The organism is Mesorhizobium abyssinicae, from assembly GCF_049887195.1.
Classification (GTDB): domain Bacteria; phylum Pseudomonadota; class Alphaproteobacteria; order Rhizobiales; family Rhizobiaceae; genus Mesorhizobium; species Mesorhizobium abyssinicae.
Window position 1 is genome coordinate 1 of sequence record NZ_JARAKC010000019.1, and the last position, 55,370, is coordinate 55,370.

The 55,370-nt window shown below is 60.6% G+C and carries 57 protein-coding genes and 6 pseudogenes (1 of these 63 running past the window's edge); 29 read left to right on the forward strand and 34 right to left on the reverse strand.

What is annotated here, in order from left to right; genetic code table 11:
• Positions 1–153 precede the first annotated feature (153 nt).
• The 4 genes from PU724_RS27030 to PU724_RS27045 form a co-directional block, all read right to left on the reverse strand.
• Complete coding sequence (locus PU724_RS27030; protein ID WP_354424644.1) at positions 154–363, reverse strand: cold-shock protein; 210 nt, start codon at positions 361–363, stop codon at positions 154–156.
• A 178-nt stretch (positions 364–541) separates the two neighbouring features.
• A complete protein-coding gene (locus tag PU724_RS27035; RefSeq protein WP_354424642.1) occupies positions 542–1,264 on the reverse strand; it encodes a class I SAM-dependent methyltransferase in 723 nt (240 codons plus the stop codon).
• Positions 1,261–1,719 (reverse strand): hypothetical protein, encoded by a 459-nt coding sequence (locus PU724_RS27040; RefSeq protein WP_354424640.1) that lies wholly within the window; start codon positions 1,717–1,719, stop codon positions 1,261–1,263. The genes PU724_RS27035 and PU724_RS27040 overlap by 4 nt, the downstream gene beginning before the upstream one ends.
• Positions 1,720–1,855: 136 nt before the next feature.
• Positions 1,856–2,467 carry a hypothetical protein gene (locus tag PU724_RS27045; RefSeq protein ID WP_354424639.1) on the reverse strand — a complete coding sequence of 204 codons (612 nt, stop codon included), beginning with the start codon at positions 2,465–2,467 and terminating at the stop codon, positions 1,856–1,858.
• 263 nt (positions 2,468–2,730) lie between these two features.
• Here PU724_RS27045 and PU724_RS27050 point away from each other — a divergent pair, with 263 nt between their 5' ends.
• The 8 genes and pseudogenes from PU724_RS27050 to PU724_RS27085 form a co-directional block, all read left to right on the forward strand.
• Positions 2,731–3,168 carry a DUF6932 family protein gene (locus PU724_RS27050; RefSeq protein ID WP_426213684.1) on the forward strand — a complete coding sequence of 146 codons (438 nt, stop codon included), beginning with the start codon at positions 2,731–2,733 and terminating at the stop codon, positions 3,166–3,168.
• Positions 3,165–4,613, forward strand: coding sequence for a helix-turn-helix domain-containing protein (locus PU724_RS27055; protein ID WP_354424635.1), 1,449 nt, complete (start codon positions 3,165–3,167; stop codon positions 4,611–4,613). Before PU724_RS27050 ends, PU724_RS27055 begins: the two co-directional genes overlap by 4 nt.
• Positions 4,614–4,622: 9 nt before the next feature.
• Complete coding sequence (locus tag PU724_RS27060) at positions 4,623–5,231, forward strand: DUF4186 family protein (RefSeq protein ID WP_354424633.1); 609 nt, start codon at positions 4,623–4,625, stop codon at positions 5,229–5,231.
• Positions 5,228–6,259, forward strand: coding sequence for a radical SAM family protein (locus PU724_RS27065; protein ID WP_354424631.1), 1,032 nt, complete (start codon positions 5,228–5,230; stop codon positions 6,257–6,259). The genes PU724_RS27060 and PU724_RS27065 overlap by 4 nt, the downstream gene beginning before the upstream one ends.
• The gene (locus PU724_RS27070; protein ID WP_354424629.1) at positions 6,256–7,590 is read left to right on the forward strand and encodes a hypothetical protein; all 1,335 of its coding nucleotides are present in this window, start codon (positions 6,256–6,258) and stop codon (positions 7,588–7,590) included. The genes PU724_RS27065 and PU724_RS27070 overlap by 4 nt, the downstream gene beginning before the upstream one ends.
• Positions 7,533–8,033, forward strand: coding sequence for an ASCH domain-containing protein (locus tag PU724_RS27075; RefSeq protein WP_354424627.1), 501 nt, complete (start codon positions 7,533–7,535; stop codon positions 8,031–8,033). The genes PU724_RS27070 and PU724_RS27075 overlap by 58 nt, the downstream gene beginning before the upstream one ends.
• Positions 8,033–8,593 carry a hypothetical protein gene (locus tag PU724_RS27080; RefSeq protein ID WP_354424625.1) on the forward strand — a complete coding sequence of 187 codons (561 nt, stop codon included), beginning with the start codon at positions 8,033–8,035 and terminating at the stop codon, positions 8,591–8,593. Before PU724_RS27075 ends, PU724_RS27080 begins: the two co-directional genes overlap by 1 nt.
• Positions 8,594–9,222: 629 nt before the next feature.
• A pseudogene (locus PU724_RS27085) lies at positions 9,223–9,546 on the forward strand (ABC transporter ATP-binding protein); the annotation flags it as partial.
• Positions 9,547–9,640: 94 nt separating this feature from the next.
• On the opposite strand, the gene PU724_RS27090 reads toward PU724_RS27085, so the two are convergent.
• From PU724_RS27090 to PU724_RS27120, 7 genes and pseudogenes are all read right to left on the reverse strand, one after another.
• On the reverse strand, positions 9,641–10,801 hold the full coding sequence (locus PU724_RS27090; protein WP_354424623.1) for an MFS transporter: 1,161 nt from the start codon (positions 10,799–10,801) through the stop codon (positions 9,641–9,643).
• A gap of 714 nt (positions 10,802–11,515) precedes the next feature.
• Positions 11,516–11,724, reverse strand: a pseudogene (locus tag PU724_RS27095) (hypothetical protein); the annotation flags it as partial.
• Positions 11,725–11,998: 274 nt separating this feature from the next.
• Complete coding sequence (locus PU724_RS27100) at positions 11,999–12,451, reverse strand: 5-oxoprolinase subunit C family protein (protein WP_426213685.1); 453 nt, start codon at positions 12,449–12,451, stop codon at positions 11,999–12,001.
• Positions 12,432–12,842 carry a hypothetical protein gene (locus PU724_RS27105; RefSeq protein ID WP_426213686.1) on the reverse strand — a complete coding sequence of 137 codons (411 nt, stop codon included), beginning with the start codon at positions 12,840–12,842 and terminating at the stop codon, positions 12,432–12,434. The genes PU724_RS27100 and PU724_RS27105 overlap by 20 nt, the downstream gene beginning before the upstream one ends.
• Before the next feature lie 144 nt (positions 12,843–12,986).
• On the reverse strand, positions 12,987–13,241 hold the full coding sequence (locus PU724_RS27110) for a carboxyltransferase domain-containing protein (protein WP_354424615.1): 255 nt from the start codon (positions 13,239–13,241) through the stop codon (positions 12,987–12,989).
• On the reverse strand, positions 13,136–13,531 hold the full coding sequence (locus tag PU724_RS27115) for a carboxyltransferase domain-containing protein (RefSeq protein ID WP_354424614.1): 396 nt from the start codon (positions 13,529–13,531) through the stop codon (positions 13,136–13,138). The genes PU724_RS27110 and PU724_RS27115 overlap by 106 nt, the downstream gene beginning before the upstream one ends.
• Positions 13,524–14,065 (reverse strand): annotated as a pseudogene (locus tag PU724_RS27120) (LamB/YcsF family protein); the annotation flags it as partial. The pseudogene PU724_RS27120 and the gene PU724_RS27115, both read right to left, overlap by 8 nt.
• Between PU724_RS27120 and PU724_RS27125 the strand changes: the two are divergent.
• The 11 genes and pseudogenes from PU724_RS27125 to PU724_RS27175 form a co-directional block, all read left to right on the forward strand.
• Positions 14,018–14,310, forward strand: a pseudogene (locus PU724_RS27125) (transposase family protein); the annotation flags it as partial. The pseudogenes PU724_RS27120 and PU724_RS27125 overlap by 48 nt on opposite strands.
• A gap of 251 nt (positions 14,311–14,561) precedes the next feature.
• Positions 14,562–16,193 (forward strand): cytochrome-c oxidase, cbb3-type subunit I, encoded by a 1,632-nt coding sequence (gene ccoN, locus PU724_RS27130; RefSeq protein ID WP_354424612.1) that lies wholly within the window; start codon positions 14,562–14,564, stop codon positions 16,191–16,193.
• On the forward strand, positions 16,184–16,915 hold the full coding sequence (gene ccoO / locus PU724_RS27135; protein WP_354424610.1) for a cytochrome-c oxidase, cbb3-type subunit II: 732 nt from the start codon (positions 16,184–16,186) through the stop codon (positions 16,913–16,915). The genes ccoN and ccoO overlap by 10 nt, the downstream gene beginning before the upstream one ends.
• Positions 16,916–16,928: 13 nt before the next feature.
• Positions 16,929–17,078 carry a cbb3-type cytochrome oxidase subunit 3 gene (locus PU724_RS27140; RefSeq protein WP_354424608.1) on the forward strand — a complete coding sequence of 50 codons (150 nt, stop codon included), beginning with the start codon at positions 16,929–16,931 and terminating at the stop codon, positions 17,076–17,078.
• Positions 17,079–17,080: 2 nt separating this feature from the next.
• Positions 17,081–17,944, forward strand: a complete 864-nt coding sequence (gene ccoP / locus PU724_RS27145) for a cytochrome-c oxidase, cbb3-type subunit III (protein WP_354424607.1) — start codon at positions 17,081–17,083, stop codon at positions 17,942–17,944.
• 199 nt (positions 17,945–18,143) lie between these two features.
• Positions 18,144–19,703, forward strand: coding sequence for a cytochrome c oxidase accessory protein CcoG (gene ccoG, locus PU724_RS27150; RefSeq protein ID WP_354424605.1), 1,560 nt, complete (start codon positions 18,144–18,146; stop codon positions 19,701–19,703).
• Between the two features lie 41 nt (positions 19,704–19,744).
• Entirely contained in the window at positions 19,745–20,194 is a 450-nt protein-coding gene (locus tag PU724_RS27155) for a FixH family protein (RefSeq protein ID WP_426213692.1), read from the forward strand.
• Complete coding sequence (locus PU724_RS27160; protein WP_354424601.1) at positions 20,191–22,470, forward strand: cation-translocating P-type ATPase; 2,280 nt, start codon at positions 20,191–20,193, stop codon at positions 22,468–22,470. Before PU724_RS27155 ends, PU724_RS27160 begins: the two co-directional genes overlap by 4 nt.
• On the forward strand, positions 22,467–22,622 hold the full coding sequence (gene ccoS, locus PU724_RS27165; RefSeq protein WP_354424599.1) for a cbb3-type cytochrome oxidase assembly protein CcoS: 156 nt from the start codon (positions 22,467–22,469) through the stop codon (positions 22,620–22,622). Before PU724_RS27160 ends, ccoS begins: the two co-directional genes overlap by 4 nt.
• A gap of 724 nt (positions 22,623–23,346) precedes the next feature.
• On the forward strand, positions 23,347–24,528 hold the full coding sequence (ubiM, locus tag PU724_RS27170) for a 5-demethoxyubiquinol-8 5-hydroxylase UbiM (protein WP_354424598.1): 1,182 nt from the start codon (positions 23,347–23,349) through the stop codon (positions 24,526–24,528).
• Between the two features lie 327 nt (positions 24,529–24,855).
• The gene (locus tag PU724_RS27175; RefSeq protein ID WP_354424596.1) at positions 24,856–25,971 is read left to right on the forward strand and encodes an omptin family outer membrane protease; all 1,116 of its coding nucleotides are present in this window, start codon (positions 24,856–24,858) and stop codon (positions 25,969–25,971) included.
• Positions 25,972–26,539: 568 nt separating this feature from the next.
• On the opposite strand, the gene PU724_RS27180 is transcribed toward PU724_RS27175, so the two are convergent.
• Entirely contained in the window at positions 26,540–26,830 is a 291-nt protein-coding gene (locus PU724_RS27180) for a hypothetical protein (RefSeq protein ID WP_426213687.1), read from the reverse strand.
• Positions 26,831–27,232: 402 nt separating this feature from the next.
• On the opposite strand from PU724_RS27180, the pseudogene pmtA reads away from it, so the two are divergent.
• The 3 genes and pseudogenes from pmtA (at position 27,233) to PU724_RS27195 (ending at position 29,021) form a co-directional block, all read left to right on the forward strand.
• Positions 27,233–27,828: pseudogene (gene pmtA / locus PU724_RS27185) on the forward strand (phospholipid N-methyltransferase PmtA).
• A gap of 243 nt (positions 27,829–28,071) precedes the next feature.
• The gene (locus PU724_RS27190; RefSeq protein ID WP_354424592.1) at positions 28,072–28,662 is read left to right on the forward strand and encodes a cold-shock protein; all 591 of its coding nucleotides are present in this window, start codon (positions 28,072–28,074) and stop codon (positions 28,660–28,662) included.
• A 140-nt stretch (positions 28,663–28,802) separates the two neighbouring features.
• On the forward strand, positions 28,803–29,021 hold the full coding sequence (locus PU724_RS27195; RefSeq protein WP_354424590.1) for a hypothetical protein: 219 nt from the start codon (positions 28,803–28,805) through the stop codon (positions 29,019–29,021).
• 344 nt (positions 29,022–29,365) lie between these two features.
• On the opposite strand, the gene PU724_RS27200 is transcribed toward PU724_RS27195, so the two are convergent.
• Complete coding sequence (locus PU724_RS27200) at positions 29,366–29,866, reverse strand: Ros/MucR family transcriptional regulator (RefSeq protein WP_354424588.1); 501 nt, start codon at positions 29,864–29,866, stop codon at positions 29,366–29,368.
• Between the two features lie 173 nt (positions 29,867–30,039).
• Here PU724_RS27200 and PU724_RS27205 point away from each other — a divergent pair, with 173 nt between their 5' ends.
• From PU724_RS27205 to hxsA, 4 genes are read left to right on the forward strand one after another with little or no spacing between them, the layout of a single operon-like run.
• Positions 30,040–30,315: a hypothetical protein gene (locus PU724_RS27205; RefSeq protein ID WP_354424586.1), complete on the forward strand. Its 276-nt coding sequence runs from the start codon at positions 30,040–30,042 to the stop codon at positions 30,313–30,315.
• Complete coding sequence (gene hxsB / locus PU724_RS27210; protein WP_354424584.1) at positions 30,312–31,721, forward strand: His-Xaa-Ser system radical SAM maturase HxsB; 1,410 nt, start codon at positions 30,312–30,314, stop codon at positions 31,719–31,721. The genes PU724_RS27205 and hxsB overlap by 4 nt, the downstream gene beginning before the upstream one ends.
• Complete coding sequence (gene hxsC, locus PU724_RS27215; protein ID WP_354424582.1) at positions 31,718–32,827, forward strand: His-Xaa-Ser system radical SAM maturase HxsC; 1,110 nt, start codon at positions 31,718–31,720, stop codon at positions 32,825–32,827. The genes hxsB and hxsC overlap by 4 nt, the downstream gene beginning before the upstream one ends.
• Positions 32,824–33,387, forward strand: a complete 564-nt coding sequence (hxsA, locus tag PU724_RS27220; RefSeq protein ID WP_354424581.1) for a His-Xaa-Ser repeat protein HxsA — start codon at positions 32,824–32,826, stop codon at positions 33,385–33,387. Before hxsC ends, hxsA begins: the two co-directional genes overlap by 4 nt.
• Positions 33,388–33,631: 244 nt before the next feature.
• On the opposite strand, the gene PU724_RS27225 is transcribed toward hxsA, so the two are convergent.
• On the reverse strand, positions 33,632–33,895 hold the full coding sequence (locus PU724_RS27225) for a hypothetical protein (RefSeq protein WP_354424579.1): 264 nt from the start codon (positions 33,893–33,895) through the stop codon (positions 33,632–33,634).
• Positions 33,896–34,335: 440 nt separating this feature from the next.
• Between PU724_RS27225 and PU724_RS27230 the strand changes: the two genes are divergently transcribed.
• Positions 34,336–35,016, forward strand: a complete 681-nt coding sequence (locus tag PU724_RS27230) for a transposase (protein WP_354424577.1) — start codon at positions 34,336–34,338, stop codon at positions 35,014–35,016.
• Between the two features lie 314 nt (positions 35,017–35,330).
• Here the strand turns inward: PU724_RS27230 and PU724_RS27235 are convergent.
• The 20 genes and pseudogenes from PU724_RS27235 to PU724_RS27330 all read right to left on the reverse strand — a co-directional run bounded on the left by PU724_RS27235 (position 35,331) and on the right by PU724_RS27330 (position 53,126).
• Positions 35,331–36,382, reverse strand: a pseudogene (locus PU724_RS27235) (HoxN/HupN/NixA family nickel/cobalt transporter).
• Between the two features lie 77 nt (positions 36,383–36,459).
• Positions 36,460–37,461, reverse strand: a complete 1,002-nt coding sequence (gene hypB, locus PU724_RS27240; protein WP_354424575.1) for a hydrogenase nickel incorporation protein HypB — start codon at positions 37,459–37,461, stop codon at positions 36,460–36,462.
• Positions 37,461–37,799, reverse strand: a complete 339-nt coding sequence (locus tag PU724_RS27245; RefSeq protein WP_354424574.1) for a hydrogenase maturation nickel metallochaperone HypA/HybF — start codon at positions 37,797–37,799, stop codon at positions 37,461–37,463. The genes hypB and PU724_RS27245 overlap by 1 nt, the downstream gene beginning before the upstream one ends.
• A 6-nt stretch (positions 37,800–37,805) precedes the next feature.
• Entirely contained in the window at positions 37,806–38,870 is a 1,065-nt protein-coding gene (gene hypE, locus PU724_RS27250; RefSeq protein WP_354424572.1) for a hydrogenase expression/formation protein HypE, read from the reverse strand.
• Positions 38,867–40,015 (reverse strand): hydrogenase formation protein HypD, encoded by a 1,149-nt coding sequence (gene hypD, locus PU724_RS27255; protein ID WP_354424570.1) that lies wholly within the window; start codon positions 40,013–40,015, stop codon positions 38,867–38,869. Before hypD ends, hypE begins: the two co-directional genes overlap by 4 nt.
• Positions 40,012–40,704: a D-sedoheptulose-7-phosphate isomerase gene (locus PU724_RS27260; RefSeq protein ID WP_354424568.1), complete on the reverse strand. Its 693-nt coding sequence runs from the start codon at positions 40,702–40,704 to the stop codon at positions 40,012–40,014. The genes hypD and PU724_RS27260 overlap by 4 nt, the downstream gene beginning before the upstream one ends.
• Before the next feature lie 11 nt (positions 40,705–40,715).
• A complete protein-coding gene (locus PU724_RS27265) occupies positions 40,716–40,997 on the reverse strand; it encodes a HypC/HybG/HupF family hydrogenase formation chaperone (RefSeq protein WP_126092853.1) in 282 nt (93 codons plus the stop codon).
• Positions 40,967–43,423, reverse strand: coding sequence for a carbamoyltransferase HypF (gene hypF, locus PU724_RS27270; RefSeq protein ID WP_354424565.1), 2,457 nt, complete (start codon positions 43,421–43,423; stop codon positions 40,967–40,969). The genes PU724_RS27265 and hypF overlap by 31 nt, the downstream gene beginning before the upstream one ends.
• A complete protein-coding gene (locus tag PU724_RS27275) occupies positions 43,420–44,610 on the reverse strand; it encodes an NHL repeat-containing protein (protein ID WP_354424564.1) in 1,191 nt (396 codons plus the stop codon). Before PU724_RS27275 ends, hypF begins: the two co-directional genes overlap by 4 nt.
• A complete protein-coding gene (locus tag PU724_RS27280; protein WP_354424563.1) occupies positions 44,607–45,473 on the reverse strand; it encodes a NifU family protein in 867 nt (288 codons plus the stop codon). The genes PU724_RS27275 and PU724_RS27280 overlap by 4 nt, the downstream gene beginning before the upstream one ends.
• Before the next feature lie 13 nt (positions 45,474–45,486).
• Positions 45,487–45,711, reverse strand: a complete 225-nt coding sequence (locus PU724_RS27285; protein WP_354424562.1) for a hypothetical protein — start codon at positions 45,709–45,711, stop codon at positions 45,487–45,489.
• Between the two features lie 9 nt (positions 45,712–45,720).
• Complete coding sequence (locus PU724_RS27290) at positions 45,721–45,924, reverse strand: hypothetical protein (protein WP_354424561.1); 204 nt, start codon at positions 45,922–45,924, stop codon at positions 45,721–45,723.
• A 28-nt stretch (positions 45,925–45,952) separates the two neighbouring features.
• Positions 45,953–46,960 (reverse strand): hypothetical protein, encoded by a 1,008-nt coding sequence (locus PU724_RS27295; protein WP_354424559.1) that lies wholly within the window; start codon positions 46,958–46,960, stop codon positions 45,953–45,955.
• A 93-nt stretch (positions 46,961–47,053) separates the two neighbouring features.
• Positions 47,054–47,365: a hypothetical protein gene (locus PU724_RS27300; protein WP_354424557.1), complete on the reverse strand. Its 312-nt coding sequence runs from the start codon at positions 47,363–47,365 to the stop codon at positions 47,054–47,056.
• A 3-nt stretch (positions 47,366–47,368) separates the two neighbouring features.
• Complete coding sequence (locus PU724_RS27305) at positions 47,369–47,845, reverse strand: hydrogenase maturation protease (RefSeq protein WP_354424555.1); 477 nt, start codon at positions 47,843–47,845, stop codon at positions 47,369–47,371.
• 13 nt (positions 47,846–47,858) lie between these two features.
• On the reverse strand, positions 47,859–48,176 hold the full coding sequence (locus PU724_RS27310; protein ID WP_354424554.1) for a hypothetical protein: 318 nt from the start codon (positions 48,174–48,176) through the stop codon (positions 47,859–47,861).
• Between the two features lie 103 nt (positions 48,177–48,279).
• Positions 48,280–48,483: a hypothetical protein gene (locus PU724_RS27315; RefSeq protein ID WP_354424552.1), complete on the reverse strand. Its 204-nt coding sequence runs from the start codon at positions 48,481–48,483 to the stop codon at positions 48,280–48,282.
• Positions 48,484–48,617: 134 nt separating this feature from the next.
• Entirely contained in the window at positions 48,618–50,216 is a 1,599-nt protein-coding gene (locus PU724_RS27320) for a nickel-dependent hydrogenase large subunit (protein WP_426213688.1), read from the reverse strand.
• Positions 50,217–50,258: 42 nt separating this feature from the next.
• Entirely contained in the window at positions 50,259–51,221 is a 963-nt protein-coding gene (locus PU724_RS27325) for an NADH-quinone oxidoreductase subunit B family protein (protein WP_354424549.1), read from the reverse strand.
• Between the two features lie 459 nt (positions 51,222–51,680).
• Positions 51,681–53,126, reverse strand: coding sequence for a sigma-54 dependent transcriptional regulator (locus PU724_RS27330; RefSeq protein ID WP_354424547.1), 1,446 nt, complete (start codon positions 53,124–53,126; stop codon positions 51,681–51,683).
• 447 nt (positions 53,127–53,573) lie between these two features.
• On the opposite strand from PU724_RS27330, the gene PU724_RS27335 reads away from it, so the two are divergent.
• Together PU724_RS27335 and PU724_RS27340 are read left to right on the forward strand one after the other, a co-directional pair.
• Positions 53,574–53,723, forward strand: coding sequence for a hypothetical protein (locus PU724_RS27335; RefSeq protein ID WP_426213689.1), 150 nt, complete (start codon positions 53,574–53,576; stop codon positions 53,721–53,723).
• A gap of 672 nt (positions 53,724–54,395) precedes the next feature.
• Positions 54,396–55,370, forward strand: partial view of an MFS transporter gene (locus PU724_RS27340; protein WP_354424650.1) — the 5' portion only. The gene runs 864 nt beyond the window's last position; the window shows 975 of its 1,839 coding nt (coding positions 1–975); it begins with the start codon at positions 54,396–54,398; its stop codon lies off the right edge, out of view.

Consider the following 55,370-nt stretch of genomic DNA (forward strand, 5'->3'; position numbering starts at 1 on the left):
ACGTCTCGCTCTCCTGATCCCATCATGCGGCGGCCCAAGCGCCGACCGCGAAGAGAAGCGAGTGACCCGCGGAACGGTCCGAGAAAAAGTGCAGGAGCACCTTGACCACGACGACCCCAATCAGAGAGGACTCTCAATGACAGCGGTTCTCTATCAGATCGTCCGAAGCTCGCCGGCTGACGTCTTTCCGGAACGTTTGTCCTGCACCAGTTCATAGCTGACCTTCTGACCATCATTGAGGCCCCGCAGGCCGGATCGCTCAACGGCCGAAATATGCACGAACACGTCCGGGCCACCCTGGTCAGGCTGAATGAAACCAAAACCCTTTTGCGAATTGAACCATTTCACCGTCCCGGTAGCCATATAGTGTCCTTTTTTGATAGGATGCCGCGTGCCGATCAAGCATACCAATGACGGCCATCGATTGCCAACACGGAAAGCGCACCGGGCTTGGGGGGAATGTCTCGAATGCGCCTACGTCAGCCGTTCAGGTGTAAATTCGTGACTACTAAGACCCGACATTCGCTGGATGCGAATTGGCCTAGGGCCGCTGCAAAGAGTACCCGCGGACTGCTGGTACGTCGACGGGCACGCACATCAGCTTTGGAGCCGGCCTCGAAGTCAGTGCTTGTCGGGTGAGCGCCTCTTCGTCCACCAGCCTGAGTCCTGCTGTAGCAAACATCCTCCGCTGATCCAGTTCGTTCAACACAGGCGACGGCAAAAGCAGTTTGACCCCGTCGGCTCGCAGGAATTCGGCGGTTGACATGTTTTCCTTGTCGCGAAAAGCCATCGCCCATTCAAATGCTGGCAAGGTGAAGTGGCAGATTCCGCCCGGCTTGAGGATGCGCGAGACTTCCTGCCAGAAGAGCGGTGAATTGTAGGGGTCGCCGAGCGACGAAATAAGTACGTCCACGGAAGCGGCGGGCAGCCCGGTAGCTGCCGCATCAGCCAATACCAGGCGAGTGCCGAGCCGCTGCCAGTCTGCCGAATAGGCGAGCATCGACGGAGAGTTGTCCAGAAGCGTAACGTATCCAAGGTCTCCCCCTGCCGCCCTCCAAGATGGCGCTAGCAGCGATTGACCGACACCAACTTCGACAAGCCGTTTTGCTGCTCCCGAAGCCAGCTCAATCCGCGGGGTGAGATAGGCGGCGCTCAGCTCTCGCAAGCTCGCGCAGGTGGGATGCCGCCGCGGATCGTAGTACTCACTCGCTATCTCGTCGTAGCTCGCATGCCTCGGAGGGGAGGGCTTTGGGATCGCGTTCACTTGCCGGCATCCTTCAGATCGAGATTAGGTCCTGCGGCCCTGAGTGGTGTCATTGCCCTCTCGACGGCCTCTGCCAAGGCCACCACAGAGCACTGTGTCTCTAGCGAGCGGGCGAACGTTTGAGCTACTGCATCCTCGCCGAAGGCGTTTTCCTTGGAGGAATCAAGATAGAGAATGCCGCTTTCGGTTCCACCTGCTCTGAGAACTACGCTCAGGCAGGAATGCTTGTTCTGCAGGACGCCGTGCGTTTCGCTGAGGGTCATCCCCCAACGTTCGACCAGCGCCTCGTCGGACTGCACGTTGCCGAATGCGTTTCCCGTACCATGTGACTTTCCCGAGCGCCAGCTTCGGCCGATGATCCCATATCGTTGCGAGAATCTACGATGTGCGCCTCCGCCTTTGGGATAGTAGTCGACTAGCTGGTACAGGAACTCCTTGAAGACAATGTCTCTCACGTGGAGTGTCGCCCGTATGTCGGACCGGCTTAGCCCCGACACCTTGACGATGATTTCATCTTCAACAACGGAGGCGAGCAGGCGGTCTAATGCATGTCGCCCAGAAGTGTACGCGGTTCTGGAACAACGACATGCATCAAAACAAGGACTTAAAGCGCGTCGCCTGAATCCGTTTCAGCGCGACGCGCTTTAGGTTCTGCACGTCTGCCATCCGCTCATATTCCACCCGTGCATCTTCGATCAACTCGCCGAATGACCTGCGGAGTTCCTTGCGGACCGTATCCGCGGCCTCGACGCTAATTTCCATCTCGACACCGCCGGCCTTGATCGAGCGTACCATCGTGAATCCCGCGCCAAAGAAACGACGCAAGCGGTCGATGGTGAGTGCGAGGATAAGGGCAAGCAGTAGGCTGACCGGCCACGCAATCTCCCCGACGAAGGTCGCCCACCAAGGCGCCTTGTCGGACGATGCATCCGTATTCTCATGACTCGATATGCCCGGATTCAAGTTATGGTCGGCAAGCGTATCGATCGCCTTGGCCTCGGGCGAGCCCTTTTCAGTCGAGGCAGGTGCGGGTGAGGTGCTGGCGGATGGCGACTGGGTCACTGAAACAGTCGGTGGGGTCGGCGTAGCGGGCGATGAGACATGTTGCACTGGTGCAACCTGCGCGAATAGCAAGACGATCGCAGCGCTGATGATGGACGAAATCCCGGCCGAAACCGCCACTAATTTGATCGCCGGGTTCACCAGATACTTCCTCCCTCAACCTGGCGCGGAATGGTTTGCGCTCCCTCATTCTATCTCAAGAGCGGGGAGCCGATGCAATCCAATCGGCTCAATGGCTCAATGAGAAGGTATCGATCAGTAGATTTGCCTAGAATGATGGATTCGCCTCGAATGGAATATCCTACGGCGAACGCGCCGCTCAAAATGCCGAGCCTTGGGGACCCTCCGAGGCACTCGTCGACAGAACACTTGACGAACATACGACACAACGATATTGTTGTGTCATGCTTCCTGACGCCGACTCAGCTACCGGTTATCTTCCTCTCGGAGTTCACGATGCCCCGTGGAACGAGGTCGCGCCCCGGTTCAGCGCCAACGGTCACCGGACCCGACTCGTTGGAGGTCTGTTGGCGGCCCTTCAGAACCTAGCGGGCGCCGGTTGCCGATCGGTGCTCCTCGACGGAAGCTTTGTTTCTCAAAAAGAACTGCCGGAGGACTATGACGGAGCTTGGAACACTCAAGGGGTCGACCCCTATCGCCTTGACCCCGTACTGCTCGATTTCACGAATGGCCGAGCAGCCATGAAATCTAAATATCTGGGCGAGCTCTTTCCGGCGAGCTTATTCGCCGCCCCTGGTGTGCTCTACCGCGACTTCTTCATGAAGGATCGCAACGGGGTGCCCAAGGGCGTCGTTAACATCGATCTCGGGAGTCTGCCATGATCAGCAACGAACGGCAGTACAAGATCACACGGAGCGAAGTTGATCGCTTTCGCAAAGCTATTGGCGAGCTCGCGAATAGTCCTGCGCGCGACGATGTGCATCCCCGCCTACGGCAAGCAGAACGTGAGGCGATGGAAAGCCAGCTTGCCGACTTGCAGGCGGAAATCGCTGAGTATGATCGCCTCAAGTCCGCCGATCTCTCGATGATCTCGATCAACTCGTTCGATGAACTGGCCGATGGGCTTATCCAGGCGCGGATCGCGGGTAGACTCAGCCAGAAGGATCTCGCCGAGCGCCTGGGTCTCAAGGAGCAGCAGATCCAGCGCTACGAAGCCGAGCGCTACGCTTCTGCCAGTTATCAGCGCCTGCGCGAAATCGCCAGCGCGCTCGGTGTACGCATCAGGAACGATATCCTTCTCCCAGTAGCCGCCGATGGTTTCGCAGGGCTTGTGAGCAAGCTGCGTCAGGTCGGGCTTGACCGCGAGTTTCTATTAACGCGGTTGTTGCCGTCGGCAGATGCCGCGCGCGCCAGTGGCGAGATTGGGAGCGAGGACGACGGCTATGCTTTGACTGCTAAGACTGGCGCCGTCCTTGAGCGCGTGTTCGGCTGGACGCGAGACAATGTCTTCGGTGCGCAGGCGCTTGTCGCGCCGCGCTTCGCCGCGGCTGAAGCACGGTTCAAGATGCCCCCCAATCGCGCCCAGGCTGCAACCAGCCTCTATGCGGCGTATGCGAACTATCTCGCCGTCGTCGCGCTCAAGGGCGCGCGATCGCTACCTAAGGCGGAAATCCCGACCGACGCGGCGGCTATGCATCGGTATATTCTTAGGAGTCATAACACCATAGACCTCAAGAGCGCGCTCCATACAGCCTGGGACCTGGGCGTCGTCGTCCTGCCGTTGCGCGACCGCGGCACCTTTCATGGCGCATGCTGGCGTTACGAAGGACGCAATGCAGTGGTGCTAAAACAGACCTCGCGCCACGAGGCGCGGTGGCTATTCGATCTGCTACACGAGGTCTTCCATGCCGGCCAGCGACCCGACGCAGAGACGTTGGAGGTGATTGAGGCCGACGAGACTTCTTCCGATCGACGTAACTCCGACGAGGAGATCGCAGCCAGCCAATTTGCGGGTGATGTCGTCCTGGACGGCAAGGCCGAAACCTTGGCTCAGGCTTGCGTTCAAGCTGCTCGCAATTCCATCGAACGGCTCAAGAGCGTCGTTCCCCTGATTGCGGCAAAGAACTCGGTCGGTGTCGGCGCGCTCGCGAACTACCTCGCATTCCGTCTGTCGTGGCAGGGTGTAAACTGGTGGGGGGCAGCCGCAAACTTGCAAGCCGACGACGGCGATCCGTGGACAATCGCGCGTGACGTCTTCGTCGAACGCTTTCCGTACGAAATTGACAACGAGCTCGATCGACAACTGCTCGATCGGGCGCTTCATTGAGGTTTTCACGTGACTGAGTTCAAGAAACCCCCGCCGCTCGACATCAAGTGCACGTCGACCGACTGCGACAACGATCTTCATTGTTTCAAGCAGCTGAAGAAGATGACGCCCGATCAGCGCGGCAAGTGTCGAGCCTGCGGAGTGGACCTAGTCGATTGGAAGCGACTGCACCGCCGCGACAAGGCTGATGCAGCGCACACCTTTGTTGCGCTTCAGCACGAACTGATCCGTCACCACTTCTTCCATCGCCCAGTCGATGACGTCGCGATGCGCCATGCCCAGCGCAAAGGCCGCGACGCGCTGAAGGAAGCTGCGAGAGATCGTCTTGGCAAATATCTCGCCGTGGCAGAGCCGCCCCGTGACGGTTACCAGACGCCGCTTGAGGGGAATGCGATTTACTATGCGCAGCACGCAACGGCCACATGCTGCCGGACTTGCCTCGAATACTGGCACGATATCCCGAAAGGCCGCCACCTGACGCCGGTGGAGTTCGACTATTGCGTGACCCTACTCTACCTCTTCCTTGACGAGAAGTTGCCCGATCTGGCCGACGAGCCCGTTAAGGTGCCTCCGCGCCGTCGGGGCCTGCCACCTGAGCCGGAGGGGCCGCACTCATGACGAGCGTAGCGAAGCCGATCGACACCCGGCGTTTCGCTGAGCAATTGCGCGCGCGTGCCATCGACGTCGCGCATGGCCGCGTCCTAATCTCGCGTCTGGCAGGGTCGGGCCAGGAGATCGACCTTACGCTGCCGGCGAACTGCAATGGCTATGGACGTGTCCGCCATTTTCGGCTCGCGACCGCCGAAGGCTGGCCCGCCAATCCGCTTCCAATCGCGCCCGCTTGCCGCGCGCTCGGCATTGCCCCGGTTCCCGAGGTAATGACGGCGCTTGTCTTCCAGAACGCCGCCTGCGCCTGGCGTTGCTGGTATTGTTTCGTCCCGGAGGAATTACTCAAGGCCGACCTTAGTCACTCGGAATGGTTCACAGCTACCGAACTCGTTGACCTTTATCGCCAGATTCCCGACGTCCCCCGGATAATAGACCTCTCCGGAGGTTCTCCGGATCTCGTGCCGGAATGGACACCTTGGATGATGAGGGCTCTCATCGACGCCGGTCTCGCCGAGACGACTTATCTCTGGACTGACGACAACCTCAGCACCACTTACCTGTTCGACGAACTCGCGCCTGCCGATCTCGCTCTCATTCACAGCTATCGGAACTACGGCCGCGTCTGCTGCATCAAGGGTTTCGACGCACGATCCTTCTCCTTCAACACCCGCGCCGCCTCACGAGACTACGAGCGACAGTTCAAGATCCTGCGGCGCGTGCTTGCGTTAGGACTGGACGTCTACGGCTACGTCACGCTGACCTCGCCGCATGACGATGGCATCGCACAGGGTGTCGCCGACCTGATGGATCGACTACAGGCGATCGATCCTAATTTTCCGCTTCGCGTCGTCCCACTGCGCATCCAGATCTTCACTCCGGTCGAGCAAAGGCTGTTGCGCGACGAGGCGCGCGAGAGGAGCCTCGTCGTCCAGGAAGAGGCGATTGCTGCTTGGACGAGCGAGCTTGAACGGCGGTTTTCATCGGATTTGCGCGCCTTGCACATCTGCGATGTGCCCCTCCGCACGAGGGTCGCATGATCCAGTCGCGTCGTTCGCTTTCGCAAATTGCCTTTGAAGCTAAGGTTGACGCATTGATTTGCGCAGCGACATCAAATGGCGCGACGAACTTCGCGGCCCTTCTGCACGGTTTGCCGGCAGTTTATCCGACTGAGCTGCTCGCGTCGCTGGATCGGCTTGCCGCAGGCGGCATGATCAACTCGGCATTCGCTGCGTTGGTCCGTCAACAAGCCGCAGCGACTGGGTCGGACACCGTCGAAGGCCGGTCTTTGCTACCCTTGCCGCATCCGCTCGATTTCGAGTGGCGGTTCACTCCCGACGCGGCACGCTCGCTGCTCAATCGCGCCGCCGAAATGACGCCGGCCGGTGCCGACATTCTATTGTTTGGAACTCCTGGGCTTGCCGTCGAAGCATTGACCTTGCCGATCGGCCGACGACTTGCCTTTTTGGCCGAAAACAACAGCGTTACGGATCGGGTCTTGGAGCTCAATCGCGCCACTGGTTCGCCACTCTCCATCGCGTTCTGCAGTGGCGGTCTTCCCCGCCAGAGCGCAGACGCCGTTCTTCTTGATCCGCCCTGGTATCTCGACTTCGTGCGGCCAATGCTCGCGGCTGCGGCGCATGCCTGCCGTCCAGGCGGCGTGGTGCTGATTAGCCTGCCACCCGACGGGACACGGCCGAGCGCCGAAGCTGACAGGCAAAAGGTTATCGGCTTCGGCCGGAGGCTTGGGCTCGACCCAATCGAGCATTGTCCACTGGCCATCAGCTATGAAACGCCATTCTTTGAACGCAACGCTTTGGCCGCTGCCGGGATCTATCCCCCGCAGCACTGGCGGCGAGGCGACCTCTTGGCGTTCAGGAAGGCGCGGGCGCCGACCCGGCACTCCCTCGCCCTTTCAGCACAACGTCGCGAATGGACCGAAGCTCGCATCGGGCGCATGCGGCTCTTCGTACGCGCAAATGGCGAAACCCGTTCCGGCGAGGCTGGCCTTACCTCGCTGATCGATGGCGACGTGCTGCCAACGGTGAGCCGACGCGACACGCGCCGTCGCTTGGCGCAAGTTTGGACATCTGGCAACCGGATTTTCCGAACCAATAATCCACAGCTTGTTCTTGAGGCAGCAATTTCCTGTGCTGGCGAGACGATGGGCTCTGGTGTCCAGCCACGCCTTTGGGGCACTATGCAAGAACACGAGCAGCTTGAGCGAATTGCTGACGAATTGCGGGCCTTGGCGGCTCTCGAGGTACAAGAAGAACGAGGTGCGCCGATGGTGGCCCTTGAAGGGAGCATGACTTGGAGGTCCAGTTCGACGCCTTACTGGAACAAGTCGACAGTCACCATTTCTGGCTGACCTACTTATCCGGCGCGACGCAGCCTACGAGCCGCATCGGGATCCATCTCGCAATCTTCTCTGAACCGTACCTGTCAATGGTGCTGTCGGGTGAAAAGACGATCGAATCGCGATTCAGCCGCAATCGCTGCGCACCATATGGCGAGGTCGGCGATGGCGATATCATTCTTGTGAAGGAGGTTTCCGGGCCGATCTGCGGCATCGCACTCGCGCGACGCACGTGGTGCTATGACCTCGAAGCCGAGCCGCTTGACCGCATCCGCGACCGATTTGGTGCGGGCATTGGAGCTGATGACGAATTCTGGGCGTCCCGAGCCGATTCGCTTTACGCCACGTTGATCGAACTCGGCACCCCCGCGTCCATCGCGCCCGTAAACTGTGACAAGCGTGACCGTCGCGGCTGGGTTTCGTTGCGGCCTCGGCAGATGAGTTTCGCCTTCTAATGGGCCTGTTGCTCTGTTTCTCCGGTCAAATCGGCAGTGGCAAGTCGTCGGTCAGCGCGGCCGTTGCGGAGGCACTTGGTTGGCGACGCACCGGTTTTGGAGACTACTTGCGTAGCGAGATCACGCGTCTTGGGGGAAATCCAGACAGCCGTGAGGCGTTACAGGACTTGGGCCAGAAGCGCGTCGATGAGGACCCGAAGTCATTCTGCCGCGACGTCCTAAGCGCTGGCGGCTTTAAGCCGGGCGAAAATTTCATACTCGACGGTGTTCGGCATGTGAGTATTTTCGAAATTCTCGTCGCCGAAAGCAAGCCCACCCAGACGCGCCTCCTGTTCCTCGGAGCTGTCGAGACCACGCGCATCGACCGCATTCAGACTCGGGACGACGCGCAAGATTTCGCTCGCGCAACGTCACACCGCGTTGAGGCGGAATTGGGTGATATGCTTCCGCAACGGGCCGACGGTGTTGTCAATGCCGAACAGCCTTTGGACGGCGTAGTCTCAGATTGTCTCAAGCTGATTACAGGCTGGCAAGAGAGCCCGCTCATTGCAGGCCTGTAGGCTCTGACACTTCTAAATTGGTGGCTGACACGTACGTCTGCCTTCACCATCGGGCGGCACCATGATCCCGATTGCAGACAAGCTGACGACGGTAGCGCAATCAAAACTCGGTTCGGGCCAGATCGAGACCTGAACCTTCTGCTCTATAGGTCTGCTACTCGTTGACTAAGGCTCTGAAGCTGCTGGTCTGCTAACGGCCCCAAACAGGACGCTGACCTCCTCGATGTTGAGCGACGCCATCGCGGACTTCCGCTCCTCCAACTCCAACCCGAGTTGGCCTGCCAACCGACTTGAGGGCAGGCGCGTCGAGCGTTCGCTTCTCTCGTTGTGTTTGCCGGTCGTGCGCACTTTTTTGCCCGGCTGCAGGGCCCAGCTGGGTCTCGGCGACGGGGTTCGTGGTTGGGCCGCCGCAAGGTCGGCATGCTGACTGCCCTCGCGCAGCCCACCCACCTTAGGGACGTGAGCATCGAACACGTCCTTGCGGCCGCCTGTCCCGCGACAAGGCAGACAAACACCTGAGCCACAGAGAAAATAGTTTTAATGCGGCTATGTCGCATGTCCGACATCGTCGGACATGCGACATAGCCGCAAGGGGGATACGTGTGAAGTTGGCCTTCCCCGCGAGGGACGCGTTGTTCCCGTCGCTCATCATGCTTGTTGGTTCGACGGTGCTGATAGGTTGGCACTGGCCGATGATGGGTCTGATCGTTGCCGGCGGTTCACTTGTTTACCTGGCGGTCACCGGTATCATGTCGCTCCGCTATGTCACGGCCGCAGCAAGCCTTGCCAACAGGTGGGACACAAAGCTTGGCGGTGCGCTAGCGGACGCAATCAGCTACAACACAGTGGTGAAGGCTTTCGGCGCCGAAGCTCGGGAGGACCAGCGTCTCGCCAAGATCATCGCCAAGTGGCGGCACCGTGCGCGGCGGACCTGGGTACGTGCCACCCTCGATATAGCTTGAGATCCATGCGGAACCTTTCACGGGGAGAGAATTGCCGAAGCACCAGCAAGGATCGGGCATTCGGAGCAAGCATTTGATCCGACGACTAAGTCTGTACCACCGAGCGCCGGTCGAGTGCGTGCGACGCTGCGGCGACGGCAACGGCGAGCAACGCGAGCGCCGCGCCCACCAGCGGCAGGTCGGCATAGGACACGCCCCAGGAGATGGCGAGGCCGCCGATCCAGGCGCCGCTGGCGTTGCCGACATTGAAGGCGCCCTGGTTGAGCGTGGCGGCAAGGTTCGGGCCTTCGGCGGCCGCCTCGACGACGCGCATCTGCAGCGGCGGAACGACGATGAAGATCAGCATGCCCCACAGGAAGACGATGGCGACGGCGACCGCGGCAACCGCGCCGAGCTTGGCGAAGGCGACGAACAGCAGGGCCATGGCGAGCAACGTGCCGATGACCGTGGGCATCAGCTTCCAGTCGGCTAGCCTGCCGCCGATGACATTGCCGATGGTCATGCCGGCGCCGAAGAGAAGCAGCACCCATGTGACGTTCGCCGTCGACAGGCCGGAGACGTCGGTGAGGTAAGGTTTGATGTAGGTGAAAACAGCAAACAGGCTGGCCGAAGCGAGCGAGGCGATCAGCATTGCCAGCCACACCTGCAGCTTGCCGAGCACGCGGAGTTCGTCGCGCAGACCACCGCCGCTCGGCTCCGCGACATCCGAGGGCACCAGCCAGGCGATGGCCGCGACCGAGATCAGGCCGATGCCGACCACGGCGAGGAAGGTGGAGCGCCAGCCGAAGGCTTCGCCGAGCGCGGTGCCGGCAGGAACACCGAGGATGTTGGAAAGCGTCAGGCCGGCGAACATCAGGGCGATGGCGCTCGCCCGCTTGTTGCGCGGCACGAGGCTCGCGGCGACGACGGAGCCGATGCCGAAGAAGGCGCCATGGCCAAAGGCGGTGACGACGCGCGCTGCCATCAGCAGCCAGTAGTTCGGTGCGATGCCGCAGAAGAGGTTGCCGATGACGAAGAGCGCGGCGAGGCCGACAAGCACGGGTTTGCGCGGCAGGGGCGCGGTTGCCATGGCGACGATCGGTGCGCCGAACACGACGCCCAGCGCATAGCCGGTGACCAGAAGGCCAGCCGAAGGGATCGAGACGCCAAGGTCGGCGGCGACGTCCGGCAGCAGGCCCATAATCACGAATTCGCTGGTGCCGATGCAGAAGGATGCTATGGCAAGCGCTAGGATTGGCAGCGGCATGAGACGTCCCTGCTAAGACGGTCCAAGACCGAGATTGTCTGAACGGCCGCCATGCACGAGCTGCACCATAGCAACACTGGAATCAGAGGAAGGAGAGCGGCCTTTTTTCTACTAGAGGGCGGGCTGTTGAGGTGGGCGGCTTCTGAGCGATGGTCGTCAACAGGACTGTTCTGGCTCAAGCGACCTGACGTTTCTCTCTCATGGGCAACTGTGGAGGAAACGAAAATATGATGAGCTGCCGACGCCGATTGCCTCCCCGCAAGTTGAGGGAATCTTGGCGAGAACTGCGGCGGCTTTGTTCCGATACTTGCCGTTGGCCACGGCGTCACATGCCTGCGCCCACGAGCACGGTTCGGCGTGGAAATCATGTCTGTTCTTGCTGCTCGCCGGGAACCCCCCCGTGAACACAGGATGACGAGGTTCGCTGAACTGGCGACTCTAAACATTACAGCGCTGCGCTCCAGTTTGGAGCTCAATGCCCCTGATGCTGCAAGCAAGCGCTATGCCACTTTGGGATTTTGTCCCCTTTTCAGGCTCCCCGAGCTATAGGCGTTGAACGAGAAAGCATCATGCCCACGCTCGCAGAGCCGCCTTGACAGGCTTCGGTCAGGTCACGCTCGCTTGCCTTAGCAAGGGAGCTGTTTGCCACGTCTATTCAGAGGGTGCCGGGCAATTCTGGTTCTGCGAGGTCTGGTCGCTGTTGAATGCGAATGTCTACGATCGAGGGCCTCTATTTCGACGCACGCCACATTCGGTCTGCGCTTTCTCGCGGACTTCACGCGCTGCTGCAACCATGCTCATCAGCGCGGGGCGGACTCCTCCCATCGGCGTGTTTTGAGACCGCAATCCGGATTGACCCACAATTGGCCGTCCACCAGTCGCTCTCGGGCAAGCCTAAGGAGATTGGAAAATCTCGCTCCCTCAACTGCTGATTTCCTCGACCCTAATCGCCTTTCTGGAGGCGGCCGTTTCTGCCCGTGACTTCATTCAATTCTCTGCATCGCCTTATGTTGGCCGTGCGGCCTCTGATGTCTTTGGATGTCAGTCGATCGTTGCCAGTTCGGCGCGAGTCCGACCATAGCTCCTGGTCGCATCGTGATGGTGATGCGGCCTGCCCCTGGGGCGTGACATGCGTCTCGCTTTTGCCAAGCAAGTCGGAGTGCCGCCGCCATCAAGGCCGCCTTTTAGGGCGTTGCTTCAGTCTTGCCGTTGGATCCTCGCGCAGATGGGGATCTGGCCTGCGAGATCAAGATGATCGCCGACAACTGCGACACCGGATGGCCACCTGGAGCGGATGGTCGGCGAGGAAAAGCACCGGTTGGCCGCTATGCGGCACTTGGATCGCGCCCCCGGGGCGTTCCTTTCCGATGGAAGTTCTGCGGTATCACCCCTCTCCAAAGGCTCCACGCCAGCAAGGCGCACCCCGACACGGCTCGATTCGGCCGTCACCTGCCAGTCCTGCGCAAGCAGTGTCTCGAGGCCTTTCTCCGTAAACCAGTCAGTCCGCGGCCCAAGCAAAATGTCGAGAGTGACGGTGTCGCCTGCCTTGGGCAGCATCTGAGGCCAGGGCCGACATGGATCGACGAATGTCGCCCGCAAGGACTGGCTCGGACCAACCTTTGCCAATGAGTCAGTTGCCGCCGAATTCAAAACCTTGTCGATAAGAAAACCGCCCCGAACGCCAGCTAGGTTCGCGTGCCTTCCAGGGGAATTCGAGGGTCAGTTCGTCTTGCGCATTGAGTGCGAAGGGCCGCCCAAGCGGTGCACCGACGCTGTGCTCGTCGGCGGTGCGGACCGTCATCGGCGATGATGCCCCGTGGTGGCCAGCGTCACCGATCGATCGGCCTTCACGGCAAATCCACCATAAGCGATCTCGATCACCGCCGAATTCCCAGGTTGCCGACGCAAAGATTGGCTTCGATAAGGCTTTTGCGATCGAGCGCTCCAGATTCCGACACCCCCTGACCAGCCTGGCCGGGCCGACCGAGATCCTGGAAAAGGGCAGGGCGGTCGTCGCGGGTAACGAGAAGACCGCCGCCATTGCTTGAAGCGGTCGTGCACTTCGAGAAGGCGGCCGAAACGTCGGAAACAACGGCCATAGCTGTGCCCTTTGCCATGTCTCGGAAGCGCACCCGGTCTCCGGGTGCGAGGAGCGCCGCGCGATCTCGGCTCGTGTCCCACACCTTCAACGGCGTGTGTCCGAGGGGTGCCACCCGCCGGGGCTGTCCGTGGGATAAATCCCACCGAACTTGCCTCCAAGTGCCACAGAACCGGCAGGAATGCGCAGCCGCAGACTTTTGCGCCGCGGCACATCGAAGGCAGGATCATCGCAGGTCATGTAAGCAAAGCCCGGCGCAAAACCGGTACAGGCAACAGTGTAGGTCGCCTCGGTATGCCGACGGACAAACTGTTCGATCGGCCACCCGAGGAATGCAGCCACATCGTTGTGACCGCCCCGTCATATGTAACGGGGATCTCGAAGGTCTCCCCGTGCCGGATGGAACGGTTCGACAGGTCGACATTCGCTGTGGCAACAACCAATGCAAAGCGTTCGGTCGCAAGCGGGTCGAAGCGCATTAGTAGCGTACGGGCAGCCGGCACGAGTTCAATCACCCCGTCAGGCCAATCAGCTTGCAGCGCATCGTGGAGAGTCAGCGTGGCCTCCAGATCGTCGAGTTCGACGAGCAAGGCGCCTGTGCCCGCAGGTAGAAAGCGGTAACGGTCAGCCATGGGTGAAACTCTTCAGTTCGACAACGTTGCTGACGAGCGCGTCACGAACCGCGATCGATACTGCGGCCGGCGTATCGCCGTGGACGCAAGTCGACTCCGTTTCGAGTTCAATTGCGGTGCCATCGACGGCAATGATGCGTCCTTCTTTGACCAAACGCAGCATGCGCGCCGCGACTAATCCCGGCTCATGGATGACCGCCCGTGGAAGGCGGCGGCTGACGAGACTGCCATCGGCGTCGTAAGCTCGGTCGGCAAAGGCTTCGCAGACAACTCTCAGCCCAACTGCGCGCGCCTGCTCGATGATCGGAGCACCCGAAAGCGCCATCAGCGCGAGCGAGGGATCTATCGCCTTGATGCCGTCGATGACGCCAGCTCCCTGCGTGTGTCGTGCGCGATCGTGTTGTAGAGCGCGCCGTGTGGCTTGATGTATCGGACCGTGGTGCCGGCGGCTTTTGCGAGCCCCTGTAGCGCGCCGATCTGGTAGATGACGTCCCCGATCAGCTCCTCCCTTGTCGGATCCATGTTGCGCCGGCCGACCGCGTTGGCGGCGTGGTGGCGATGGCGACGCTGTCGGCCTCTACCCTTTCCTGCTCAAGCTCTACGCCGATGGCGGCTGTCAGGGGCCGGAGTTTCGCAAGGGGCTGAAGAAGGCGATCGCCCAGGTGAACGTCGAGATCGCCGAGCGGTCCGATCAGGCCAGGGGCTTCATCGTCTTGCCCGGGCGCTTGGCCTTGGAGCGCACCCTCGCATGGCTCGGCCGCTGCCGCCGCCTCGCCAAGGCATCAGCCATATTTTGCAGGCCCCCGCGCGACATTGCAATCGCCACCACGCCCAGCGGCCCACAGGCGCCGACTTGTTCAGTAAGCCGGGCCTGCGCGTGGCTGCGTTTCCTCGTCCAATCGCCACCTTCTGCTCCCGTCTGAAGCAAAATCGCGCGGCTCTGACATGGATCAGGGCAAACAAGCCGCGACTGCGCAATTTATGCAATGCGGATCTGGCGTCCGCCGCATTTTCCAGATCGGGCCTTGCAATGAAATTCGGCACAGAGATCGTCCTTCTAGGCCTGTTTGCTTTCGCAGCAGTGGTGGCTGCCGGCTTCGGCGTGGATGAACCTTTTCGCCAGCACATGTGGGTTCTGTTCTTCAGCGTGGCTGGCTTCAATGCGATGCTAATGCGCAACATCGACTTCAAGCCAGCAGTTCCAATCGACCCCGCAGCTTACATGGATGGACCAATCCGCTACGGGTCCATCGCCACAGTATTCTGGGGCGTTGTCGGCATGCTGGTCGGCGTCATTATCGCGCTTCAGCTTGCTTTCCCCGACCTCAACATCCAACCCTGGTTCAATTTCGGCCGGCTGCGGCCGCTGCACACTTCCGGGGTTATCTTCGCTTTCGGCGGCAATGCCCTGCTTTGCACGTCGCTCTATGTGGTCCAGCGCACGTCACGCGCGCGCCTCTTCGGCGGCAATCTCGCCTGGTTCGTCTTCTGGGGCTACCAGCTCTTCATCGTCATGGCCGCGACCGGCTATCTGCTGGGCATCAGCGAAGGCCGCGAATATGCCGAGCCGGAATGGTATGTCGACATCTGGCTGACGATCGTCTGGGTCGCGTACCTGATCCTTTTCCTTGGCACCATCCTGAAGCGCAAGGAACCGCATATCTACGTCGCCAACTGGTTCTACCTCTCCTTCATTGTCACCATTGCGATGCTGCATGTGGTCAACAACCTATCGATGCCGGTCTCATTGCTCGGCTCGAAGAGCTACTCGGCCTTCGCGGGCGTTCAGGATGCCCTCACCCAGTGGTGGTATGGGCACAATGCCGTCGGCTTCTTCCTCACCGCCGGTTTCCTAGGCATGATGTATTACTTCGTGCCCAAGCAGGCTAATCGGCCGGTCTATTCCTACCGCCTGTCGATCATCCACTTCTGGGCGCTGATCTTCCTGTATATCTGGGCCGGGCCGCATCATCTTCACTACACTGCCCTTCCAGATTGGGCTCAGACGCTGGGCATGGTGTTCTCGATCATGCTGTGGATGCCTTCGTGGGGCGGCATGATCAACGGCCTGATGACGCTGTCCGGCGCCTGGGACAAGCTGCGCACCGATCCGATCATCCGCATGATGGTGACGGCCGTTGCCTTCTACGGCATGTCGACCTTCGAAGGCCCGGTCATGGCGATCAAGACCGTCAACTCGCTTTCACACTACACTGACTGGACCATCGGCCACGTTCATTCCGGCGCGCTCGGCTGGGTCGGCATGATCTCGTTCGGCGCCATCTACTACATGGTGCCGAAGCTGTGGAACCGGCCGCGGCTCTACTCGACCCGACTCGTGACGTGGCACTTCTGGCTCGCCACGCTCGGCATCGTCGTCTATGCGGCGGTCATGTGGGTTTCCGGCATCATGCAGGGCCTGATGTGGCGTGAGTACGACGAACAGGGCTTCCTGGTCTACTCCTTCGCCGAAACCGTCGCCGCCATGCATCCCTACTACATCATGCGCGCCGCCGGCGGCGCGATGTATCTGTCCGGCGCCCTGATCATGGCCTGGAACATCACCATGACCATCCGCGGCTACCAGCGCGAGGAGCAACCTCTGCCGGGCTCCGCGCCCGCCCTGAAGCCCGTGCGATCAGGAGCCAGAAAATGGGCTTGATGGATAAACACGCGGCCATCGAGAAGAACGCGACCCTGCTTCTCGTCGGATCCCTGCTGGTCGTGACCGTCGGCGGCATCGTCGAGATCGCGCCGCTCTTCTATCTCGACAACACGATCGAGAAGGTCGAAGGCATGCGGCCTTACTCGCCGCTCGAACTCGCCGGTCGCAACATCTACGTGCGCGAGGGATGCTATCTGTGCCACAGCCAGATGATCAGGCCATTCCGCGACGAGGTGGAACGCTACGGTCATTACAGCCTGGCGGCCGAGTCGATGTACGACCACCCCTTCCAGTGGGGATCCAAGCGGACGGGACCCGATCTCGCGCGCGTCGGCGACCGCTACTCCAACAGCTGGCATGTCCAGCATCTCAGCGATCCGCGCTCCGTCGTGCCGGAGTCGATCATGCCGAGTTACGCGTTCCTTAAAGACACACCGATCGAGGTGAAGAAATTCTCGACGCATCTGGTCGCGAACAGGCGCGTTGGGGTGCCCTACTCCGATGACATGATCGCCAATGCCAATGCGGATCTGATGGCACAGGCAGATCCCAATGCCGACACGTCAGGCCTCGAGGCGCGCTATCCGAAGGCCAAGGTCGGTGATTTCGACGGCAACCCCCAGCAGGTCACCGAGATGGACGCCCTGGTCGCCTACCTGCAGATGCTCGGCACCCTGGTCGATTTCAAGAACTACGACGAAGGCGCCGGCTATCGCTGAGGAGAAACAACTGATGGACTACAATTTGATGCGGGAGTTTGCGGACAGCTGGGGCCTGCTCGCTTTGGCGCTCTTCTTTGCTGGATGCGTTGCCATCGCGCTCCGACCGGGCGGTCGCGGCCAGGCTGATGAAGCCGCCCGCATTCCCCTCAAAGACGATTGATCATGAGCACACAGCATATCGATGAGTTGTCGGGCGTCTCCACGACCGGTCATGAGTGGGACGGCATCAAGGAACTCGACAACCCGCTTCCGCGCTGGTGGGTGGTCACCTTCTACGTCACCATCGCCTGGGCGGCTGCCTACACCATCGCTTATCCGGCATGGCCGATGCTGACCACGGCGACAAAGGGTGCGCTCGGCTATTCGAGCCGCAACGACGTCAAGAACGAGTTGGCGGCGGCAGATGCCGCCAAGGCCAAATATGTCGCGGCTGTGGGATCGAAGACCGTGTCGGAGATTGTTGCTGACGACGCATTGCGCGAGTTCGCCGTCGCGGCCGGCTTTGCGGCGTTCAGGGTCAATTGCGTGCAGTGCCACGGCTCCGGCGCGCAAGGGTCCAGCGGTTTTCCCAATCTCAATGACGACGACTGGCTGTGGGGCGGCAACGCCGAGGAAATCCAGCAGACGATTACGCATGGCATCCGCTTCACGTCAGACCCCGACACGCGCGTGTCGGAAATGCCCGCTTTTGGTGAGGTCATCACGCCTGAGCAGATCACCCAGGTCAGCGCCTATGTCGCCAGCTTGTCGGGACCCGTCAGAGACGCCAGCCTGGTCGAGCCCGGCGCCAAGGTCTTCGCGGACAACTGCGTCGCTTGTCATGGTGAGAACGCAAAGGGCGGCAGAGAATTCGGCGCACCCGATCTGACCGATGCGATTTGGCTCTACGGCTCTGGGGAAACGGCAGTCGCTTCTCAGGTGCGAGCCCCGAAGAACGGAGTGATGCCCGCCTGGGTCGGCCGCCTCGGCGAGACGACGGTCAAGGAACTTGCAGTCTATGTCCATTCGCTTGGCGTTGGAGAATAGGAACGGCGGCCTATTCTCGGCCCTCCCCCCCGCCAAGCGACGAGGCCCGGCGCGAGCCGGGCCTCGACCGCGTCGGCAGCCCGCGATGACCTTCCTCAACGCGACGCTGCCCGCATGCGGTAAAGTTTGCTCAACCGTCGGCCAGAACCGGTGGTCGGGCGTCCGCCGCGAAAATTGTCGCTGGTGACCGGAGCTTCTTGTGCTTGATAACAAGCAAATAGAACGGCTCGAAGCCAAAGCGGTCAACTCCGCCAGGACGCGACAGCCGCTCTATGCCGCGCGCAAGAAGATCTTCCCCAAGCGCGCCTCAGGCAGCTTTCGTCGCTTCAAATGGCTGGTGATGGCGATCACGCTGGGCATCTACTACCTGACGCCGTGGCAGCGCTGGGATCGCGGCGCCTTCGCACCCGACCAGGCCGTTCTCATCGACCTGGCGAACCGCCGCTTCTACTTTTTCTTCATCGAGATCTGGCCGCAGGAGTTCTACTATGTGGCCTGCCTGCTGGTCATGGCAGGTGTCGGCCTTTTCCTGATCACATCGACGGTTGGGCGAGCCTGGTGCGGCTATGCCTGCCTGCAGACGGTCTGGGTGGACCTGTTCCTTGTGGTTGAACGGGCGATCGAGGGCGATCGCAATGCCCGGATGAAGCTCGACGCCGCTTCCTGGACGGCTCGCAAGCTCTTCCTGCGCGTATCCAAGCATGCCGTCTGGCTCGTCATCGCAGTTGCCACGGGCGGCGCCTGGATCTTCTATTTCGCCGATGCGCCGAAACTACTCGGCGAAGTCGTCACTGGCACGGCAGCACCCGTCGCCTATGTCACGATCGCCGTACTCACCGGCACCACCTACGTGTTCGGCGGGCTGATGCGCGAGCAGGTCTGCACCTACATGTGCCCATGGCCGCGTATCCAGGCCGCCATGCTCGACGAAAATTCGCTGACGGTGACGTACAACGACTGGCGCGGCGAGCCGCGTTCAAGGCATGCCAAAAAGGCCTCGGCCGCCGGACAATCGGTCGGCGACTGCGTCGACTGCAAGACCTGTGTCGCCGTCTGCCCGATGGGGATCGACATCCGCGACGGCCAGCAGTTGGAGTGCATCACCTGCGCTCTGTGCATTGACGCCTGCGACAGCATCATGGAAAAGCTGGGCAAGGAGCGGGGGCTGATCTCCTACGCGACGCTTTCCGACTACAACTCCAACATGGCCGTGGCGACGGCAGGCGGTACCCGCCCGATCGATCCCACCCTCGTTCGGACGGCCGGCGGCGCTTTCTCCGACAAATTGGCGCATTTCCACATTCGCAAGATCTTCCGGTTGCGCACCTACATCTATCTCGGTGCATGGTCGGCCATCGGGCTGGTCCTCGTCTATTCGCTGCTGACGCGCGAGCGGCTGGAACTGAATGTCCTGCATGACCGCAATCCTCAGTTCGTGACGCTTTCGGACGGCTCGATCCGCAATGGCTACACAGTGAAACTGCTGAACATGACCCCTGAGCCGCGAACCATTGTCGTCACGATGCGGGGCCTGGAAGGCGCGCAAATGAGCCTCGTTGGCTCTGACGTGCCGACAGGCCGTTCCTTCGCTATCCCGGTCGAGCCCGACCGCCTCAAAACGTTGAAAATCTTCGTGCGCCAGCCCGCCCGTCAGATCCGGGGCCAGACGCAGACCTTCACATTCATCGCAAACGACAAGGCCAGTTTAGAGTCAGACCGATACATCGCCACCTTCAACGCGCCGGAGAGGACCAAGTGAGCACCGCAACAGAGCAACCTCGCGAATTCACCGGCAGGCATATGCTGTTTACTATCCTCATCTTTTTCGGGGTGATCATCGGCGTCAACGCGACCATGGCGACGTTCGCCAGGACGAGCTGGACCGGACTTGTCGTCGAAAACACTTACGTAGCCAGCCAGCAATTTAATCAGAAGGCCAGGGAAGGCCGGGCGCAGGCGGCCATGGGCTGGACCGGCAAACTGACGATCGCGGCAGGTGAGGTCCGCTACTGCCTCAGCGCCGCCGGCAAGCCGGTCGCTCTGCACGGCGTCAGGGTGCTGTTTCGTCATCCCGCCTACGAGGCGCAGGACAAGACCATCACCCTTGCTCCCGCTTCCGGTCAGACATTCGCGGCGCGACATACGCCGAAGGATGGCGTCTGGATTGTCGAAATCGATGCAGATGCCGGCCTTGCGAAGCCCTATCGGGAAGTCCGCCGTGTCGTCGTTTCCAATGGGGCGTTGCAATGAGTTGCTGTGCACCTGGCGCCGGGACAGTAGCGGATTCAGGCAGGGTCAAGCCAGACCTGGCCTTAAACCAGGAAATCAGGTTGGCGAGTCGCCGTCTTGGCAACAGCATCATTGAGACTGACCTTTCGGTCCCGACGGTCCGCTGCGGAGCCTGCATCCAGGCGATCGAGGCAGCACTCGGAAAACTCGACCGTGTCGAGGGAGCGCGCGTCAACCTATCGACGAAACGGGTGACGGTGCGATGGCGCGAAGGTGAGGTGCCCCCGATCATAGCCACGCTCGAAGGACTGGGTTATCCGGCGCATCTGTTCGAAACCGACGGCCACGAGAAGGACGGCACGCTTTCGGAACTGGTCCGGGCAGTCGCGGTCGCAGGTTTCGCGGCGGGCAATATCATGCTGCTTTCGGTCTCTGTCTGGTCGGGCGCTGTAGGGGCAACCCGCGATCTGTTCCACTGGGTCTCGGCGCTGATCGCCATCCCCGCGCTTGCATTCGCCGGCGGCATCTTCTTCCGGTCGGCCTGGAATGCTCTGCGACATGGTCGCATGAACATGGACGTTCCGATCGCCGTCGGAGTGTCGCTCACTTACGCCATGAGCCTCTACGAAACGGTCAATCATGGCGAGCACGCCTATTTCGACGCATCGGCATCGCTGCTGTTCTTCCTGCTGATCGGCCGGACGCTGGACCACGTGCTGCGCGAGCGGGCCCGAACCGCCGTCAAGGGCCTGTCCCGGCTGGAGGCCCGCGGCGCCATGGTTCTGCGCGATGACGGCGCACGCGACTATCTGCCGGTCGGCGAGATCGAGCCGGGCATGCGTGTGTTAATCGCCGCTGGCCAACGAATACCCGTCGATGGCAGGATTGTCCGAGGCTCGTCGGATTTCGATTGCTCGCTGGTTTCCGGTGAGAGCAAGCCCAGGGCCGTGGTATCAGGGGAGACGGTGCAGGCCGGCATGCTCAACCTGACCGGCCCGCTGACTGTCGAGGCGACTGCAGCCGCCAAGGATTCCTTCCTGGCGGAAATGGTCCGCCTGCTGGAGGCCGCCGAAGGCGGCCGCGCCCATTATCGCCGGATCGCCGACCGCGTTTCCGCGCTTTATGCGCCGGTGGTTCATCTGACGGCCTTCGCGACGTTTCTTGTCTGGCTGGCGGCCAGCGGGGACTGGCACAGGGCGATGACGATCGCCATCGCCGTCCTGATCATAACCTGCCCCTGCGCACTCGGCCTTGCCGTGCCCATCGTCCAGGTTGTCGCCGCGCGACGACTGTTCGACAACGGCATCATGGTCAAGGACGGGTCGGCTCTGGAGCGCCTGGCGGCAATCGACACTGCGGTCTTCGACAAGACGGGCACTCTGACGCTGGGAAAACCCCGGCTGGTCAACAGATCATCCATCCATCCGGCCACGCTGGCAATCGCCGCCGCGATGAGCGCGCATTCCCGCCATCCGCTTGCGCAGGCGATCGCCGGCCTGGCGAGTCCGGCCGCGCAGCCGACATTCAATGAAGTGAGAGAGCATCCCGGTTTTGGCATCGAAGCGACAGCCGCAGGCAGCACCTGGCGCCTGGGTCGGCAGGGATGGGCCGGCTGCAAGGATCGGAACGATGCCGAAGGCAAGCTAGGCGAAACGGTACTGACCCGAAACGGAAGGATCGTCGCTTTCTTTGAATTCGAAGACGCCTTGCGGGCGGACGCGGACACGGCCATTGCGCGGTTGAAACATGCCGGACTAACGGTGGAAATGTTGTCCGGCGATACGGTCGTCGCATGCGCCCAAGTCGCCGACGCGCTACAGCTCGACCGTTTTACCCCCGCTCTTGTGCCATCGGGAAAGGTCGAGCGGATCAGGCAGCTGGCCAATGACGGTCACCGGGTCCTGATGGTCGGCGATGGCCTGAACGACACGCCCGCGCTGGGCGCGGCGCATGTCTCGATCGCTCCGGCTACCGCCGCGGACATTGGCCGCAACGCCGCGGATTTCGTATTCTTTCGCGAGAGCCTACTGGCGCTACCCCTTGCCTTGGACGTCTCACGGATGGCGGGACGATTGGTCCGCCAGAACATCGCCATCGCAATCGTCTATAATGCCATTGCCGTGCCGATCGCCATTCTTGGACACGTTACTCCGCTGATCGCTGCCATCGCCATGTCCGCGTCGTCGCTGCTTGTCATTGGAAATGCGCTACGCCTGCAAAGCCTTGCACCCGCCGAGGTGACGATGGCTCCGTCGGCAACTCGCTCGGGCATTCGCGCATGGGTGCGGCCGTCATGACGACGCTCGTCTACCTTATACCAGCAGCTCTGTTCCTTGGTGCGCTTGGGCTATCCGGGTTTCTGTGGGCATTAAGGAGTGGTCAGTACGAGGATCTGCACGGGGCCGCTGAGCGCATCCTCATCGACTGGGACGACAAGCCGGAACGCTGACCCGACTACTGTGTGGACGATTGTGCGGGTCGTCAGCCGAGTTGACTTGGTTGGGAACAGACGGCCAACGCTCCACAGCGAGCTCCCAAGCGACATTCGGCGTCGATTAGCCCTACCGCTCGAAGGACTTTGTAGCCCGTTCCCCATGCAGGCGGCTGATGTGACGAAGTAATCTCGCACGGCGGACAAGCGTGTCCGTTTGCTTAGAAATGCTGCCGAGCCGGCGCGAGCGGCGCGAAGAACGGATCAGGATTAAGTTTGCCGAACTTGCACCCGGAGGGAAGCACGTCATTCCAGTATGACGTGACCATATGGCCGACATTTTCTTAGGCGTTGAGCAGTCGCGCATGAAACCCGCCGCTGCCGGATTTGTCGCGTCTGGCTGATCCAGATCAAGGTTATCTCCTCACCGGCGTGGTTACGTCGACCAATCCTTCAAGGGAGAACGTATGTCTAACGGACAGTTTGGTCGTCACCATAAGCGAACCGCCCGGGTGAGAATCCCGCTTGCTAGCTGGCTGTGTGCCTGGCTGGGTGCGCACAAGGGCTGGGCCTGTCGACTGCGTTCCTGGCTGCATCCTTCGTTGCGGATTTATGCGCATTCTTGTGCCCAGCGGCTTGAGGCGATGCGGCGCACACTGGTAGCCGGGGCAATCGGTCCACGGCTTGCGGCTCAACTCAACCAGCATCTCACGCGGATAGCCGACGCGATGGCGGCGCGCTGATGGCCGGCTGCGACGACAGTTTCGACATCATAGTCGCCGGAGCCGGGCCGGTCGGACTTTCCTTCGCCGCATCGCTTGCAAAGAGCGATCTCAAAGTGGCGGTGGTTGAACCGCAGGCCCTGGAAAGGCTGGCGAATCCGCCTTTCGATGGTCGCGAGATCGCGCTGACCTACGCCTCGATCAGCATCCTTAGCGAGCTCGGCGCCTGGGACGCCATCTCCGCTTGTCACAAATCACCAGTGCAAGGCGCGCGCGTGCTCAACGGATCGAGTCCTTTCGCTCTGTGCTTCGATCCTCCAAGAGGATCTGCAGAACCACTCGGATTTCTAGTCCCAAATCGGCGGATCCGCGATGCCCTGTTCAAGATTGTCCGCTTGCACGGCCATGCCCAACTGCTATGCGGCCACTCCGTCGTTGGTGTAACCAACAGCCACAAAGGAGCGGTCGTAAAGCTTTCTGACGGCAGGCGGTTGACTGCTCGGCTTCTCGTTGCAGCGGATTCGCGTCTATCGCGCACGCGCGACCTGCTCGGCATCGCAGCCGACATCAATCGGCTTGGCAGCTCGATGTTGATTTGCCGGGTGAGGCACGAGCGCGCCCACCACCAGGTCGCAATCGAATGGTTCGATCACCATCAGACGATAGCGATGTTGCCGCTGATGGAAGGCGTGTCGTCGCTGCTTCTCACATTGCGCGCAAACGAGGCCAATAGACTTCTTGCTGTCGACGAGGATCTGTTCCTGATGGAATTGACGGACCGGTGTCGAGGGCGCCTCGGAAAAATGACCCTGGCAAGCACTCGCCATACCTATCCGCTGGTCACGACGTGGGCGCACAAGTTTTGGGCTCCGAGCGCTGCACTCATCGGCGACGCTGCCATTGGCATGCACCCGGTGACTGCGCATGGCTTCAACATCGGCCTCTGCAGTCAGAAGCAACTCGCCCGTAGAATCCTGACAGCACGTCGCGACCGTCGCGACATTGCCGATCCCGACATGCTCCACAGATACGAAAGCTGTCTTCGGCTGTCGGCGGCACCGCTCTATCATGCTACGAACCTACTCGTCGGACTCTACTCAGGCGAGCACGCGACGGCACGGCTTGCAAGGCATGTCGGGCTTCGCCTTGCCCAATATTTTCCCTTTGTCCGCCATGGCATTTCGGCCATGCTGAGGCGGTGAAACACAGGCATGGGTAGCTCCCTCCTGGCACGACGCCTTCTGCATCGCCGCTCGGTGGTGACGAAGCCGCCCGCGAGCGGGCTCTCAACGGCACTGAAGCGAGTGGTACGGCAGCGGAGGTCGGGTTGCCGAACACTTCGCCTGGTTCGAAAAAGCACCGATGACCACCGCTCTATCGAGCTGCACCAGGTTTCTGGACGTCACCTTTGCGTGCCCCGGCTCAAGCGGCCCCAGCCGATCTCCCCGCTACCGATCCTCACTAGGTACCGCGTCGCGCTCCTGCACGGTCCTGACAATTCCCATTTCACTGAGACGAAGGACAACGACATGCCGCATTCTCAAAAGTCCATGAAGGGTGGGACACGGTCTCTTTCGCCGCGCCGAAGCGAACCCAATCGGCCAACAGCAGCGGCCCGCGGTTCAGCGGCGAAGAAGTCAAGGCCCCACACTGATGTGCCGAATGAAAAAGTCAGTGAGCGTGCAAAGCGAGTCACCTTCAAGGCCGTCACCACTTCTTGTGTCCTGTTGTCGGCGCCATCGTTCGCTGCCGAGGGGAAGGGCCCATTTTACATCGACAATGGGATCATCGTGGTTTCGGGCGAAATCGGTCTTGCCGACATCAGGGCCCAGGACTTTGTCTACTGGACGGACAACGGCTGGCACAATCACAAGCTCAGCCAGCTGGATTGGAAGAGCATAGAGGTCAATCTGCTGTCGGTTGGCGTCAGTGCACGCATCGATAAGGACTGGAGCTTAAAGAGCAGATTCGATGTCGGTGTTGGCGGCGACGGGCACCTGCTCGATCGCGATTGGGCCAGCAAGCTCAACGACAGCTGGAGCGGCCGCGCGGTTATGCCCGATACCGATCTCGATCACTATTTCGCCGGTTCGATCGAGGTTGACCGGATCGTCGGCAGCAATGAAACCGGCAGTCTCGCGGTCGGTGCGGGCTTGCGCTATACCGATGTTAAGTGGACAGCCTATGGGGGATACGGCATCGAATCCAGCGGGGATCCGCTCTTTCGCGACCGACACGAAACCTGGTCGGGAGACCATAAAGTCATCAGCAATCGGCAGAAAATTCCGGTTGGCTTCGTGAGCCTGAGCGGCGAACAAGTCCTCGGCGACCTTAGCTTCAGTGGCGGCATTCGAGCTGGCCTGAGCATCGGCTTCGAGGACATAGACGACCACTGGGGTGAGCATCGCTTTTACAAGGACCTATACACAGCACCGACGATGGGAGCCGATATCGCGGTTAGTTACCCGGTAACGCCGTGCACCTCGCTGTATCTGCGTGGGTCCTTCGACCGGGTGTTTCACACCCGCGGCGACGAACAAAGCTTAGACACGGCCAAAGGGCAGTTGAAGGGCCCGTGGAAAGATAGTGTCGCAGCGACGTTCCAAGCCATGTCAGTCTCCCTTGGTCTCAAGGCCACCTTTTGAGGATGCTGACACATGCACCTTTGTCGAAGCGCCGGAGGAGGCCGAAACTGGGCGCTAGATTGCTTCCAGCCGTTGCCTCAGCCGAAGCGGCAGGCTCACCGAGTGACGTGTGCACGATCGCTGGGCGCCGGTGCGCTTACGACCCTTGACTTTCGGGCCGTGGTTTATCCATGGTCGCGCCAGCGCCGACAGCCTTGCCAAAGCCCGCTCCCGACGTACGATGATAGCAGGGTCGTTCACCGAACCTGTCTGGATTGCGCCACGCTTCACTTAGCTCGGACCCCCATCGGGGATGCCAGACATAGTGTCTGGCGGCCGACAAGCTGGCGCATCGCCGCAAACCACGCTTCGTCGCGAGGACGCGCTTTTCCGGGGGGCCGCTAAGATCGCATTTGTCGTGAGTGCGGCGCGGACGGTACCCGCCGCGGATCTTCACCGGCAGCGCGCTTCGTTATGCAAACTCAAGACAGTGAAGCCGTTAGATGTATGAAACGCTCGCGATGGAGGCTCGATTCCTCGGCCAAGACGCCAAATTCGGGCGGGGATTCCCCCACCAATCTCTAGTGGATCATGCTGCGCACCTCTTAGCACCACCGTCGCCGCCCCGCTGAAATCCGCCGGGCCTCCCTACCGCCGGTTCGATAATGATGATCGCCTCTGAAGAATGGTTCTTGTTGTCGAGCGCAGCGGTCTCCACCGACTTGCCGTGCTCTACCTTTTGCCAATGGCCGGCACGCGGCCGAGCGATGTCATAGGCATCGCATGCCTGCGCGACATGCTGGTCCCTGACGCCATACCGCCTTGCGATCTCGGTCATCGGTTTCGACCAGATCAACCGGTGAAGCTCGGCACGCGTCATTCTCAGCACGTTTCGTTCCCTCATATCAATCATCGGCAATGCCAGCCTGCTCTCGGCAGTTTACAAGCTCCACTGCCTTACCTGCACCATGTGAAGATTTTGTGGGTGCGCTCGGGTCGCGCCATCCATGAGCCTATCTTCTTGTGCGTGCCGCAGTGAAGCATCCAGTCCTATGGGTGAAGCGTAGAGAAAACAAAAATTGCCCGGTTATCTCGACAGGAACATACCGCGCTGGCGACGTGGGGCGAGCCGTTTCGATCGGACATGGAGTAATCGATTTTCCTGGCCGATGCGGAATTAACTATCGTTTCAAGAGCGGCAGAACCCTTGTAAATGCAGCAAAATTTGTCCAAACGGGCGTCCCAGAACCGGTCAGACGGCCAGCTGTTAACAGGAGTGGATATGATCTTTCGATTGAAGGAGCGCTTCGGCCGAAGGTTCGAAGAAGAAGTGCAATTCTTCAGGTGCTGGCAAAAGGACATGAAGGGCGTGGGCGCGCTCATGCCGACGTCTGTGCACGCGGCTCGCCGCATGGCAAGTGTGGTCAGGCCAGAGTCCGGACTACCGGTTCTTGAGCTCGGCGCCGGGACCGGTGTCATCACCAACGCCATTCTGGAACGGGGCGTTGAGCCGCGGCAGCTGATTTCGATCGAGTATTCCAGGGATTTCTAACAGCGGCTGAAGCGGCGCTTTCCAGAAGTCGATGTCCGGCTGGGGACGTGTTTTTTCTGGATGAAGCCCTGGCGGAGCGAAAGGCCGAACAGTTCGATTGCGTCATCAGCGCAGTGCCGATGCTGAGCTTTCCGATGGAGCGGCGCGTCGCCTTGCTTGAGGACTTGCTGGCGCGCATTCCTGCAGGTGCGCCCGTCATCCAAATCACCTACGGACCGTTGTCGCCGGTGATCAAGATGCCGAACCGCTACGTCGTGTCCCACTATGATTTCGTCGTTCGAAATATTCCGCCCGCACAGCTTTGGACCTATCGTCGAGCAGTCTGATTTCGTCCGGGTACATCGGGCCACCCCGGTGGTGACAAGCCGCGAGCCCGGTCCTATGTTCTAGGCCGCGCAGCAACCGACCCTGCTCATTTACACCCGCCCACAAGGGCTCGAACCGCCGCCAAACTTTACCCATGCTCCAAGCGCCCATGCGTCGGAACCACTGAATGACGTTGATCGCCCATTTGTACCGTCTTATTCATACAGAAGCATTGTTCATCCTCCTATCCCGCCAGAGACAACATGAGCAGATACAAAGATCATCGCCAACCACGTCGGCATAGAGGTGAGGACGAGCCGTTTGCAGAGGCGGCTTTCGTGCCGAGCTTCTTTCAGCACCCTTCTCCTGTGGCCGCCAACCCTGTCGAGGCGCAGGTGAAGTGGTTCAATGCGGGTAAAGGATTTGGTTTCGTTAAAGCCTCGGACGGCACCGAAGCCTATCTGCCGCTCCGCGTGCTGGAAGCTGCCGGAAGCCGCGATGTGGCGGACGGAGCGTGTCTCAAGGTTACCTTGGAAGCGACGCGTAAGGGACATCAAGTCGCACAAGTGTTGGAGATCATGGAAGCGAGTCGGACGCCGACCCCGGCGAGTGCCGCTGAAACTTCATCTTTCCGCCCGAGTGAGCGCGACGAAACCGCAGGGACTGTAAAGTGGTACAATCGCGAAAAAGGTTTTGGCTTCATCGCCCCTGAAACCGGAGGAAAGGACGTTTTCGTGCATGCCTCCGCGCTGTCGCGCTCCGGGCTCAGCGATCTGGCGGAGGGGCAGAAGGTGATTTTCGAACAAGGACAGGGCAAGAAAGGCGCGGAGGTTCAAAGCCTTCGCCTTGGCTAGTCTATCGCGAGCGCCGCGTGCGGCAGCAATGCTGCGACTGTCTCGCTCCACATTCGACCGGAGCATGCGCCGGAAGGTTCGACGGCGGCCGGCACGCGACCGCGCTTGGAAGAGAAGCTCGCGCTTTTAAGGGAATTCATATGGCTTTCAGCAAATACACCGGCATTTTCACGTCAGGCGAGCTGGCTTTTCTCCAGCGGATCTTTGATCGGCTGTGCGATGAGCATCACCTCGCTCTCCAAGAGCAGGGCCAAAGAGACCAACTTGCCCGTGAGATCATCCAAACGTTCGAGAGTGGCGTCACCGATGAAGTTGAGTTCAGGCAGCTCATTTCAAAGCGTCGCAAAGCTGGAGCGTAAAGCTGGGCGGGGCGCGTTGTTAAACGCGAACCAATCGGTTGTCGGTTGCCCCGGCCTCGTTCAGCGCAAAGACCGCTGCGCTCCCCCGAATTCATGTCGTTCATGCCATTGGCCATGAACGCCGCGGATTGAACCGCGACAAGCCGCCGGACTCGATGCTTGGTCTCGGCAAAAGATTGCTGCCATATGCGTCGGCCGCAAGGCGGCCGAAATGTAGCTGGCAGCCGTCGGGCAGGCGCTCGCGGCAGGCCTTTAGGACCTGCCGACGGAGCGCCCGCCCGGTGATAACGCGATGCAAGGTGCTCACTGCCGGCGCGCTTTCGAATTGCGCCGGCCCCGGAAAATCAACGTTTCTTCGCGCGCGACTTTGCCACCGCTGACGTGGTTGCAGCGGCAGCGGTGGGAGTTCCCCGTTTCCGCTTGGGCTCTGGTGTCGCTTCTGATGGCTTTCGGCCCAGACCGGCTGCTTTGGCCAAAGCAGAACGGGCGGCAGCATAGTTGGGGGCCACCATGGGATAATCAGCAGGCAATTTCCATTTGTGCCGATACTCATCTGGAGTGAGATTATAATGGGTGCTGAGATGACGCTTCAGCGACTTGAATTTCTTCCCATCCTCGAGGCAGACGATATAGTCCGCGGCGACGGATTTTTTTATCGCAACCGCCGGCTCCTGCTTGACCACCGTTTCGGTCTCGGGATTGCTGATCCGCTGCAAGGCAGCGTGAGTATCACCGATCAGCTTTGGTAGCTCCGCCACCGGAAGCGGATTGTTCGACACATATGCGGAAACGATGTCGGCAGCGAGTGATATGAAATCCTCCTGCTGTCCAGCGGATGCGTTCATGGTGCTTTCCTTGTGTCCATAAGTTTCTTTGGCCCCCCTTTGTGCAGTTTGTGCAAGTACATTGTCGAGATGGCATTTTCAACCGATTAATGAGACCTGTTCAGGAGCGTGTTTGCAAAAATAGCTCATTGATTGTTTGAGCGTCACCGCGCATTATGGCGCCGGGTGGGGCTATGGCAGAATTACCGAATGTTGCAGAATTCGACTTTGTGGTGGAGATTCCGCCGCAATTCGACAAGTATGTCGATTCCGCAATGCTTCGGCTCCAAGTTCACCATCCTGCGTGGCGCATCGCCAGACTTGACGGCGCGATCTCGATAGGCGTGTCGGGCGGTCTTGCCGAAGAGGAGCTTCGCAAGACTGTTTTGTATACCGTCTACCGCGAAAAGATCTATGCGGAGACGCTAGTGATGCGCCAGGCGCTCATGAGCGCGGTCACCAGTCGATGAATGTCTGGCCCTTGAAGTTCCGCGAGACGTCCGACGGTTCGATGCTGTTTTGTGATGACGCCGGCGGATTCTTCAAAGCCGGTCACAGCTTTCTTGATCGATATGCCGGCAACGACCTCTCCGTCGCCGATGTGGCCTTCCTCAAAGAAGGAGGGCATGGCTTCGACACGGATTTGGACCTTGCCTGGACATCGTTCGCCTACAGGTGGGCACGACGACAGTCCAAACCGCAAAGCATGAATTACGTCATTCTCGTTCCTACGCTCAGGTGCAATCTTACCTGCGCCTACTGCCAGGTCTCCCGAGCACCTTTGAACGCCCGTGGCTTCGATTGGTCGGACGCGACCCTTTCAGGCGTTCTTGCGTTCCTCGATGGTTTGCAGGGCCAAGACATCAAGATCGAGTTCCAGGGCGGCGAGCCTTTGTTGCGGGTCGATCTGCTAGAAACTGTCCGGGCCTTCTGTCGGGAAAGATTTCCGCGGCCCCAGTTCGTGGTCTGCACGAACTTGCAAGATTTGGGTGCGCGCGCATGGGCATTCCTGGATGCTCAAGATACTCTCATCAGCACCTCGCTGGATGGCGATCGGATGACGCATGAGCGTCAGCGCACCCACGCTAGCAAAGTCACCGAAGCCTTCTTTGACAATCTCGAAAGGGCCGTCGGTCGCTACCCTGCGGGCAAGGTTTCGGCTCTGCCAACGATCGACGTGGCCAATCCGCCCGATTTCGCAGGCCTCCTCGACAATTACGAGCGGTATGGAATCCGATCTGTCTACCTGCGCCCGATAAACCACCAGGGGTTCGCTCGCAGACTAGACCAAGGCGAGAACGTCCTTGCTCGATGGAATCGCCTCCATTCGGAATTCATCGACCTGCTTATCGCCCGCAATCACCGGACCGGGCGCTTCATGGAGGAATACTACTTCAGCCAGTGCTTGAAGCGTGTGCTTAGAGTTGGCGCCGACAACCACGTGGACATACGCAACCCAAACTTCTTTGCCTCCGACTATATCGTCATCGACCATGACGGCCGCTTCTACCCGACCGACGAAGCCCGCATGCTGTCCAGGATTGGCCGCATGGATCTTAGTATCGGCGATCTAGGGACAGGAATCGACCGGGCGAAGGTAGAACTCCTCAATTCCGGGACGTTCAACCACTTCGATCCGGATTGCATCCATTGCCCCTATCAACCGTTCTGCGGCACTGATGTGATCGATGACATTTCACGTTATGGACGGATCGACATTCCAAGGCCCGACACATGGTTCTGCGGACGGCACTTGTCGCTCTTCGACAAAGTCTTCGAGGTTGTCTACCGCAATGACGAGCCGGCCCGTGCCTCAGTGGCAGCGTGGCTCGGCGTGAACGCCTGGAGCAGCGATTTGGTGCCGGTGCATTCATGATCCCGCTGCGCATCAAGGTGGAGGCGAACGCGGATGTGCCTTTTGTCGTACGGCTTCGCTCGTTTGAAGCTGAAGGCTTGCAGCCCACATCTCGGCAGATGCATCCCTTCGAGGCAGCGTTGAAGCGCGTCAGTACGGAGGGTGCCGAGTACGTAGGCGAGGGCGGCTCAATACGGGTTCTTGGGATCGACCCCTCCAGGATCGACGGGGACGTCTTGCTGGTCAATCCGCGACGAGGAACCGCCGATCGCCTTATCCGTAGCACCTCGCCGCACAACACCTTCCTGGTTACCGAGAGATGCGACCAGGTCTGCCTGATGTGCTCCCAGCCACCCAAGAAGCACCACGTGGACCTGTTTCCATATTTCCAGGCCGCGGCGCTGCTTGCTCCCGAAGGGACGACGATCGGGATCTCCGGTGGGGAGCCAACGCTTTTCAAGGCTCAGCTATTTGCGTTTCTTGAGAGCGTCATGGACGCACGCCCGGACCTGTCTTTCCATGTACTGACGAACGGCCAGCATTTCAGTGAAGATGATTGGGGTGCGATGAACCGTATCGACCGGCGCAGGGTGGTTTGGGGAATCCCTCTTTACTCAAGCGAGGCGGCTGTTCATGACCAGATAGTTGGCAAATCAGGTGCATACGCGCAGCTGATGGACAATCTCGCGCTGCTGTGCCGTTTCGGCGCCTTGATAGAATTGCGCACCGTGTTGATGCGCCCGAATGCACCCGGGCTGCCTCGATTGGCGAGGTTCGTTGCGACTGCTCTGCCGTTCATACAGACATGGGCGCTCATGCAGATGGAGAATATCGGCTTTGGCCGAATGAACTGGAAGGCGCTTTTCTACGACAGTTCACGAGGCTTCGACTTCGTTGGTCAATCGATTGATTTCGTCAGAAGCCGCGGGATCAACGCACAACTCTACAACTTTCCGCTCTGCAGCGTCCCGGAGGCGTACCGCCATCTGGCGCCCCCCACCATCTCCGACTGGAAACGTGCCTATCGGGAAAGGTGCGAAGGATGCTCGATGAAGCCCGCGTGTGGAGGATTTTTCGAATGGCATCCGCGTGATCACGGATACAGCAACTTGGGAGTTCTCCAATGAAGAAGCGGTTGTTCGCGATACCATCGCTCCTCGCGGCAGGGTTCCTGCCGGTCAATGCGCAGGCTGCTGTCGTGAAGCCAACGTTAGACGGCGATCCCGCCAAGAGAAGAGCACTGTTCGATATCTTCAAGCTTGACCACCTGTACACGTTGGCTGGGCATAGCAGTCACAGCTCGCACAGCAGCCACCTCTCGCATTCAAGCCATCGCTCCTCGACGGGGGGGTATTCTTACATCCCGCCGGCAAACCCGACGCCCAGCGAACCTGCACAGCTGTATAGTGCTCCAGCGGCGCCGGCGCCGAGCTATCAGCCGCCCACTACCACACCCGCGCCCGCACCGCTCAAAACTCTTCCAGGCAATGCCTACCGGTTTAAGGAAATCGTTCAAGAAGTTGAATTCGCTTTGCTTGCGTTCGGTTACTATACCGGCGAGGTAGACGGTGAAATGAGTCCCGAATTGAGGGCGGGGCTCCAGCGCATGCAGACCGACTATGGCTTGAAGGTGACCGGTACTATCACCCCCGAAACACTGACCGCGCTGAGGATAGAAGCGCGCTAACGATGCCCGCTTCCCAGAGCGATTGATCGTCTAGAGAAGGCGTCGACCCGCTCCAATCCGTTGCTTTCGAGCAGCTGCGGTCGAAAACTGTTTCACATTTTTTCTGATTGCTCCAAGCATCTCCTTATGGGCGCGGCCCGCAGTGCCGTAAAACTGGGCTTTCGGCTACGGGCCGATGCCACAGCGATTTCTGCCACCATAGGGCCGCGGGTTCTCCAGGACGCGGCCGACAATATCCCCATTCTTACTTCCCGCCGTCTTTGGACAAAACAGGAGACAAGAGTTTCACTTTGGACAGCCTCATGCGGGTCAGCCTTTGCGCTGAATTCGCCTCCCGGCCCGCATCGATCAGGAAGATCACGGTCATCAGGTCGATCAGAAATTCGTCCACCGCCTCAGCGATCGCCTGGGAGCCGCCTCTGTGGTGACTGAGCAATGCGCGGGCTTCCTCGACTGCAGTTGCTCCGCCGGCCTCAATCAGCGCCTCGATTTTTTTGAAGCAATCCAATTTGCAATCCCCGCTAAGCGCCCAACAATGGCGCTTCTAAGAAAAGGTTCCAAGCTGAAGCAACGATCTATCTCGGTGGAGAAGGATAAGTCCGCAACTTTACAACCGTCCCGCTGTAAGCGCAGGGCGGCCGGGTGGTTGAGCACGTGGCAAACTGATCCGACGGTTGCGATAGTGCTCGGCCTCCCGCTCCGGCTGGCGCGCGCGCTGCGTTGGCCGCACACTGACGATTTCTTGCGCCGCCCACGTCGCGAAGCGCGTCTCGGCTGGACAAGGATGCGGTCTCTTTTGCAACTGGGTTTTCCAAGCAGGCCAGGCGGTGGAAAGCTCCCCCCTTGCTTTCAATCGTTTTATTCCGGTAAAGCTCGGCGCCGCAATGTGCCTCAAGGGCCACACGGTTCAACAGCGGTCATTGCGTCGGGATAAATGGGGAAGGACTCATGAGGCGGCAACTCCGACCGTTTATTGTAGAAGTCAGACAGAAGCGCAATCATCAAAAAATTGACCGTTCCATTTGGGCCGGGGTCGATCTGTCAAAAGCTTTCGCTGAGACCACAGGGCAACTCGAGGCCGACAACCCGCCGAATCAAAACCTTATTGACTCCAATTCCGTGACGCTTGATGCTGAACCGGCTCAAAAAGAAGAGGCGGAGCGTCATATGGCAGATCTAGAGCAGACGAATTCACTAGAAGTCGCTGCGAAAGTCGCAGCGGCACCAGATCCCAATAAGAAAGCCCGGCGCCCCCGCAACGCAAAGACAGAAGCAAAGCTGGGTGCCCGCAAGAATGGCGCCGCGCAAGCCACTGAAGCCGGTAAAGCGGCAAAACCCGTTCGTATTGCCCGCAAGATTTACTCCGGGGAAGAGCGCGCACAAAAGCTGAGCCAAATCGAGAAGCTTATCAGTGGTGGGGGCACTCTCAAGAGCGCCGTAAAGCAAGCCGGTACAACGGAGCAGACTTATTATCAGTGGAAGAAGAAGGCTCCGGCACCTGCGCAGGCGGGTGACGATCTGAAGGATCTTCTTGCGCTCGAGGAAGAAAACAAGAGACTGAGGAACCTGCTTGCGGAACGCTTGCGCAAAGAGAATGCGGAGCTAAAGAAAAGGCTGGGGCTGCAATAAGGCAAGTCCGAGTTCTGCTCACCCAGTTGAAGGCCAGCGCCGCGGGGCGCGAGGTAGCATGATCTGCTGCGCGCGTTCGGTCTCAATGAGTGGCCGAGCTTCCAATCGGCTGCAGCCCGCATAGAGTTCAGATCCTTGACGTGTAATGACGTGTCGGAACGTACCCTGTAATTGCCGACAGTTTCATACATGACCGAATCCGTTGAAACCTCTAAGCGCGACCTTGCCGTCAGTTTGATGACCGCCATGGGAGCATGAGCCTGTCGGATTTGAGCGGGCTATCAAACCGATTGCGCCAGCGAACCCGCTCGGGCTCATGGAGCATTCATCGCTTCCGCTCTGTCGAAGCCATTGAGCTTGTAGACAAAGGTCGAGACCAGCCAGCAGAGGACAAGTATTCCGACAACGATGTAGCCGAAGATGGTTAGGTCGCCATTGACGTTGCCAACGACATTCCACACCCTTCCTTGCAAGCTCAGCCTGTCGGCAAGCAGTCCAAGCGACTCGATACCGCCGATGAAGATGGCGACCACAACGGATGCGGCCGTAATCGTCATGTTGTACCAGAGCTTGCGTATGGGATTCACAAATGCCCAACCGTAAGCGCGGGTCATCAGCACGCTGTCGATCGTGTCCAAGAGCGACATGCCGGCGGTGAACAGAGCCGGAAAGACCAATATCGTCCAGAAGGACGTACCGGCTGCTGCCTGCGCCGCCGAAATGCCGAGCAGTCCGATTTCGGTTGCGGTGTCGAAGCCGAGTCCGAACAGAAAGCCGACCGGGTACATATGCCATGAGCGTGTGACGACGCGAAACATTGGCCGGAAAATGCGGGCGAAGAAGCCGCGTCCGGCCAGCAGCGCCTCCAGATCCTCCTCGACCATAGGCTCGCCGCGTCGAGCTTTCGAAAAGGTCTGCCAGATGCCTTTGAGGATGAAGAGGTTCGCGATGCCAATGGCGAGCAGGAATAGGGCCGAGATGCAGGTTCCAATGATGCCGCCTATTTCGTGAAACCTTTCCAGCCGGCCTTGAAGGGCCGCGGCCGTCCCGGCGATCGCCAAAGATGCCAGCACGACGATCGTGGAATGGCCGAGCGAAAAGAACAGACCAGCCGAGAAGGGAGCCTTCTTCTCCTGCATCAGCTTGCGCACGACATTATCGATCGCAGCGATATGGTCGGCGTCGAAAGCATGCCTCAGCCCAAACGTATAAGCGAGCAAGGCGGTGCCGAGCAGGCGGGATGATGGGAAAAGGCAAACCAGGCCCATGCCCAGGCGCCCATGTTGGCCGCGATCAGAAAAACGCAAGTGAGCACCGTCTTGCAGCGCAGATGATCGGGCCGGTCATCAAATAGATTGGCAATCATGATCTATGCCCCACTCGCGTAGCGCGCACCCGTGGCCAAGGACGACCAATCACCTGCGCAATCTTTTTGGCTTTTGCCTACTTTTTGTCTGCGGCGGACGCAATCGCAGATGACCGACCGAGGGATCGCCGATGGCTCCGCAGCCAGCTGTACCACTGGTCGACACCCTCGCCGTTGCGCACCGACAAAGCTATCGCCTCGATTGCCGGGTTGACTGCCCGTGCATTGGCCAGTGCGACATCCATCTCAAAATCGACATAGGGCAAGAGGTCGGTCTTGCTGATGACCAGGAGGTCGGCTGCCTGGAACATGTTCGGATATTTGAGCGGCTTGTCCTGTCCCTCAGTTACCGAGAGAACGATGACCTTCGCATCCTCGCCGAGGTCAAACAGCGCCGGGCAGACGAGATTGCCGACATTTTCGATCAGCACCATCGCGCCGCTAGGTGGTCTCAGCTCCTGGAGAGCCTGCGCAACCATGTTAGCCTCAAGGTGGCATCCCGTTCCAGTGTTGACCTGAACCGCCGCTGCCCCGGCGGCTCGAATGCGTTCGCCGTCATTGGCGGTGGCCTGATCGCCTTCGATGACGAAGATCGGGATTTCGTCCTTGAGGTCCTGAATTGTCCGTTCCAACAGCGTCGTCTTGCCGGCGCCGGGCGAGCTGACGATGTTCAATGCTAGGATTTCCCGCCCCTCGAACCAGCCTCGGTTGCGCATGGCGAGCGTGTCGTTCTTGGCAAGCAAGCGGGCCTCAAGCTCGACGACAGTCGTCCCGCGCCCATGGCCATGATGATGCTCATGGCCGTCATGCTCGTGGTGATGATGCAGGCTGTCACCCTCATCGTCATGAGAATGGTCGTGGCTGTGCGTATGATCTCCGTGCACGTGGCCGTGATCGTGGTCGTGCACATGCCCATCGCCATGGTGGTGGGAATGCGAATGGCCATGGTCATGCTCATGATCGTCGTAATGGTGGCCAGGGTCCTCACTGGTGTGACCGCCCAACGGCCGGACCATGCCCGTCTGTAAATTCAGCATCGTGGCGTTGGTGTTTGATCCGCATCCACAGGTCGCGCACATCAGGCAGCCTCCTCAAGTTCCATTTCCCTGATCTTCAGTTCCTCGCCAGCCAGCCGCTCAAGCAATCGCGAGCCGCAGCCACAGGCCTGGTAGAGCGCGGAAGTTTCGAATTCGGCGCCGCAGCCGCGACAGCGGCAGCGGCCGATGATTTCTCTGATCTCGAGCAACGCACCTTCAAGCGCCGTCCCCTTCGAGACGACATCGAAGCAAAAGGCCAGCGCATCCGGCATGACCCCGGCAAGACGCCCGACATCGAGCGTAACGCGTCTGACACGGCGGCCCTTCGCTGCGTCCTCCACGATCGAAACGATGTTTCGGGTGATGCCGAGTTCGTGCATGGCTCCTCAACAAATCCGCGGCAATTGCTCGCCGACCAACATGTCGACGATGCGCTTGCCACCGAATGCGGTCTTCATCGTCACGCGTCCGGCTTCCCCGGGATAAGCGTGCCCAATGAGCATGGCGCATGCGCCGAGGGCGTGCTCACGCATCGCGGCCAGCGCCGCATCGATCTCGGCCGGTGGAACAGCGAGGACGATCTTACCTTCATTGGCGAGATAGAGGGGGTCGAGACCAAGGATCTCGCAAAAGCCGCGGACCTCTTCACGCAGCGGCGTCGCCGCTTCCTCAATTTCGATCGCGACGCCCGATGCCTCGGCCATTTCGTTGAGCACAGTAGCGATGCCGCCGCGCGTCGCATCTCGGATGGTGCGCGTTCCGGGAGCCGCTTTCAAAATCACATCGATGAGCCCGTGCAGCGGCGCGCAATCGCTCTCGATCTCCGTTTCCAGGGCAAGATCGCCGCGCGCCGCTAGGATTGCCGCGCCGTGATCGCCGAGGAGACCGTTGACCAATATGCCGTCGCCCCGCCTGATGGCGCCAATGGCAAGTTCGATCCCCACCGGGATCACACCCACGCCTGTCGTGGTGATGAACAGCTTATCGCAGGCGCCGCGCTGCACGACTTTCGTGTCCCCGGTGACAATCGCGACGCCCGCCTGCCGCGCTGCAGCGGCCATCGACTGGGCGACGCGACGCAGTTCGTCAATCTTCATGCCTTCCTCGATGACGACCGCGCAGGACAGGTAGAGCGGCTTGGCGCCGCCCACGGCAAGGTCGTTGACAGTGCCGAAGACCGCCAGCTTGCCGATGTCGCCGCCGGGGAAGAACAGTGGATCAACGACAAACGAATCGGTCGTGAAGGCAAGCCTGTCGCCCTGAGCAGCCAGCGCGGCGAGCTCGAAACGCGCCTGGTCTTCAAGCGCCTGCGGCTCGGCAGACGCAAAGGCGCTGACGAAGACATCGTCAATCAAGTCCTTCATCGCCTTGCCGCCACCGCCATGAGCAAGCGTCACGGCGGGCACGTGGATACGGCCGAGCTTGCGGGGAGGGGGAGACATGAGGTTCATGGCGCAGCCGGCACCGTGTCGGGCCGTTCCTGCCTCTTCACGCCGCCATATTGATAATAGGCCGCGCAGGCACCCTCGGGCGAAACCATCAACGCACCAAGGGGCATTTCGGGCGTGCAGAGCGTGCCGAATACCTTGCACTGCCAGGGTTTGAGCACCCCTTTCAGAACCTCACCGCACTGGCATGATTTCGGATCGGCGATCTTGATGTTGGGAATGGCGAACTTGCGCTCGGCGTCAAAGCGAGCATATTCATCGCGCACCCTGACCCCGGAATGGTCGATGGAGCCCAGCCCGCGCCATTCGAAGAACTCCCGCAGCTCATAAACCTTTCCCACGGCCGCCAGCGCAGGATCATTTCCCGCTTCGGGCACGATGCGCGTGTACTGGTTCTCGATCTCGGCGCGGCCCTCCTTGATCTGCTTCAGGATCATCCAGATCGACTGCAGCACGTCGAGCGGTTCGAAGCCGGCGACAACCATAGGACGCCGGTAGAAGTTGGCGATGAACTCGTAAGGGGCCGTGCCGATCACCATCGAAACATGGCCGGGCCCGAGGAAGCCATCGAGATGGAGATCGGGGCTGTCCAGGATCGCTTTGATCGTCGGCACGATGGTTATGTGGTTGCAGAAAACCGAGAAGTTCTCGATGCCGTCGGCTTCCGCCTGCAGCACGGTGAGCGCAGTGGAGGGCATGGTGGTCTCGAAGCCGAGGCCAAAGAACACCAGCTCGCGGTCGGGGTTCTTGCGCGCCAGCGCCAGCGCGTCCGTCGGCGAGTACACCATGCGCACGTCGGCGCCGTCGGCCTTGGCCTGCATCAGGCTCTTGCGCGAACCTGGCACGCGCATCGCATCCCCGAACGTCGTGAAGATAACACCTGCCTGTTCGGCGATGGCCACGCAGTCGTCGACCCGTCCCATCGGCAGCACGCAGACCGGGCAGCCCGGCCCGTGGACGAGCTCGATTGCTGGCGGGAGCATGCCCTCCAACCCGTATCGAAAGATCGAGTGCGTATGCCCGCCGCAGACTTCCATGATGTTGAGCGGTCGGTGCTTCGTCACCTCGATTTGGTCGCACAACTTCTCGATCTCACGCACAAGCGCTACGGCCTTGTCGCGTTCGCGGAATTCGTCGGCAAATTTCATTGGACTTTTTCCTTCCTAGCCGCGGAGCCGCGATCATCGGCGAGCAGCGTGTGCACGAGGTCCCACATGATGTGGTACGCCGCGACGTGGCACTCCTGGATGCGGTGGATCGAGGTCGACGGCACGATCAGACAATGGTCTACGGCGCCGGAAGACTTCATCTTGCCGCCGTCGCCGCCCGCGAGTCCGATCGTGGCAACGCCTATCTCCTTGGCCTTTTCGAAGGCGGCAATGAGGTTCTGGGAATTGCCACTGGTCGAGATGCCGATCAGGGCATCTCCCTTGCGCGCATGCGCGACGAACTGGCGCACGAACACATGATCGAAGCCAAGATCGTTACCGACGGCCGAAATCATGGCAAGGTCGGCGACAAGGTTGGTTGCGGCAAGTGCCGGCCGCCCCGCCGTGACCGGATGAACGAATTCCACCGCGACATGGCTCGCGTCACAACTCGAGCCGCCATTGCCCATCGAAAAGAGATGACCCGCGCTGGAGTAGACATCGGCCAGCGTGCGCGCGGCGGCCATAAGAATCTCGGCCTGACCGCCGAAGAATGCCTCATTCGTTTCGCGCGAATCGCGTGCCTTTTCGGCCACCGAATGCAGCAGGGCCGTCTGCAGCTTGGCGGGATCCTGTGTCTTGCCGTGATGAAACGGATAGAGCCCGCTTAATGTGCCTTCATTCGACATAGCTGATCTGCCTAGTGAAGGGCGGATTGACGCATTGCCTCAATTTCTGCCTGCGCCTCGCCAAGTTCTGTCAGGATCTTTAGCGTCTCAGCCGCCTCGTTCTCATCGATACGGCTCATCGCAAAGCCCACATGGACAAGTACCCAGTCGCCGACGCAGCTCTCCACCGGGTGCTCGGCGTCGACGATGCAGGCGATGTTGATCTGACGCCGGACGCCGCTCACGTCGACGGTTGCAAGCTTACGCCCGGCATCGTCGATCCTTATGATCCGTCCTGGAATACCGAGGCACATGGGCTTCCTCCTTCTGACCCGACTTTGCCGGCGACCATAGAATGCGCGGCGGCGACTATCGCCTGACCGAGCGCGACGCCACCATCCCCGGCGGGCACCTCGGCGTGGGTGAGGACTTTGAAATCCATCTCCTCAAGCCGGCGCAGGGTCTCCTCGAGCAGGATGCGGTTATGGAAGCACCCGCCCGAAAGGACGACGGTGTCAAAGCGCGGACCCTGCTCGTCGTCGCGGCGCGAAAGTTTCAGCGTCATCGCTGCGAGCGTTTTGGCCAGTCCCTTGTGGAATCGCGCCGCCATTACGCCCGCGGGTGTATGCAAGATCAGATCGCCGAGCAGCGCATTCCACATGGCAAGTGGCTCGATGTAGGGCAGGCCGCTGCCCTTCAGATTGCGGATCGTGAAAGGATAGACGAGTTCGTCGCCCTCTTCGGTCATGGCTTTTGGACAAACGATCGCCTCCAGCCGCATCGCGGCCTCCCCTTCATAAGCCTGGTGCTCAAAACAGATGCCGAGCGCGGCCGCGACAGCGTCGAAGAGCCGGCCGCATGAGGATGCCGGCGCGGAGTTGACGCCTCCCTTGATCATGGCATCGAGCGTGACGCGCGGCTTGTCTGCAAGCGATTGAAACACTCCAAGCTCACTGAAATTCATCGCAAGCTGGGGCCAGCTCATCTCGGCCATGAGGTGCGCGTAAAGATTGCGCCAAGGTTCTCGCGAGGCCTGCGCGCCGCCAAGCATCCCCACGGGTTTGAACGTGCCGAGCCTGTCGAAACCGCGATAGTCGGCAAGCATGAACTCGCCGCCCCAGATTTCGCCCGCAGCTCCCAAACCGAGGCCATCGAGAGCGATGCCGAGCACCCCGGGTGCATCCAACGGCCTGTCGTTTTCGGCCAGGCAAGCCGCTATGTGCGCATGGTGATGCTGCACCTCGAAAAGCGGAAGGCCTTGTGAATGCGCGCGGTGACGGGCCAGCTTGCTCGAGACATATTCGGGGTGCCTGTCGCAGGCCAGCGCATCTGGCCGATGATCGAACAGATCGCGAAAAAGTGCGAGGTTCTTGCGGTAGTTGTCGAAGGTCGCCGCGTTCTCCAGATCGCCCTGGTGCTGCGAGAGCACCGCGCGGCCGTCCTTGACCATGCAGAAGGTTGCCTTCATCTGCGGGCCGAAGGCAAGGACCTGCGGTGCGGACTCGAAACCGCGCGGCAACCGAATCGAGGCCGGCGCATAGCCACGCGCGCGACGAAGCATCCGTGCCTTTCCAGCGGCCAGACGCACCACGCTGTCGTCAACGCGGTTAGCGATGTCGCGGTCGTGGATCAGCGCGAAAGGCGCGATCGCCCCCAGCTTTGCCGCCGCTTCGGCATCACCGGTCACCTGCGGTTCTTCGGAAAGATTGCCGCTGGTCATCACCACGGGACGCTTCATGCGGCGGAACAACAACACGTGCAGAGGCGTCGAAGGCAGCATGAAGCCGTAGCTCGCCATGCCTGGCGCGACGCTTTCGGGCAGACGCCGCGGCGCTGCAGCATCAAACAGCACGATCGGGGCGGCGGCGGAGCGTAGCGCCTGTTCTTCCCCAGGCGAGACTACGCAGTATTTGCGGATCACCTCTATGTCGCGCGCCATCAGCGCAAAGGGCTTGCGCTCGCGCCGCTTCAATTGCCTTAGCCGGTCGACTGCATCGGCGCGCGTAGCGTCGCAGGCCAGCTGATAGCCACCGAGCGCCTTGATGGCGACGATCGCGCCCTTCTGTATCAGGCTCATCGCGGCATCGACGTCATCGAGCATGGAGTGCTGCTCGTAACTCACCGCGCGTCCGTCGAAGCGGATCAGCCTCGCCTTCGGTCCGCAGGCGTGACATGCGATCGGTTCGGCGTGAAAGCGCCGGTCAGTCGGGTCGCCATATTCTGCGGCGCAATCGGCACAAAATGGAAACGGCGCCATGGTGGTCGAGGCACGGTCGTAGGGCACGCCTTTAACAATGGTCAGGCGAGGGCCGCAATGGGTGCAGTTGGTAAAGGGATAACGATAGCGGCGCGCGAAGGGGTCGAGCACCTCGGCCGCGCAAGCGGCGCAAATGCCCGCGTCCGGCGAGATCTCCGTACGAGTTTCGCCGGTCGTGCTTGCGATGATCCTGAAGCCTTGGCCCAGCCCGCCGACGAAAGGCGCCACCTCGATCGCCTCGATGGTCGCCAGTGGCGGCGGCTCGCCCCGCAACTGCTCGACAAGACGAGCAATAGCGTTGAGTGGTCCGCGCACCCGGATCAAAACCCCCTCGCCATCGTTCAGCACTTCACCATCGAGCAGAGCCTCTTGTGCGAAGCGCCACACCGTCGGACGAAAGCCGACCCCTTGCACGCGGCCGCGCACACGGATCTGCACACTTTCGTGCCGGTCCGCGGCCTGCCGGGCGGCGAGGGCCGTCATGGCGCCGGCTTCCAAAGCAGCACGCGGTTGTTCCCGGTGTCGGCCACCGCGATCAGGTCCTCATGAACCGCGATCGCGAAGGGCCAGCAGAGACTGTCGCGGGTGGCCGCCTTCCAGCGATTATCCCCCTTGAGGCTGAAGCCGTTCTGCCCTGCTAGCATGGTTGCCGGAGCGTCCATATCGAGGTCCGCGAGCGGGAAACCGACGATGCGCGAATTTGCGGTATCGGCGCAAATCAGCGTGCCTTCGCGAGCGGCGATGCCATAGGGCATCTGCAAAGCCCGCTCGCTCGGGTCGTATGCGGCGCGATTATGATCGATGGCCTGAAAGTTCTTCTGGCCGAGAATGAAACTCGCCGGCGCGCCGTCTGCATTGGGCATGCCGTTCCAGGCCATGATTCGGCTGTCTCCAGCATCGGCGACAAAAGTCCTGCCGCTGGTCACTGCAACCGTATGCGGCCACCGCATGCCGGAAGCACTTGCGCCGGATCCGGCGTTGTCGTCGCGTGCGAACATGTCAGGCTGACCGAATACCAGATCCGCCGGCTGGCCGTTTGTCTCGGGCAAGGCGTTCCAGATCAGAACGCGTCGGTTGCCAGTATCGGCCACGAAAAGACGACCGTCCGCAATCGTCACGCCATAGCACCAGTTGAGCGTATCGGGGCCCGCCCGGCGCTCCCCGCGATTGGCAAGTCCGCCGCCGAAGTCTTTCTGCCCGAGCACCAGGTCCGCCGGCTGGTTGGAGTGCTCGGGCAGCGACGTCCAGATCAGGACGCGGTGGTTCCACGCGTCCGCCACGGCCAGGACGCGACCGTCGCTCGCAACGCCGGTCGGCATGTTCAAAGTCGCGGGTCCGGGTTTGTCTCCAGCATTGCGTCCTTCCGTGAAGAAGTCCGGCTGGCCGATGACGAAGTCCGCCGGCGTGTTGTCGGCTTGCGGCAGCTGCCGCCAACCGAGCAGCCTATGATGACCGGTGTCGGCCACAAGGAACGCACCGCCCGGGGCGAAGCAGACGCCGCGCGGCCCAAACAATGTCGAGGGATTGGGAGTGATCGGCACCGGCAAGCCATTCGCGGCGACATGGTGGCCGAGCACGATGCTGGCGCCCGCAGGATCGAGCAGCGGCGCGGCCGGCAACGGTACCGCGCAAGCCGGACGGAAAGCGGATGCGAGCGAGACGCGCGTCATTTGGCGAGCCTCACCTCGACCCGGTTGCCGATCACCTTGACCATGTGCGGCTGGAGTTGCACCTCGGGAGCAGTGAGGCATTCGCCGCTGGCAAGATCATAGCGGAAGGCGTGCCACGGGCAGGTCACGATGCCGTCCTCGACCGCGCCGCCATCAATTTTCAGGCCTAGATGGGCGCAGGCATTCTGGAAGCAGGAAACAACCGCCCCCTGCCGAGACAAAATCACGTTTTCGCCGCCGACCACCTGGCGGAGCATGCCACCCTGCGGGATCTCGTCGAGCCGGCAGACCGGATGCCAGCCGTCCACCGCACCGAGCGCGAAGGGACTGACAAAACGCACGCTGTCGTTGGCGCCGGCACCTGATCCTTTGACTTGGAGGATGTCGGTGATTTCCGGGCAGGCCTCCTCTACCGCCTTTTTGACCCCGGCATGGAAGGTCAAGGCCGAGGCAGGACACCCGTCACAGGCCCCGGTGAAGCGCACCTCAATGGATGGCGGGCGCACCGATACGAGTTGGACATCGCCTCCATGCGAAGCAAGCATAGGACGCACACCGTCGAGCGCTACCTCGACGCGTTCGCTCAGGCTCGGCTTGAGGATGTTGTGGTGTCGCAGCACGGCATAGACGATCTCGTCAGCGGCCGCCGTCTTCATCGCCTGGAGCGCTGCCGGATCATCTTTCAGAGCACGGATCAGACGCCGGGCCTCGCCCTGGAGGTCTTCTATCGCGCGCCGGTAGGCTTCCGCGGCAGACCGCTGCGCCTCGTCCCAGGAAGCAAACAGCGCTTCCAGCCGCTCGATATCCCCGGTGTATCCTGCGAGTGTATCGCGTTGGGTCGGAACGAGATCGACGGCGTTCATCTGCCCATATTTCCTATCGGTACCGAAGGTCCTTGAAGAGATACGGCTGTATCGCGCCGCCGACGAGCCCGGCCACCGCCGCGGCGGCTACGACCGGGACCCCGAGCTTGGCCAGGATCACGAGCAGGGCGGCCGTTGTCAGGGCACCTATCGCGGTTTGTCTGTAGACCTTGACGGGGTCGGCAAAGAGCTTGCCCTTGAGGAATAGGATGATCGAGGTTTTCGCCATTTCCCACATGATTGCACCTCAGCCGATCAGCGCCAAAAGGATCAGGCCCGCGACAATGCCAGCCACGCCGCCGACCGGCCCGTAGAAGCTGCCCATCATCGCGGCCAGCTGGTTGCCGATCGCCTTGCCGCCGGTTGCCATGCCGCCGATGGCGCCGCCTATGCCCGACGTCACAATGCCGATTAGCAGCGCCAGCAACGCTACGCCTGCAGTAAGTTCCACTAATGTCACCTCGCGCTCCTTGTTGTCGTCAATTGAGATGGTGTTGGACAGACCCGGATAATCCGTTGGATTTCGCGGCCGGTGCCGAAAGCAGCTCTCGGTCGATCTGTTCGCAGGCCTCCGCCACGATGCGCGCCTTGTCGGCCTCGCCGTAACCCAGGAATATCTCGCGGCATTCGCGGTAATACGCGCGCGCGGCCGTCAGGTTTGCGCGATTGCCGTTGCTCGGATCAGCGGGATCGTCGGGAAGGTTCCAGAGGCAGTTCGCTTTGTTGGCGATGGTGTTGGCGTATTCCAGCGGCATGGCTGCGCGGGTACGCACCTTGAGAGCCTCGTCATAGGCTTCGAGCGCGCGCAGATTGTTTTCCACGACATGGCTGGACGAGGCATATTGCAATGCGTTGCCAAGGTTATTCTGCAGCATTGCGTATTCGGTGGGATGATCGATCAGGTTGACGATCTTCAGTCCCTCCTCGAACGCCTGCACGGCCAGCGCCTCGCGCATTTTCGCGCGACTGTCGGTGAAGGGCATGGACAGGAAGGCGGTCGCCACATTGTTTTGCAGGATGGCGAATTCCTTCGGGAACCTCGCACGATCGAAAGTGCGCAACGCCCGCTGGTAGGCCGAGATGGCATCGGTGATGCGCGCCCTGTTCAGGCCAGCGAGATTGTGGATCGCCAGTCCAAGATTCATCTCCGCCTCGGCCAGCTCTTCGGGTCGGTCCAGATCGGCAAAGTAGCGGGTCGCTTTTTCCAACTCTGTTCGGGCTCGTTCGAGAGCATCGGCACCGCCGTTTGGCAGAGCCAGAAGCGCGGTCGCCCGGCGAGCGGCAATTCGGGTACTCAGCAGATGCTCGCCGGTCGGACAGATAGCGCCGGCTCGTTCGTAGAGATCAATCGCCGCTTCGATCTCGTCGGGCGATTTCGGACGCTGCTGGAGACCCATGGCGATCTCCATGAGCATCTCGGCGCGATCCTGGGGCAAGGCGGAAGGGTCGTCGGCAGCCGCCAACGCGGCGCGCACTTCCTCGTCCACACGAGATTGCCTCACCTTTTACCTCCCATGCTGCTTGGTTGCAGCTTCTAACAACTTTTTGAGTATTGTCTACTTAAATTACGATGTGCAAACTTAGTTTGCAAATACGCCCCGACCGATGAAACCAGCCTGAGAGCTGTCCCACACCACTTGAAGCTCGCGCTCTTCATCATCCGCAATTCCGTTCGCCCGGAAGAAATCGGGAGCGTGCGCCACCCGGTCGCCTGCCAGGTTTTTACGCTTGAGCAGATACCCTCCTGCCTGCGCAAGCAGCACCGGCAGGATGAGCAGGTCGGCCTCACGTCGCATCAGCACGATGCCGCTGATCCTAGAGAAATGCTGCTCGTAGGCCTCGCCCGACAGATGCAAGCCGCCGCGGCTCACGCGCACGGTTAAAGTCGCCATCGTTCATTGCTGTCCGGCCGCAAGGCGGTCCGCCACGATTTCCCCAATGCGCTGGGCTACCACCAAGGCCGCCTTGGCTACAGGCACACTGAGACCAAGCCCCAAATCCAGTTGCCCGGCCTCGATCAGGAATACGGTGACGTCGACCGGGAAGGCTGCGCCGAAGATCTGCCGGCCGGCATGGAGTGCTGCATCCCAGCGGAAGTCGTGCAGATTGAGTCCTGGAGAATAAGGCCGCGCCAGTTCGCGTCCCGGCACCTCGTAGATCGCGCCTGGTTCGACGCCGCTGCGGGCTGCATCAACCAGGATCAACGACCTGCAGCCGCGGGCGGCGAACATGACCGCCATGCCATCCGTCCCGGCATCCAGCAGCTTGACGTCCGGTCCTTCCAGCCCGGCGGCGCGCAGCACACGGATCACATCTGGCCCGGCACCGTCGTCTTGCCTGTTGAGATTGCCGCAGCCGACGACCGCGATCATGCCAGCCGGCCCGTCATATTCGCCAAAGACGGCACGACCACTCTGGCTCGACCGGCAGGTCGAGCTCGGGAAGCTCACAGAACCTGCGATGCACCAGATAATACATGCAGCTCTCACTTGCCTGTTCTATTCCCTGATGCTCGACTGGCTGCAAGGTGAAGCCTGCGATCACGAGCTTTGCCGAAAGTTCGGCCCCGGTCGCTTGTAGACGGCCAATGACAGCAAGCACATCCTCGTGCGTGTCGGCTCGCGGGAAGGCTTCGGTTTGCGGCCATTGCGTCAACAATGCTTCAATCTGTTCACGCAAATCCTGACCATCGATCGTCGTCATTGCTGCCTCCCTTGTGGGGCGTGCCCGCGCCAGACGCGTCTCAGATGCGCCAGAGCCGGCACCACCAATCCGCGTCGACCGGCACTGCCAGCTCCGGCAAGTCTCACCACTCTCGGTGGACGAGATAGTACATGCACTCCATGCAGCGTTGCCCGTCAGGCCCATAAGGATGATCAACAAAGCCGCTGATGACCATCTTGGCCTCGACGTCGTTCGCATCGAGCTTGCGCAACTCGTCAAGAATCGCAGCGAACTCCTTTTCGGTTTCAGGAAAAGGTTCGGTCTGCGTCTTGAGCCCCGAGTTCATGACCTGCGTCAGTCATCTTGCGCAGCAGGGCGTGCTGTTGCTCATTGTTCATCGGCTACCGTCCCGACATTTGGAGAGCGGGCGATCGCCAGCTGGTGCAGACGATCGGGCAGCGTCGTAGAACCGGCAGATATCTATGCCGTGCGGAAACGGGCAAGCTCCTCGCCAGTATTGGCGTCGTGAGCGTGTACGGTGCACACAAGGCAAGAATCATACGAGCGACAGACATGTCCGACCTCCACAGGGTCGTTCATATCCGCAATTGGCGTTCCAATCAGCGCCTGTTCGATCGGGCCGAGTTCGCCGCCATCGGAGCGCGGCCCCACGTTCCATGTCGTGGGCGCAATGATCTGATAGTTCTTGATCTTGCCGCCCTGCACCTCGATCCAATGGCAAAGCGCCCCGCGAATGGCTTCTGTTGCACCCCACCCTTTGCCGTCCTTTTCGGTCGGTTTGACATACCAAGGATCATTCAACCGGAATTCCCTGAGTGCGTGTTCGGCTTGCCGATATAGCTTGACCCCTTCATGCATGCGCGCGAAGTGGCGCAACATCACGCTCGCGCCCCCAAGTTTCTTGTACATGTCCAGCACCAACGGATCATAGTGCTGCCAGCTTTCGCCATGCGTGCCGCCGGCGATCAGCTGGCGCGCCAACGGACCTGCTTCGAGCCGTCCGTTCTGGTCGTGGCGCACGGCAACCGACCACGAATACTGCTCGTCATAATCGACCGGATTCTTGCCGACTGGCTTGGTCACGCGCTCGAACGGATGCATTCCGCCCGGCTCGTCGTACCAGGCATGCCTGAGGTCTTCGCGCGTATAGACCTGGTCCATCAGCTTGTGCGTGTCGTTCGCGCCGTCATAGACGCCGCTCTTCATAAGGACCGCGGAGTTGCGGCCCTCAATCGTGGGACGGTTGTACCTGTCCTCATGGGGCAAATAGCCCCAAGAGACGTACTTGCCATGCCCCTTGCCGTATTTGTCGACGCCGACATCGAGGCTCATGCGCCAGAACATGCCAAGATCCGAATTGGCATGTTCTGGCCGCTCATCCAGCCAGGCCATGAAGTCGTCGTAGGACTGGATCTGCTCATAGCGCTCGAAGGAGCAGCCGAGCCAGACCGGCTCCATCCAGTTGCGGCGAAAATGCTCCAGAATCGACCAGGCTCGGGTCACATCCGTCAGTGTCGGCGCACACATGACGCCGCCTGGCACCATATAACTCGAATGCGGCCACTGCCCGCCGAGCAGCGCATAGATTTCGACCGGGCGACCGGAGATCGTCACGCCGAGTTCATAATTGGTCCCCGTGAATGGCGACCAGCGCTTGACGGCTTCCTCATAGTATTTCGAATGGGAGTAGTTCTTGTGCGTGTAGTCGATCATAAACAGACCGTAGTGATGCCTGGGCAGGCTCTGCAGGCTTTCCACGATCTGCCCCAGATTGCGGGCAAGGATCGCGTTACGAGGCACCTCGGCCTTCCACGCAGTGTCGAGCGCCCAGGCCGCGCAGGTTAGGTGGGAGGCGCCGCAGATGCCGCAGGCGCGAGGGGTAACAACGAGCCCCGCCTGCGGATCCTTGTCGCGCAGGATCACCTCAAAGCCGCGGAAGAGCTCGGCTTGCGTCCAGGCGTTGACCACAACGCCATTCTGGATGTCGACGCGCACGTCGAGATCTCCCTCAACGCGGCCGACGGGCGAAATATCAAGTGTTTGAACTGCAGCGGACATAATGTCTTTGACCTTTGTCGATCGGGTTCGGGAAAGCGCGCTTTAGACGACGAAGATGTCTTCTTCGGCCCAGCGCGGCGAAGCGGCCTTAGCGGCGGCGGTTAGCTTGATGTAGCCGGTCTTGTCGACGCCGGAGGGCATGTCCTTCGGGACCCCCATAACCGTCTGCGTCTTGAACACGGTGCCTGGTGCCAGATCGAAGAACGGGAATTCCGGCTCGGTGCAGCCAATGCAGGGCATGCCGGCGCGCGTCTTGGAGGATTGCCGGTTCCACAGCACGCGATTACACGGCGAATGGGCCATCGGGCCACGGCAGCCCAGGTTATAAAAGAGGCAGCCCTTGCGCTGGCCGAACTCGGTGGCCGACACCTTGTAGGCGAAGTGCATGTTGCGGGTGCAGCCAGTTTGGGTAAAGGAGGTGAAGAAGGTCTTCGGACGCTGGAACTCGTCAAGGCTGAGATCGCCCGCGCGCCCGGTCGCGACCGCAACGACAATTTGCGTGATCCAGTCCGCATGAGCGGGGCAGCCCGGGATATTGATCACGGGCAGACCGGCCTTCGACTTGTAGTCCTTGCCAAGGAAACCGCCTTGGCTGCGCTTCAGGAATTGAAGGCCCTGGCTCTCGGAGGGGTTCGGCGCCGTTGCCGGTATGCCGCCCCAGGTCGCGCAGTCGCCCACAGCGACGACGAAATTGGCCACTTTGCAAAGGTCGCTTACCCAGTCGCGCATAGGGCGCCCGGCGAAACGGTTCCATTCACCAGTGCCGTTGGGAGCGTTCACGACCGTGCCTTCGAAGACGAAGATGTCGAGCGGCATCTGGCCGGAGGTCAGCGCGTTCAGAAGCTTCTTGAAATTATCTCCGAGCTCCAGTCCTAGCGACGGATGCCAGAGCACGTTGATGCCGAAATCGGTGACGAGATCGCAGGCACTTGGCTCCTCCGCATTGAGGAACGACATCGTATTGCCCGCGCAGGCTCCGCCCTGGAGCCATAGAAGATTGGCCATGAATTTCCTCCTTCGCTACGCCGCTGACCGATAGGTGCAGCGCGTCTACGAAAGCGAAATTGCAAGCAACATGCCAATTCAGGGCGCGCAAAGAAAATCCTCAGCGGCTTAAGGAAACCAGCTGTGTTTTGCGGTGCAACATTCTTCTTCGCTGATGTGCAAACTAACTTGGCAGGTGGAAAGTTCGTTTATTGGCCCGGCTTCCCTCTTTCGCCGCTCACCCGTGACGGTTGCCGCATCCCGGGCACGCGACCTCGAGAAGATAGCCGTACCAGATACCTCTGCAGCGGCTGCACCAATGGCCCGTTGTCCGATGCTCCGGGGCGCCGACTACATTGGCGGCGCCCACTGCCAGATATCGCGTCGGCTCGGCGTGCCCGGGTGGCAACACACGCGACTGCGGAAAGCACAGGACGGTCGTGCCCTGATCTTCGGGTCTTCGGTGCTCATGGATGCCTCTCAACCGTTTTCATTTAGACTGTAGCGCTTGATCTTGTTGGCAAGGCCCACGCGCGACAAACCGAGCTCGGCCGCGGTGCGGCTTTGGTTCCAGTGGTTTCGTATAAGCGCGCGCCCCACGATCTGCTTTTCGAGACTCTCCACCTGGTCCTTAAGCGTAGTGCCTTCGGGCACAAAGCCCCTTAAGCCGTCGCCCTGCTTGCGGGCAGAGGCGGTCGCGAGCAGCGATGGCGCCATGTTGCGGGTAGTGATGTATTCACCATCCTTGGTTAGCGCGACCATGCGGCGAATTTCGTTTTCCAGTTCGCGCACGTTGCCGGGAAAGCTGCACAGCGCCAGCTTCTCGAGTGTGTTGGCGGTGATACCAAGAACCTTGCGGCCCATTGCATCGGCATGCTTGGCGGCAAAAAACTCCGCCAACGGCCCGATATCTTCTGGACGATCGCGCAGCGGCGGCACCTCGAACTCGAAGCCCTTCAGCCGGAAATAAAGGTCCTGACGGAACTTGCCCTGCACGACGAGGTCCTGCAGCGGCTTGTTTGATGCGGCGATAATGCGGACGTTGCAGTGGATGACCTTGTCGGCACCCAGGGGCTTGACCTCGCCTTCTTGGAGAAAGCGCAGCAGGCTGAGCTGAAAGGATGGCGACACATCTGAGATCTCATCTAGGAAGACCGTTCCTGCATCGGCAGCCCGAAACAGGCCGAGCCGGTCCGAAATCGCCCCGGTGAACGCGCCGCGCTTGTGGCCGAACAGTTCCGACTGGAGCAATTCGTCCGGCATCCCACAGTTCTGGACAAGGAGCGGGCTTGCGCGCCTGGGTGAATTGTAGTGGATGGCGCGCGCAAGCAACTCCTTGCCAGTACCGGTCTCGCCCTCGATCAGGATGGGCAGTTCGGTCGCAGCTGCCTGCCGCGCCAGATCGCACATCTCTGCCATTTTTTCGCTTGCATAGACGAGTTTTTCGAACTGATGGCTTTCCGGCCTCAACACGGGATCACGGCGCTCACCGAACATCAGGGCTCCCGAAATCTTGAATTCCCGGGACAGAATACGGTGCCGGCGATGAAGTTCACGCGCCTCCAAGGCCCGCTCAACGACCAGTCCGAGCTGCACCGGGTCGAGAGGTGTCAGAAGGAACTGATAAATCGCTGCCTTAGCAAGGGCTTGGTAAGACACTGACGCGGGCGCCTGTGCCACATAGACGCGCATGATGTCCGGGTGAGACACCCGCAGCCGGGTGAGGAAACCAAGACCTACGGTTTCACCTTGTCGATCCTCCGCGACCGCCAGATCGACATGAATGCTGCTCATTGCCGTCAGTGCCTCAGCCGGACTGCCGACCGGCAAGACCCGATATGCGTACCGTTTCGACAGCGCCTCAAGGCTCTCGGCCCACTCGCTGCCTGGACGAGCAACAATGACGACCGTGCCAGAATAGTCCATGAAACCATGTTTCCAAAATGTCTACTTGATTAGCAGCTTGCCGTCTCCGGCGCAACGTTTGCAGGCCGTGGCTGTCCTTGGTTGAAAACTGAAAACCGCGTATATTTTTTGACAGGAGACATGGCCATGCGGCGCTTGACTGAACAGGCGGTGAAATTGTTTTCAGGAAAAGGACAAGCGGTTCAGCTTCTTTCCTAAGACCTTCATTTGCACAAATCTGCGTCAGGGGGATCGCACATGCAGCCCGATGCGGCTTAGGGCGGGTCTTCACGAGCAGGAGCAGCTGCCGTTTCGCATTTTCGAGGGTTGCTGAAAAGCTTTACGTCAAAACAGGCGTTTTGTGCATCTTCTGTCGTTTTTTCGAAGCGCATGTCCGCGTAAAGTGATGGAGCTCACAACTTCAAGGCGGCTCAGACCGTCACGCTCACAATGGCCATCTCCAGAGGGATGATCATCATCATCGACCCGGCGCGCGGGAGGTTCGGCCGGTTGAAAGGGGCGATGGCAAATGTCGCGATCAGAAGAGCGATGGCAGGACCAGCGCACGGCAAGTTCACGGATCGTCGGCCAGAAATGGAGGGCCGGTATCGCACTTGAGGCACCCTCACGAGTTGTTCGCGGGTCCGGAGGCTTCGCCAACTTCTGTCCTCAGGGCGCAGCGCGCAGCAGTTGAGCCTTTGACCATTCGTGCGCCAGTATGGATTGCCGGTCGGTTCCGCCTTTGCGGCCTTCGTCTATAGATAAACCAGCAGGACGATGACCGCTTCGGCGCTGCCTGGGACGGCGTTCCTTGGCAGGCGACGATCGAGCCCCACGAGCTTGATTTCATCCAGTTCTGACAAGTGGTCTTTGATCGCTCGATCTCTTCGCCGAGCTTCGCCACCAACTCAACTGCGACGACCTGCATTTCCAATCCTTTTGTACACCCCCCAATGTAAGGCCGGACCCTTAGTACGCATGAGCTTTCGCGAGCAAGGATGGGCTGCTTCACTCAGAGCGGTGAAGGCGGTGCTTTGACAAAAATCCGCTGCAATGGGCCCGCTGACTCCGCCTCGTGAGCAAGGGCCAACCCAGCGGGTCTGACGCAGCGCAAGAGCCTGCTGGCCGCTGTTCATCACCAATTTCTCTACTGTTCAGAGCAAAGTACTTCCGGCTGAGCACAAGTCGCGTTAAGAAATCCAAGCTCGCATTCCCGGTGCACGCCACTCAGAATCGGATCCTAACTGCGACGATGGACTTGAGCTCCTTGTCGCACAGAGATTGATCGTCATGATTTCGACCGAAGAAGAAGCCGCCCCAGGCTTGCTGGCGCCGCTGAAGAATCCGACCTTTCGTTCCATCTTTCTGGCATCCCAGATCTCGAGCCTGGGCTGGCTGATGCAAACGGTGGCGCTCGGCTGGCTTATGGCCACGGTTTCCAGCTCCGACGTTTTAGTTGCGCTGGTCCAGGCCTCATCGACCTTGCCGGCCTTCTTTCTGGCTGTGTTCGTTGGGGCCATTGCCGACAACTATAGCCGCCGCGTGGTCATGATCGTCGGGCGCAGCCTCATGATGGCTGCCTCCGCAATGCTGACGATCCTGATGGCCCTTGGCATTCACGATCCATGGATGATTCTCACGTTCAGCTTTCTCGACGGTTGCGGCATCGCGCTCAGCGACCCGGCCTGGCGAGCCTCGATCGGCGATATCCTGGAGCGCCGGCATCTGCCGGCGGCGATTACGCTACTCAATGTCGGATTCAGCACCGTGCGCAGCGTCGGTCCTGCGCTCGGCGGCATAATCGTCGCCGCCTTTGGACCCCTTGTCACCTTCGCGCTCACTACCCTCGGCTTTGTCGCGCCTCTCACTGCCTTATGGCGAAACAAGTGGAATGTCCAAAGCTCATCGCTGCCGCGTGAAGCGCTGATGACGGCCATCTATGATGGCCTGCGCTTCACGGCCATCTCCTCGGAAATCAAGTCGACGATCGTGCGCGGCACGCTGTTTGGGTTTGCCAGCACCTCGACATTGGCGCTGCTGCCGCTGATTGCCCGCGACATCCTGAAGGGCGGCCCTGTCGGCTACGGCATCATGATGGGCGGCTTCGGCGCCGGCGCACTCGCGGCCGGGCTCATGAACCCAAGACTGAGACAAAGGCTGACGCAGGAACGGCTGGTGATCCTTGCCTGCCTGGCCTGTGCTCTATGCGAGATTTCGCTTGCGCTGACGTCCTCGCTTGCCATCGCGGCAGTCTGCCTTGCGCTC

What these genes read in the sequence shown, in the direction of transcription:
- PU724_RS27030 (WP_354424644.1), bottom strand. Translation starts at nt 363, where the DNA reads ATGGCTACCGGGACGGTGAAATGGTTCAATTCGCAAAAGGGTTTTGGT.
- PU724_RS27050 (WP_426213684.1), top strand. Translation starts at nt 2,731, where the DNA reads ATGCTTCCTGACGCCGACTCAGCTACCGGTTATCTTCCTCTCGGAGTT.
- PU724_RS27055 (WP_354424635.1), top strand. Translation starts at nt 3,165, where the DNA reads ATGATCAGCAACGAACGGCAGTACAAGATCACACGGAGCGAAGTTGAT.
- PU724_RS27065 (WP_354424631.1), top strand. Translation starts at nt 5,228, where the DNA reads ATGACGAGCGTAGCGAAGCCGATCGACACCCGGCGTTTCGCTGAGCAA.
- PU724_RS27070 (WP_354424629.1), top strand. Translation starts at nt 6,256, where the DNA reads ATGATCCAGTCGCGTCGTTCGCTTTCGCAAATTGCCTTTGAAGCTAAG.
- PU724_RS27080 (WP_354424625.1), top strand. Translation starts at nt 8,033, where the DNA reads ATGGGCCTGTTGCTCTGTTTCTCCGGTCAAATCGGCAGTGGCAAGTCG.
- PU724_RS27090 (WP_354424623.1), bottom strand. Translation starts at nt 10,801, where the DNA reads ATGCCGCTGCCAATCCTAGCGCTTGCCATAGCATCCTTCTGCATCGGC.
- PU724_RS27105 (WP_426213686.1), bottom strand. Translation starts at nt 12,842, where the DNA reads ATGGCGGCGGTCTTCTCGTTACCCGCGACGACCGCCCTGCCCTTTTCC.
- PU724_RS27115 (WP_354424614.1), bottom strand. Translation starts at nt 13,531, where the DNA reads ATGGCTGACCGTTACCGCTTTCTACCTGCGGGCACAGGCGCCTTGCTC.
- ccoN (WP_354424612.1), top strand. Translation starts at nt 14,562, where the DNA reads ATGAAATTCGGCACAGAGATCGTCCTTCTAGGCCTGTTTGCTTTCGCA.
- ccoO (WP_354424610.1), top strand. Translation starts at nt 16,184, where the DNA reads ATGGGCTTGATGGATAAACACGCGGCCATCGAGAAGAACGCGACCCTG.
- PU724_RS27140 (WP_354424608.1), top strand. Translation starts at nt 16,929, where the DNA reads ATGGACTACAATTTGATGCGGGAGTTTGCGGACAGCTGGGGCCTGCTC.
- ccoP (WP_354424607.1), top strand. Translation starts at nt 17,081, where the DNA reads ATGAGCACACAGCATATCGATGAGTTGTCGGGCGTCTCCACGACCGGT.
- PU724_RS27155 (WP_426213692.1), top strand. Translation starts at nt 19,745, where the DNA reads ATGCTGTTTACTATCCTCATCTTTTTCGGGGTGATCATCGGCGTCAAC.
- PU724_RS27160 (WP_354424601.1), top strand. Translation starts at nt 20,191, where the DNA reads ATGAGTTGCTGTGCACCTGGCGCCGGGACAGTAGCGGATTCAGGCAGG.
- ccoS (WP_354424599.1), top strand. Translation starts at nt 22,467, where the DNA reads ATGACGACGCTCGTCTACCTTATACCAGCAGCTCTGTTCCTTGGTGCG.
- ubiM (WP_354424598.1), top strand. Translation starts at nt 23,347, where the DNA reads ATGGCCGGCTGCGACGACAGTTTCGACATCATAGTCGCCGGAGCCGGG.
- PU724_RS27175 (WP_354424596.1), top strand. Translation starts at nt 24,856, where the DNA reads ATGCCGCATTCTCAAAAGTCCATGAAGGGTGGGACACGGTCTCTTTCG.
- PU724_RS27180 (WP_426213687.1), bottom strand. Translation starts at nt 26,830, where the DNA reads ATGACGCGTGCCGAGCTTCACCGGTTGATCTGGTCGAAACCGATGACC.
- PU724_RS27190 (WP_354424592.1), top strand. Translation starts at nt 28,072, where the DNA reads ATGAGCAGATACAAAGATCATCGCCAACCACGTCGGCATAGAGGTGAG.
- PU724_RS27195 (WP_354424590.1), top strand. Translation starts at nt 28,803, where the DNA reads ATGGCTTTCAGCAAATACACCGGCATTTTCACGTCAGGCGAGCTGGCT.
- PU724_RS27200 (WP_354424588.1), bottom strand. Translation starts at nt 29,866, where the DNA reads ATGAACGCATCCGCTGGACAGCAGGAGGATTTCATATCACTCGCTGCC.
- PU724_RS27205 (WP_354424586.1), top strand. Translation starts at nt 30,040, where the DNA reads ATGGCAGAATTACCGAATGTTGCAGAATTCGACTTTGTGGTGGAGATT.
- hxsB (WP_354424584.1), top strand. Translation starts at nt 30,312, where the DNA reads ATGAATGTCTGGCCCTTGAAGTTCCGCGAGACGTCCGACGGTTCGATG.
- hxsC (WP_354424582.1), top strand. Translation starts at nt 31,718, where the DNA reads ATGATCCCGCTGCGCATCAAGGTGGAGGCGAACGCGGATGTGCCTTTT.
- hxsA (WP_354424581.1), top strand. Translation starts at nt 32,824, where the DNA reads ATGAAGAAGCGGTTGTTCGCGATACCATCGCTCCTCGCGGCAGGGTTC.
- PU724_RS27230 (WP_354424577.1), top strand. Translation starts at nt 34,336, where the DNA reads ATGAGGCGGCAACTCCGACCGTTTATTGTAGAAGTCAGACAGAAGCGC.
- hypB (WP_354424575.1), bottom strand. Translation starts at nt 37,461, where the DNA reads ATGTGCGCGACCTGTGGATGCGGATCAAACACCAACGCCACGATGCTG.
- PU724_RS27245 (WP_354424574.1), bottom strand. Translation starts at nt 37,799, where the DNA reads ATGCACGAACTCGGCATCACCCGAAACATCGTTTCGATCGTGGAGGAC.
- hypE (WP_354424572.1), bottom strand. Translation starts at nt 38,870, where the DNA reads ATGAACCTCATGTCTCCCCCTCCCCGCAAGCTCGGCCGTATCCACGTG.
- hypD (WP_354424570.1), bottom strand. Translation starts at nt 40,015, where the DNA reads ATGAAATTTGCCGACGAATTCCGCGAACGCGACAAGGCCGTAGCGCTT.
- PU724_RS27260 (WP_354424568.1), bottom strand. Translation starts at nt 40,704, where the DNA reads ATGTCGAATGAAGGCACATTAAGCGGGCTCTATCCGTTTCATCACGGC.
- PU724_RS27265 (WP_126092853.1), bottom strand. Translation starts at nt 40,997, where the DNA reads ATGTGCCTCGGTATTCCAGGACGGATCATAAGGATCGACGATGCCGGG.
- hypF (WP_354424565.1), bottom strand. Translation starts at nt 43,423, where the DNA reads ATGACGGCCCTCGCCGCCCGGCAGGCCGCGGACCGGCACGAAAGTGTG.
- PU724_RS27275 (WP_354424564.1), bottom strand. Translation starts at nt 44,610, where the DNA reads ATGACGCGCGTCTCGCTCGCATCCGCTTTCCGTCCGGCTTGCGCGGTA.
- PU724_RS27280 (WP_354424563.1), bottom strand. Translation starts at nt 45,473, where the DNA reads ATGAACGCCGTCGATCTCGTTCCGACCCAACGCGATACACTCGCAGGA.
- PU724_RS27285 (WP_354424562.1), bottom strand. Translation starts at nt 45,711, where the DNA reads ATGTGGGAAATGGCGAAAACCTCGATCATCCTATTCCTCAAGGGCAAG.
- PU724_RS27300 (WP_354424557.1), bottom strand. Translation starts at nt 47,365, where the DNA reads ATGGCGACTTTAACCGTGCGCGTGAGCCGCGGCGGCTTGCATCTGTCG.
- PU724_RS27305 (WP_354424555.1), bottom strand. Translation starts at nt 47,845, where the DNA reads ATGATCGCGGTCGTCGGCTGCGGCAATCTCAACAGGCAAGACGACGGT.
- PU724_RS27310 (WP_354424554.1), bottom strand. Translation starts at nt 48,176, where the DNA reads ATGACGACGATCGATGGTCAGGATTTGCGTGAACAGATTGAAGCATTG.
- PU724_RS27315 (WP_354424552.1), bottom strand. Translation starts at nt 48,483, where the DNA reads ATGAACTCGGGGCTCAAGACGCAGACCGAACCTTTTCCTGAAACCGAA.
- PU724_RS27320 (WP_426213688.1), bottom strand. Translation starts at nt 50,216, where the DNA reads ATGTCCGCTGCAGTTCAAACACTTGATATTTCGCCCGTCGGCCGCGTT.
- PU724_RS27325 (WP_354424549.1), bottom strand. Translation starts at nt 51,221, where the DNA reads ATGGCCAATCTTCTATGGCTCCAGGGCGGAGCCTGCGCGGGCAATACG.
- PU724_RS27330 (WP_354424547.1), bottom strand. Translation starts at nt 53,126, where the DNA reads ATGGACTATTCTGGCACGGTCGTCATTGTTGCTCGTCCAGGCAGCGAG.
- PU724_RS27335 (WP_426213689.1), top strand. Translation starts at nt 53,574, where the DNA reads ATGATCATCATCATCGACCCGGCGCGCGGGAGGTTCGGCCGGTTGAAA.